Source organism: Rhizobium sp. RHZ01, assembly GCF_014851595.1.
Classification (GTDB): Bacteria; Pseudomonadota; Alphaproteobacteria; order Rhizobiales; family Rhizobiaceae; genus Rhizobium; species Rhizobium altiplani.
Genome location: NZ_JACUZZ010000027.1, coordinates 56,832 through 99,234 on the forward strand (window position 1 = coordinate 56,832; position 42,403 = coordinate 99,234).

General features: G+C 58.8%; 35 protein-coding genes and 5 pseudogenes (1 of these 40 running past the window's edge). 22 read left to right on the forward strand and 18 right to left on the reverse strand.

Annotated features, from left to right (window positions below; genetic code table 11):
* The 6 genes from IB248_RS24115 to IB248_RS24140 all read right to left on the reverse strand — a co-directional run.
* Positions 1 to 1,039, reverse strand: the 5' portion of a protein-coding gene (locus tag IB248_RS24115) for a phosphotriesterase (protein ID WP_192241783.1). It extends 26 nt beyond the left edge of the window; 1,039 of the gene's 1,065 nt are visible here — the first part of the coding sequence; its start codon is at positions 1,037 to 1,039; its stop codon lies beyond the left edge, outside the window.
* 7 nt (positions 1,040 to 1,046) lie between these two features.
* Entirely contained in the window at positions 1,047 to 2,048 is a 1,002-nt protein-coding gene (locus IB248_RS24120; RefSeq protein ID WP_192241784.1) for an ABC transporter permease, read from the reverse strand.
* A complete protein-coding gene (locus IB248_RS24125) occupies positions 2,045 to 2,863 on the reverse strand; it encodes an ATP-binding cassette domain-containing protein (protein WP_029792518.1) in 819 nt (272 codons plus the stop codon). The genes IB248_RS24120 and IB248_RS24125 overlap by 4 nt, the downstream gene beginning before the upstream one ends.
* Entirely contained in the window at positions 2,860 to 3,807 is a 948-nt protein-coding gene (locus IB248_RS24130) for a substrate-binding domain-containing protein (RefSeq protein ID WP_025661799.1), read from the reverse strand. The genes IB248_RS24125 and IB248_RS24130 overlap by 4 nt, the downstream gene beginning before the upstream one ends.
* Positions 3,808 to 3,845: 38 nt before the next feature.
* Positions 3,846 to 4,868, reverse strand: a complete 1,023-nt coding sequence (locus IB248_RS24135; protein ID WP_029792517.1) for a LacI family DNA-binding transcriptional regulator — start codon at positions 4,866 to 4,868, stop codon at positions 3,846 to 3,848.
* A gap of 256 nt (positions 4,869 to 5,124) precedes the next feature.
* Positions 5,125 to 6,120, reverse strand: a complete 996-nt coding sequence (locus tag IB248_RS24140) for a LacI family DNA-binding transcriptional regulator (RefSeq protein ID WP_029792514.1) — start codon at positions 6,118 to 6,120, stop codon at positions 5,125 to 5,127.
* 180 nt (positions 6,121 to 6,300) lie between these two features.
* On the opposite strand from IB248_RS24140, the gene IB248_RS24145 reads away from it, so the two are divergent.
* From IB248_RS24145 to ugpC, 5 genes are all read left to right on the forward strand, one after another.
* Entirely contained in the window at positions 6,301 to 7,545 is a 1,245-nt protein-coding gene (locus tag IB248_RS24145; protein WP_029792513.1) for a sugar ABC transporter substrate-binding protein, read from the forward strand.
* Positions 7,546 to 7,617: 72 nt separating this feature from the next.
* Positions 7,618 to 8,544 (forward strand): sugar ABC transporter permease, encoded by a 927-nt coding sequence (locus IB248_RS24150; RefSeq protein WP_246779292.1) that lies wholly within the window; start codon positions 7,618 to 7,620, stop codon positions 8,542 to 8,544.
* Positions 8,544 to 9,413 carry a carbohydrate ABC transporter permease gene (locus tag IB248_RS24155; RefSeq protein ID WP_192241785.1) on the forward strand — a complete coding sequence of 290 codons (870 nt, stop codon included), beginning with the start codon at positions 8,544 to 8,546 and terminating at the stop codon, positions 9,411 to 9,413. Before IB248_RS24150 ends, IB248_RS24155 begins: the two co-directional genes overlap by 1 nt.
* Positions 9,414 to 9,442: 29 nt before the next feature.
* On the forward strand, positions 9,443 to 11,374 hold the full coding sequence (locus tag IB248_RS24160; protein ID WP_192241786.1) for a beta-L-arabinofuranosidase domain-containing protein: 1,932 nt from the start codon (positions 9,443 to 9,445) through the stop codon (positions 11,372 to 11,374).
* A 9-nt stretch (positions 11,375 to 11,383) separates the two neighbouring features.
* Positions 11,384 to 12,481: a sn-glycerol-3-phosphate ABC transporter ATP-binding protein UgpC gene (gene ugpC, locus IB248_RS24165; protein ID WP_029792829.1), complete on the forward strand. Its 1,098-nt coding sequence runs from the start codon at positions 11,384 to 11,386 to the stop codon at positions 12,479 to 12,481.
* 119 nt (positions 12,482 to 12,600) lie between these two features.
* Here ugpC and IB248_RS24170 read toward each other — a convergent pair.
* Positions 12,601 to 12,756, reverse strand: a pseudogene (locus tag IB248_RS24170) (integrase core domain-containing protein); the annotation flags it as partial.
* Between the two features lie 376 nt (positions 12,757 to 13,132).
* Between IB248_RS24170 and IB248_RS24175 the strand changes: the two are divergent.
* Positions 13,133 to 13,378: a hypothetical protein gene (locus IB248_RS24175; RefSeq protein WP_192241787.1), complete on the forward strand. Its 246-nt coding sequence runs from the start codon at positions 13,133 to 13,135 to the stop codon at positions 13,376 to 13,378.
* Between the two features lie 314 nt (positions 13,379 to 13,692).
* Entirely contained in the window at positions 13,693 to 13,836 is a 144-nt protein-coding gene (locus IB248_RS24180) for a DUF1127 domain-containing protein (protein ID WP_192241788.1), read from the forward strand.
* A 232-nt stretch (positions 13,837 to 14,068) separates the two neighbouring features.
* On the opposite strand, the gene IB248_RS24185 is transcribed toward IB248_RS24180, so the two are convergent.
* Complete coding sequence (locus IB248_RS24185; protein ID WP_192241789.1) at positions 14,069 to 14,917, reverse strand: ferritin family protein; 849 nt, start codon at positions 14,915 to 14,917, stop codon at positions 14,069 to 14,071.
* A 184-nt stretch (positions 14,918 to 15,101) separates the two neighbouring features.
* Between IB248_RS24185 and IB248_RS24190 the strand changes: the two genes are divergently transcribed.
* The 8 genes from IB248_RS24190 to IB248_RS24225 all read left to right on the forward strand — a co-directional run bounded on the left by IB248_RS24190 (position 15,102) and on the right by IB248_RS24225 (position 24,424).
* Positions 15,102 to 17,312, forward strand: coding sequence for a NosR/NirI family protein (locus tag IB248_RS24190; protein ID WP_246779293.1), 2,211 nt, complete (start codon positions 15,102 to 15,104; stop codon positions 17,310 to 17,312).
* A 41-nt stretch (positions 17,313 to 17,353) separates the two neighbouring features.
* Positions 17,354 to 19,267 (forward strand): TAT-dependent nitrous-oxide reductase, encoded by a 1,914-nt coding sequence (nosZ, locus tag IB248_RS24195; RefSeq protein ID WP_192241791.1) that lies wholly within the window; start codon positions 17,354 to 17,356, stop codon positions 19,265 to 19,267.
* Positions 19,267 to 20,634 carry a nitrous oxide reductase family maturation protein NosD gene (locus tag IB248_RS24200; RefSeq protein WP_246733647.1) on the forward strand — a complete coding sequence of 456 codons (1,368 nt, stop codon included), beginning with the start codon at positions 19,267 to 19,269 and terminating at the stop codon, positions 20,632 to 20,634. The genes nosZ and IB248_RS24200 overlap by 1 nt, the downstream gene beginning before the upstream one ends.
* Entirely contained in the window at positions 20,631 to 21,548 is a 918-nt protein-coding gene (locus tag IB248_RS24205) for an ABC transporter ATP-binding protein (protein ID WP_192241792.1), read from the forward strand. The genes IB248_RS24200 and IB248_RS24205 overlap by 4 nt, the downstream gene beginning before the upstream one ends.
* Positions 21,545 to 22,372 (forward strand): ABC transporter permease, encoded by an 828-nt coding sequence (locus tag IB248_RS24210; RefSeq protein WP_192241793.1) that lies wholly within the window; start codon positions 21,545 to 21,547, stop codon positions 22,370 to 22,372. Before IB248_RS24205 ends, IB248_RS24210 begins: the two co-directional genes overlap by 4 nt.
* Positions 22,369 to 22,935, forward strand: coding sequence for a nitrous oxide reductase accessory protein NosL (locus tag IB248_RS24215; RefSeq protein WP_192241794.1), 567 nt, complete (start codon positions 22,369 to 22,371; stop codon positions 22,933 to 22,935). Before IB248_RS24210 ends, IB248_RS24215 begins: the two co-directional genes overlap by 4 nt.
* Positions 22,928 to 23,920, forward strand: coding sequence for an FAD:protein FMN transferase (locus IB248_RS24220; protein ID WP_192241795.1), 993 nt, complete (start codon positions 22,928 to 22,930; stop codon positions 23,918 to 23,920). The genes IB248_RS24215 and IB248_RS24220 overlap by 8 nt, the downstream gene beginning before the upstream one ends.
* Before the next feature lie 69 nt (positions 23,921 to 23,989).
* A complete protein-coding gene (locus IB248_RS24225; protein WP_169681717.1) occupies positions 23,990 to 24,424 on the forward strand; it encodes a pseudoazurin in 435 nt (144 codons plus the stop codon).
* 224 nt (positions 24,425 to 24,648) lie between these two features.
* Here the strand turns inward: IB248_RS24225 and IB248_RS24230 are convergent, their stop codons facing one another.
* From IB248_RS24230 to IB248_RS24235, 3 genes and pseudogenes are all read right to left on the reverse strand, one after another.
* Positions 24,649 to 25,041, reverse strand: a complete 393-nt coding sequence (locus IB248_RS24230) for a hypothetical protein (RefSeq protein WP_246779295.1) — start codon at positions 25,039 to 25,041, stop codon at positions 24,649 to 24,651.
* Positions 25,037 to 25,210, reverse strand: a pseudogene (locus IB248_RS31930) (Fic family protein); the annotation flags it as partial. The gene IB248_RS24230 and the pseudogene IB248_RS31930, both read right to left, overlap by 5 nt.
* A gap of 197 nt (positions 25,211 to 25,407) precedes the next feature.
* Positions 25,408 to 26,001: pseudogene (locus IB248_RS24235) on the reverse strand (SpvB/TcaC N-terminal domain-containing protein).
* Positions 26,002 to 26,292: 291 nt separating this feature from the next.
* Between IB248_RS24235 and IB248_RS24240 the strand changes: the two are divergent.
* Positions 26,293 to 26,439, forward strand: coding sequence for a hypothetical protein (locus IB248_RS24240; RefSeq protein ID WP_169681721.1), 147 nt, complete (start codon positions 26,293 to 26,295; stop codon positions 26,437 to 26,439).
* Between the two features lie 15 nt (positions 26,440 to 26,454).
* Here IB248_RS24240 and IB248_RS24245 read toward each other — a convergent pair whose 3' ends face one another.
* The 4 genes from IB248_RS24245 to IB248_RS24260 all read right to left on the reverse strand — a co-directional run bounded on the left by IB248_RS24245 (position 26,455) and on the right by IB248_RS24260 (position 29,781).
* Positions 26,455 to 27,303: a PhzF family phenazine biosynthesis protein gene (locus IB248_RS24245; RefSeq protein ID WP_192241796.1), complete on the reverse strand. Its 849-nt coding sequence runs from the start codon at positions 27,301 to 27,303 to the stop codon at positions 26,455 to 26,457.
* Positions 27,304 to 27,726: 423 nt separating this feature from the next.
* The gene (locus tag IB248_RS24250) at positions 27,727 to 28,380 is read right to left on the reverse strand and encodes an HD domain-containing protein (protein ID WP_192241797.1); all 654 of its coding nucleotides are present in this window, start codon (positions 28,378 to 28,380) and stop codon (positions 27,727 to 27,729) included.
* An 88-nt stretch (positions 28,381 to 28,468) separates the two neighbouring features.
* Positions 28,469 to 28,840 carry an NAD(P)H-dependent oxidoreductase gene (locus tag IB248_RS24255; RefSeq protein WP_192241798.1) on the reverse strand — a complete coding sequence of 124 codons (372 nt, stop codon included), beginning with the start codon at positions 28,838 to 28,840 and terminating at the stop codon, positions 28,469 to 28,471.
* Positions 28,841 to 28,911: 71 nt separating this feature from the next.
* Positions 28,912 to 29,781, reverse strand: a complete 870-nt coding sequence (locus tag IB248_RS24260) for a LysR family transcriptional regulator (protein WP_192241799.1) — start codon at positions 29,779 to 29,781, stop codon at positions 28,912 to 28,914.
* A gap of 106 nt (positions 29,782 to 29,887) precedes the next feature.
* Between IB248_RS24260 and IB248_RS24265 the strand changes: the two genes are divergently transcribed.
* Positions 29,888 to 31,018 (forward strand): Gfo/Idh/MocA family oxidoreductase, encoded by a 1,131-nt coding sequence (locus IB248_RS24265; RefSeq protein WP_192241800.1) that lies wholly within the window; start codon positions 29,888 to 29,890, stop codon positions 31,016 to 31,018.
* 281 nt (positions 31,019 to 31,299) lie between these two features.
* On the opposite strand, the gene IB248_RS24270 is transcribed toward IB248_RS24265, so the two are convergent.
* Complete coding sequence (locus IB248_RS24270) at positions 31,300 to 31,740, reverse strand: helix-turn-helix domain-containing protein (RefSeq protein WP_192241801.1); 441 nt, start codon at positions 31,738 to 31,740, stop codon at positions 31,300 to 31,302.
* 106 nt (positions 31,741 to 31,846) lie between these two features.
* On the opposite strand from IB248_RS24270, the gene IB248_RS24275 reads away from it, so the two are divergent.
* Together IB248_RS24275 and IB248_RS24280 are read left to right on the forward strand one after the other, a co-directional pair.
* Entirely contained in the window at positions 31,847 to 33,091 is a 1,245-nt protein-coding gene (locus IB248_RS24275) for an MFS transporter (RefSeq protein WP_192241802.1), read from the forward strand.
* 392 nt (positions 33,092 to 33,483) lie between these two features.
* On the forward strand, positions 33,484 to 34,680 hold the full coding sequence (locus IB248_RS24280) for an MFS transporter (RefSeq protein ID WP_192241803.1): 1,197 nt from the start codon (positions 33,484 to 33,486) through the stop codon (positions 34,678 to 34,680).
* A gap of 121 nt (positions 34,681 to 34,801) precedes the next feature.
* Here IB248_RS24280 and IB248_RS24285 read toward each other — a convergent pair.
* A pseudogene (locus tag IB248_RS24285) lies at positions 34,802 to 35,140 on the reverse strand (integrase core domain-containing protein); the annotation flags it as partial.
* 440 nt (positions 35,141 to 35,580) lie between these two features.
* On the opposite strand from IB248_RS24285, the gene IB248_RS32410 reads away from it, so the two are divergent.
* The 3 genes from IB248_RS32410 (at position 35,581) to IB248_RS24300 (ending at position 41,662) form a co-directional block, all read left to right on the forward strand.
* Positions 35,581 to 36,558: an antitoxin Xre/MbcA/ParS toxin-binding domain-containing protein gene (locus tag IB248_RS32410; RefSeq protein WP_348648621.1), complete on the forward strand. Its 978-nt coding sequence runs from the start codon at positions 35,581 to 35,583 to the stop codon at positions 36,556 to 36,558.
* 1,598 nt (positions 36,559 to 38,156) lie between these two features.
* Positions 38,157 to 38,894 carry an AraC family transcriptional regulator gene (locus tag IB248_RS24295; RefSeq protein ID WP_169681731.1) on the forward strand — a complete coding sequence of 246 codons (738 nt, stop codon included), beginning with the start codon at positions 38,157 to 38,159 and terminating at the stop codon, positions 38,892 to 38,894.
* A 470-nt stretch (positions 38,895 to 39,364) separates the two neighbouring features.
* Positions 39,365 to 41,662 (forward strand): PBP1A family penicillin-binding protein, encoded by a 2,298-nt coding sequence (locus IB248_RS24300; protein ID WP_192241804.1) that lies wholly within the window; start codon positions 39,365 to 39,367, stop codon positions 41,660 to 41,662.
* A 328-nt stretch (positions 41,663 to 41,990) separates the two neighbouring features.
* Here the strand turns inward: IB248_RS24300 and IB248_RS24305 are convergent.
* Positions 41,991 to 42,278 (reverse strand): annotated as a pseudogene (locus IB248_RS24305) (LysR family transcriptional regulator substrate-binding protein); the annotation flags it as partial.
* Positions 42,279 to 42,403 lie beyond the last annotated feature (125 nt).

Sequence of the window (42,403 nt, forward strand, 5' to 3'; positions counted from 1 at the left end):
TCGGATTGTCGCACATGAGAATATCGAGCTGTTGATCGGTCAGCCCGTGGCGCTTCAGCCGCGGCAAGAAGTGCTTGAGAATGTAGGCATAGCCATTGCCTCCGTAGCGCGTCAGCATCATCTTCAGGAAGACGTCGTGGGAAAGGAGGATGCGATCGATATGCCCCTGCTCCACCAGCTTGACGATGGCGCGCGCCGCCTCCTCGTCGCTCGGGCACTGCACCTGCTGGTCGGCGTAGAAGAAATCCATGCCGATCATGTCGTATTCCAGGAAGGCGCCGCGCGAGGCGAGCTCGCCCTGATAGGCAAGGTCGTCATGCGACGGGTTCATGTGGCAGAGCACGGTGTGGCGAAGCTCCGCTCCCTCCACCGCGGCGATATCAAGCACCTTGTGGCCGAGCCGGAACCAGCCGGGCAGATGCACCATCAGCGGAAGACCGGTGCGCGCCTGCGCCCGCGCCGCTGCCCTCAGTGACTTCTCTTCCTGATCAGTGAAATCCGAGGACACCCCGATCTCGCCGATCAATCCGACCTTGATGTCGGTGCCATCTACGCCGGCGGTTGCTTCCTGAACGATCTCGTCGGCGATCTGGTCGATCGTCATGCCGGCGACCTTTGCCGGATGCGACGAGCCGAGATAGTAGCCGGCGCCCATGATAATATTGAGCCCGGAAGCCTGCGATATCCGCTTCAGTGCCCGGGGATCTCGACCGATGCCCTGGCAGGTCGGCTCGACAACGGTGTGGCCGCCATGTGCGGCGAAATCCTTGAGCTCGGTGATGGCCAGCGGCTCATCATCCAGCGTGATGTTGTGCTTGTTGACGAAGGGATCCTGGCGCAGCTCGCTCAGGATCTCCATGCAGACGAAGCTCTCGGAGAGGTACTGGCGCTCCGGCGTCTTCGGTGCATGCCACCAGCAGCGGCAGTCGTTGAGGATATGCTCGTGCATCAGCGTGATGCCGAGAGCGGAAGCAGGGATTGCCCCCGCTACCGTCATCACCTTGCCCGAGCGCACATGGGCTTCTGAAAGTTCGCTCATGCCGACCTCACTTCTTCTTTCCGCCGAAGCGGAAGTTAGTGGTAAAGATCTTGGTGTTGAGCCAGATTGCCACGAGGATGATGGCGCCCGTCACGATCTGCGTGAAGAAGGGCGAGATGTGCATCAGGATCAGCCCGTTGCCGATGACGGCGATGGTGAGTGTCCCGAGCACCGTGCCGAGAATGCTGCCGCGTCCGCCCATCAGCGATGTGCCACCGAGCACCACGGCCGCGATGACCTGCAGTTCGAAACCGACGGCTGCGTTGGACGAGCCGGAGCCGAGACGGGCGGCGATCAGAAGTCCGGCCAATGCGCAGGCAATCCCTGACACCATGTAGACCGAGGCGACGATCCATTTCGCCGGCATGCCGACGCGGCGTGCGGCCTCGAGATTGGAGCCGACCGCGACGACCTGCCGGCCGTATTTCGTGTAGGCGATCACAACGTAGCCGACCACGGTTACAAGCACGGCTATCAGCGCCGGAACCGGAAGCCCGAGGAACTCGCCCCGGCCGAGCCAGAAGAAGCCGGGCGCATCCTTGATCGGGATCGAATATCCCTGCGTCAGCCACAGCGCGAAACCTCGCAGAATGGAGAGGCCCGCGAGCGTGACGATGAAGGCCGGGATGCCCTGATAGGCAATGAACCAGCCCTGGGCGATGCCCATCAGCGCGCCAAAGGCGATCATGCCGATCACTACAGTCGGCCATGGATAGCCCATGGCCATGATGATTGCCGCCACCGCATTGACCAGCGCCACTTGCGAACCGACGGATAGATCGATGCCGCCGGTGATGATGACAAGCGTCATCGCAACCGCGACAACCAGGATGGGAGCCGCCTGGCGCACGACGTTGAGGATATTGCCGAGCGTCAGGAACGTGTCCGTGGTGGCGGAGAAGAAGACGAGGCAAGCGAGGAAGAACGCGGTGATCGACAGCACCTGCGCGTGTTCGGAAAGGAAGTCCGCGACCGGCGATCCGGCCGCGCGTTCGGTATAGGCGCTCAATGCTTCTGCCCTCCGACGATGAGCTGCACAAGATCCTGCAAGTCGGTCTTGGCGATATCGCGTTCGGCGACCTTGGTGCCTTCGTACATGACGGCGATACGGTCGCAGACGCGGAAGAGATCCTGCAGACGGTGGGTGATCAGGATGACCGACACCCCTTTGGCCTTGACGCGGTTGATCAGGTTGAGCACGGCCTCGACTTCCGCGACGGCAAGAGCCGATGTCGGCTCGTCCATGATCAGCACCTTCGGATTGAAGGAGGCGGCGCGCGCGATAGCGATCGCCTGCCGCTGACCGCCTGACAGTTTCTCCACCTTAGCACCAAGTCGTGGGATGCGGATCTCGAGCGCATCCAGCATGGCGCGGGCCTCGGTCAGCATGCGCGCGCGGTCGAGGAACGGTCCCTTGGTCAGTTCGCGGCCCAGAAACAGATTGCCGACCACATCGACATGGTCGCACAGGCTGAGGTCCTGAAACACCATTTCGATATTCCTATCGCGGGCGTCGGCCGGTCCGCTGAAGCGAACCTCCTGTCCGTCGACGGCGATCGTGCCGTCGTCGGGGATATAGGTACCGGAGATGACCTTGGTCAGCGTCGACTTGCCGGCTGCGTTATCGCCGACCAATCCCAGGCATTCGCCGGGATAAATGTCGAGATCGACGCCGCGCAGCGCCTGATGCGAGCCGAAGTTCTTGCGGATGCCCTTCAGGGAAATGCGGGGCTGGCGATTGCCGCCTTCGCCGGACTGCCGGGGGAGGATTTCTCCGCCCCCGGATCCTGCGACAGCGGTTGGGTGCTGTCTGTCAGAGATCATTTGAAAACGGCCCGGTAAGGTTCGACATTCTCCTTGGTGACGATAGTGATCGGCACCGAGATCGTCTTCTCGACGCTGCCGCCGTCCGAGATCTTCTTCAGGGCATCGACGGCCGCCGCACCCATGGCGGAGGGATCCTGCTGGATCACGGCGGTGACGTAGCCCGCGTCGATGCCGGCGATTGCCTGGGCGGTCAGATCCCACCCGAAGATCTTGACATCAGACTGCTTGCCCTGGCTTTCGACAGCGGCGATGGCGCCCATCAGCGCTGGCTCGCCGGTGGCGTAAACTGCGTTCATGTCGGGGTTGCCGGTGATAAGGTTTTCAGCGGCGGCCAGCGCGTTGTCCTGGATGTTCTGTCCATCGACGACGCCGGCGGTGGTGACGCCTTCGACACTTTTGACGGTCTTTTCGAAGCCTTCCTGGCGGACATTCTGGATGAAGGAGTTCAGTGCGCCGACAACGCCATACTTCACCTTGCCGCCCATGTTACTTTTCACATAGTCGAGGAAGAACTTGCCCATGTCGGCACCGGCCTTGGCATTGTCGACGCCGATCTGCGCCTTCTGCGGGCCCTCCGGGAGAATCGCATCGATGGCGACAACGGGAATGCCCGCGGCGGCGGCCTGCTGCACGGCCGGCATGATGCCATTAACGTCGATGGCAACGACCGCGAGGCCGTCGACCTTCTGCTGGATATAGGTTTCGATGGCGCTGTTTTGCGCGGCCGGGTCGTTGTTGGCGTTGAAGATCACCAGCTTGGCGCCGGCCGCGTCGGCCGCCTTTTGCGCGCCTTCGTTCATCTGGTTGAAGAACAGCGCCTGCTGGTTGATCTGCACAAGCGCGAAGGTCTTTTCAGCGGCGAAGGCACTCCCGAACGAGATACCCGCAAAGACCGTGGTCGCGAGTGCAGTCGTAAACGTCCTGCGTGTCAGAATAGTCATGTCTTGTTCCTCTGGTTAGGTTCATCTTCGTTGCTTTTTTATTGTTTCGACGGCGGTGCAACGGAGTTCCGCACGACGATTTCGACCGGCAGCAGTTCCTCGGAGCGCAAGGTCTCGGGCTCCTGCCAGTTTGTTTCGAGAAGCAGCGCCAAGGCGCGTTCGCCAAGCGCCCGGACGGGCTGGCGTATGGCGGTCAGCGGCGGTGCAAAAAGATGTAGCGGTCCGACGTCGTCGAACCCGATCACCGAAACCTCGCCGGGAACCGAGACGCCCTCGGCAAGCAGCACTTCGATCAAGCCGATCGCTATTTCGTCCGAACTGGCAAAGATGCCCGTCGCCTGCTTGCCCTCATCGATAAAACGGCGCGCCGCCTGCCGGCCAAATTCCACCGTGAAGCTGCCCTCGTAGCGTGTCACCTGGAACGGCTCTCCCCGCTCCAAAAGCGCGCGTTCCAGTCCGAGGAAGCGGCGGCGTGTGCTGATCATTTCCTGTGGGCCGCCGATGTAGACGATGTGCCTATGCCCATGGTCTGCTAGATGCCGACCCGCGAGATAGCCACCCTCCTCGTTATCGGCGAAGAGTTTCGGCACTATCGCATTCGGCACGTCTTCGTCGACGATGACGACCTTGCCAGCCTGGTTGATCACTGCTGCCAGTTCGCCGTCGTCTGGATGGTTGGTAACGAAGATGAGGCCATCAACATGGTTGCGCGCAAGCCCCGTCACATATGAGATCTCACGGCCAGGGCGGTTGAGCGTCGCATGCAGCGACAGGGCGAGGCCGCGCTTATCCGCCTCGTGCTCTACAGCAGCAACAAGCGTTGCGAAGAACGGATTGGCAATATCCGGCACCACAAGACCGATCGTCTCCGAACGGCCGCGGCTCAGACGGCGCGCATGCGGGTTCGGCTCGTAGCGAAGTTCCCGGATTGCCTTGTCGATGCGCTCTTTGGTTTCAGGGGGAAGTTGAAGCGAACCGTTCAGAAGCCGTGATACCGTCGCTACCGATACGCCAGCGGCATCGGCGACATCCTTCAGGCTTGTAGCACGCTTGCTGGACATCATGTCTCCCTGACAGGATAGCTAAGCTTGTAAAGCGATTTACTAAACCGCTTTACAATGACACCCGCAATCCCGCTGTCAAGCGTGAAAATTGGGCACGAAGAAAAATTAGGCGAAAGGCCCGCTTCCGCATTAGCCAAGGTCGATGGCGAACAATCCGTGATAGACCTCGGGGCTCGAAGCGCGTTCGCGGGTGGTCTTTAGCGCGCAGGATCTAATTTAGCCCGCAAGCTTGGCAACCGGGCGTTTTCATGTGTCACGCGGAGCCTCGTGCCGCGATGCTGCAAGGAAGCCGAACGATGCCCGGCTCCAGCTTTTCGCGGCGCGAAAGCGCGAGGATCGCGAGGCCCGCACGATGCCCGATTTCCTTGAGTTCCATGTCGATCGTCGTGAGCGGTGGTCGTGTTTGCTTCGAGACGACCTCCCAGTTATCGAACCCAACGACGGCGACGTCGTCAGGGATCGACACACCCCGGTCGCGAAGCGCATCGATGACGCCGCGCGCAATTTCGTCGCTTCCACAGAAGATTGCATCAGGTTTTGGGCCTGATTGCGAATAGACAGCATCAATTGCTGAGTGTCCCCATTCTTCGGACCACTCGCCGAACATCACTTGGCCGGATGAGCCCACAAGTTCCCTATAGGCATCCGCACGGATCCGGGCGGCGAGGTAGTTCTGCACGCCGGTGATGTGCAGGATGCGTGACCTGCCCAGGGTCTGGAGATGTTGCACGGCAATGCGCGCACCCTGGGCATCATCAGGATGGAAGCTCAATCTATCTGCAGGTCCCTGCGCGAATGCGTAGATAACCGGTATCCTGAGTTTCAGGAGTTCGGGCGGCGGCTCGAGATCGATCCGCGTGGCGGTGAAGATGATCCCGTCGACCTGGCGATCCAGCAACGCATCGAGATGGAGCTTGGCGAGCCGCGGGTCATTGTTGGTCGCGCAGAGGAAGAGCGAGACTCCGTGGTCGACGAGGATTTCTGAGACGCCGGCCGCCATTGGGAGCGTCAGTCGACCATAGGTGTCGTTCGTCAGCATCCCGATGGCATGGCTGCGCTTAGTCAACAACCCACGCGCGAGCGCATTCGGCCGAAAGCCAAGTTCGTCGGCAATCCGTTTGACCTTTTCACGCGTCTCGGCGTTGGTTCGCCCCGTCCCGTTCAAAGCGTTCGAGGCGGTCGAAATGCTGACACCCGCAGCTTTCGCCACGTCGCGAATTGTCCGGCGCCTATGGTCTGAATCGTTCAAATTCGCTCACTCCTAGCCTACTTGCTAAAACCTTTTAACAGAGAAAATATAGGAGATAAAAGGTTTTATCAAAAACTCGTTCGGTTTGCGGCGCGGTCATGTCGACATGGAATATTTTCTCATCTAACGTTGCCTTCGTCTTGAGGTCCTGGAGCCTCGCATAAGAGAAGGGGAACCCGCATGTACGGTCTAAAAACTACGATTGCAGCTGTTGCACTATTGGCGAGCACTTGCCTCGCCAGCGCTGAAGAAATCACGCTATGGGTGCGTACGTCATCGGGGGCAGTGCTCCAAGGGCTTGCTGAAAAATACAACGCCGCCCATTCCGACAAGGTCAACGTAACCCAGATCACCGCTGAACAGATGGTGCCAAAGCTCGGTGCAGCGATCGCCGGCGGCGCGGCGCCCGACGGCGCAGTCCTCGACCTCATCTATCTCCCGACCTTTGCCGCAAACGACAGCCTTGAAGACATCAGCGACTTCGTAAAGGGTCTTCCATACGCCGCCGCACTGAGCCCCTCGCATATTCGCCTGGCGACCTACGATGGCAAGGTGTACGGCGTGCCCGCATTGCCTGACGCTTCGATCATTGCCTACAACACCGACCTCTTCACGAAGGCCGGTCTCGATTCGGACAAGGCGCCGGCCTCGCTCGAAGAGATTGCTGCCGACGCCAAGAAGATCCATGCGCTGGACAAAGAAACCTACGGCTTCTATTTCGTCGCCAATTCCGGCAGCTGGCTGATCTACGACTTCCTGCCACATCTATGGGGCGCTGGCGCCGATGTGCTGAGCGATGACGGCCGCGCCGCGACCGTCGATACACCGGCATTGCGTGATACCGTTGCGGCTTACCGCGACATGTGGAAGTCTGGCGCCATCCACCCGACCTCGCGCTCGGGCAACGGCAACAATGCCGTCGAGGCCTTCGCATCGGGCAAGGTCGGCATCCTCATGACCGGCTCCTATATCGTCAACTTGCTCACCAGCAAGTATCCGGATGTGAAGTTCGCAGTTGCTCCGATCCCCGGCCCGAAGGGCGGTGCGTCTAGCTTTGCCGGCGGCGATACGCTGGCGCTCATCAAGGGCCTCAGCGAGGAGAAGAAGAAGGTCGCCCTCGACTTCGTGAAGTTCTACATGGAGCCCGAGCAGCAGGTCTACATCACGCAGGAATCCGGCATGCCGTCGCGTACGGATCTCGCCAAGGAAGCCTACGCGAAGTTCGATCAGCGTAACCTCATAGCCTATGACATCCTGGCGAAGGCCCGCACGCCTTACACGTTCTCGTCCGACGAGCTGTTCGTCAGCCGCACCGGCCCGTTCCTCAATCTGATCCAGGGCACGATCTTCGGCGATGACGTCGATGAATCGATCAAGAAGGCACAGGACGACTTCACCAAGATCCTCGATCGCACAAACCCGTAACAGCTGAGTGCGGGGCGGCCTTTCGCCCCGCACTTGTCCAATCGCTGATGCGCATTTCGAGTTCTTCGAGGAATGATAGTGGTCGATAACCCGACAAAGGATATGAAGCTGCCGATCGCCGGGGAACCGGAGCCACAGGGCTGGCTCGGACTGGCATTCATCCTGCCCGGCTTCCTGTTTATCCTGGTGCTGTTTCTTGTTCCGCTCGCCATGACGATATGGATGAGCTTCTACAACTGGCCCCTGCTTGGGCGTAAGAAATTCATCGGCTTTGCCAATTACGATGAACTCCTTGGTGATATGCAGCTCTGGCACTCGCTGGGCTTTACCATGCTATACACGGTGCTGGTAACGGCCGCGATCTTTGCTGTGGCCTTTCCGTTGGCGCTGCTCGTCGATCGCCCGTTTCGATCTGCCGGCGTCTTCCGAACGATCTTCTTCATGCCCGTTGTCATCGGCTTCGGCGCGGCATCCACGCTCTGGATGTGGTTGCTCAACCCCGACAGCGGCGTCTTTGCCCAGGTCCTGCGCGGCATCGGCCTTATCAGCGCAGCACCGCGGCCGCTTGAGAGCTTTTGGCCCGCGCTTGCGGTGATCATCCTGATGGTCGTCTGGAAGACCGCCGGCTTCACCATGGTCATTCTGCTGACCGGTCTGCAGGGCATTTCCAACGACGTGATTGAGGCAGCCAAGATCGACGGCGCCAGCGTGTTCAGTCGTTTTCGCCGGATCACGCTGCCGCTCATGCGCAATTCGCTGGTCCTGGCCCTGGTTCTCAACGTCACCTCGTCAATGCTCGCCTTCGACCAGTTTTTCATCATCACGCAAGGCGGCCCCGAAAACAGCACGATTTCGGCTGTGTTCTCGATCTACCTCGCATCCTTCTCGTCCTACCGGCTCGGTTACGGCTCTGCGCTCTCCTTTGCGCTGCTGGTCGTTCTGGTTGCCATTAGTGCCATTCAATTCGTGCTGTTGCGCGAACGCGCGGAGGAAGGCTGATGACCTCCACCCAATCCAATCCAAGCGGCAACCCACGCGGCGGCCAAGCCGGCTATCTGCTCTTCCTGCTCGCTTCGATCCTGTTTGCGATCTTCTTCATCATGCCGATCGTCTGGTCGCTGGCGAATTCGTTCAAGCCGGCTGCGGAAGCGCTCGCCAATCCGGCTGCGCTGTTCTCGAAGACGTTCTCGCTGGAAAACTACCGTCGTCTCGAGAATGTCGGTGCCGGATGGTACGTCTATGCGGGCAACTCCGTGCTGATCGCGGTCGGGACGGTGCTGCTGACCGTCATCGTCTCGGTTCCTGCGGGCTACGGTTTCTCCAAGTTCAAGTTCCCCGGCCTGTCGATGCTGTTCGTCCTGATCATGGCGACGATGATGATCCCGTTTCAGTCGATCCTGACGCCGCTGTTCCTGATCCTGAAGATGCTCAGCCTTCAGAACAGCCTGTTCGGGCTTATTCTGATCTATGTCACGTTCCAGCTGCCGTTTTCCGTCTTCATGATGCGCAATGCCTTTGATGCCGTGCCCAAGGCGCTGATCGAGGCGGCGCGGATCGATGGCGCCTCGCAGGCAACGATCCTGCGGCGGATCATGTTGCCGATCGCCTTGCCCGGCGTAGCGACGGTGGCGATGTTTGCCTTCCTAAATTCGTGGAACGAGTTCCTGGCCGCCCTTATTTTCCTGTCGGACCAGAACAAGTTCACCCTGCCAATCATGCTGGTGAACGTGTCGTCGGGCCTCTACGGCATCATCGATTGGGGCGCATTGCAGGCTGGCATCGCGGTCACCATGATCCCCTGCATCATCCTCTTCCTTCTTCTGCAACGCTACTATGTGCGCGGCCTGACGGCCGGCGCCGTGAAATGAGAAGCGGTCCGCCCGCTCAAGGAGTCTTCATGTCTAATGCCCCGAAAGCACAGCCGCGGTTGCCGATCGACCGCTACATCCCGGCCGACCACGCCCGCGTCACGTTCGACGGCGGTTTCTGGAAAAGCTGGACGGAAACCGTCCGCGACGTCACCATTCCGACGCAGCACATGCGGCTGGACGAGGAAGGCTTCCTCGAAGTCCTCGATTTCGACAAGCCAGCCGGTCCGCTTGCTCGTCCTATCCAGCCGAGCGGCCTGTCGATGCAGCACTTCTTCGATTCCGATTTCGGCAAGTGGATCGAGGCAGCGAGCTACACGCTGAAGAATAATCCCAATCCTGATGTCGAGGCGAAGATCGATGCGATCGTCGAGAAACTTGAGCACGGCCAGATGGCAGATGGCTATCTGAACAGCTGGTTCATCCGCCGCGAGCCGGAGAACCGTTGGACCAACCTGCGCGATCTCCATGAGATGTATTCGATGGGCCATCTCCTGGAGGGAGCCGTCGCCTATTTCGAAGCGACGGGAAAGCGTCGCTTCCTTGACGTGATGATCCGCGCGGTCGATCATATCATCGATACCTTCGGTCGCGAGCCCGGCAAGCTTCGCGGTTACGACGCACACGAGGAGATCGAGCTCGCACTCGTCAAGCTTTACCGTGTGACCAAGGATCCGCGCCACCTGAAGCTGGCGAGCTACTTTGTCGACGAGCGCGGCCAGATGCCTTCCTACTACGACAATGAAGCGCGCAAGCGTGGCGAGGATCCCGCAAGCTACGTGTTCCAGACTTACGCCTACAGCCAGGCCCACATGCCGGTGCGGGAACAGACCCAAGTGGTCGGTCATGCCGTCCGCGCGATGTACCTGTTCTCCGCCATGGCGGATCTTGCCTTCGAAAACGACGATGAAAGCCTGAAGAGCGCCTGTGACCGGCTGTTCGACAATCTTGTCGGGCGCCAGCTTTATGTCACCGGCGGGCTTGGCCCATCGGCGTCCAACGAAGGCTTCACACGCGAGTACGATCTGCCGAACGAGACCGCCTATGCCGAGACCTGTGCGGCTGTCGCGCTCGGCTTCTTCAGCCACCGCATGGCCCAGATCGAGCTCGACAGCAAATTCACCGACAAGCTCGAGACGGTGCTCTACAACGGCGCCCTTTCCGGAATTTCGCGCGACGGCGAACATTACTTCTACGAGAACGTCCTGGAGAGCCATGGGCAAAATCGTCGCTGGAAGTGGCATTACTGCCCTTGCTGCCCGACCAACATCGCCCGGTTCATCACGTCGCTCGGCGAGTATTTCTATTCCACGAAGGCCGATGAGGTGGCGATCCATCTCTATGGTGAGAACACGGCCGAGCTTTCCCTCGGCAACGCCTTCCTGCGCCTGCGGCAGAAGAGCCAATATCCGTGGAACGGCGACGTCGCCATCTCGCTTGGCCTCGATCAGGCAAAGCGCTTCACCTTGCGGTTTCGCATTCCAGGCTGGTGCCGAGACGCGCGTGTCTTCGCCAATGGCGAGGCCATCAAGCTCGATGTCACCAAGGGCTACGCCGCGATCGAACGGGAATGGAAGGACGGCGATACGGTCAGGCTGGCTTTCGATATGCCGGTCGACCGCCTTTACGCCCATCCCGCGGCGACTGAAGACAACGGCCGCTTTGCACTTCGGCGCGGCCCGGTGATCTTCTGCGTGGAGGAGGCCGATCTTGGCACCGAACCACAACGGTTGAGACTGCCGGCGCAGGGCGAGATCGCCGTCAGCTTCGACGAGACGCTTCTTGGTGGGGCGACCGTGCTTGAAGGTGATGCGTTAGAAGCGGATGCATCCGACTGGCAGGAAACGCTCTATCGCACACAACCGCCGGTGCTGAAGCCGACGCGCTTCAAGGCGATCCCGTACCACCTGTGGGCAAACAGAGAGCCGGGCGCCATGGCCGTCTGGCTGCACGAGAAGTAGGGGAACACGATGGCTCGCCTTGAACTTCGCAATGTAGTCAAATCCTACGGCATCTACGAAGCCGTGCGCGGCATCAACCTCGCGATCGAGGACAACGAGTTTGTCGTCTTCGTCGGTCCGTCGGGCTGCGGCAAATCTACGACGCTGCGCATGATCGCCGGCCTGGAACATATCACCGGTGGCGATATCGTCATCGGCGATCAGGTCGTCAATCGGCTCGGCCCAGGCAAGCGCGATATTGCCATGGTCTTCCAGAACTATGCGCTCTATCCGCATATGAGTGTCCGGGAGAACATCTCCTTCTGCCTGGAACAGCAGAAGTTGCCGAAGGCGCAGATCGACGAGCGCATCAACCGCGCCGCCGAGACGCTGCATATCACGGAACTCCTGTCGCGGCGCCCCGGCCAGCTTTCGGGCGGGCAGCGTCAGCGTGTCGCCATGGGGCGCGCCATCGTACGCAACCCGAAGGTCTTCCTATTCGACGAGCCGCTTTCCAATCTTGACGCCAAGCTGCGCGTTCAGATGCGCACTGAGATCAAGCGGCTGCATCAATTGCTTCCGACCACGACTGTTTATGTCACCCATGACCAGGTCGAAGCGATGACGATGGCCGACCGTGTCGTCGTCATGAGCGGCGGGATCATCGAACAGGCGGGTCCGCCGCAGGAACTATACCATCGTCCTGTCAGCCAGTTCGTAGCAGGCTTCATCGGCTCACCGTCGATGAACTTCCTGAACGCGAGGCTTGAGAGCGTTGGTGACGGGTTGGTTGTCGTTCTCGACGACGGAAGCCAGCTTGCAGTTCCCGCATCCCGGACCGCGGAGTACCGGCCACATGCAGGCAACCCGGTCGTGTTCGGTATCCGGCCTGAATCGATATCGAGTCTGACACCAAAACCCGGCTTCGAAACGGTCGAGGCGAATATCGATCTCGTTGAGCCGCTGGGACCGGAGACGATGATCTACTTCGATATCGGGCCGGTGAGCCTTTGCGCCAATGTCGATCCGGAAAGTGAGCCGCGTCCAGGTTCGCGTATGCCGCTTTCCTTCAACATGAACCGCATGCATCTTTTCGATCCGGCTGGGGGCCGTTCGCTTTCGTCCTAATGACATCAGGAATTGACCTTGCCCCCAGGTTTTATCCAGTTTTAGGTTCGCTCCAGCGGTTTTTTGAAGTGCTACCCGATTTTGGGCCAGCGGGAGCTGGAATTTTCCGGGATTAAGGCTCAGTTCGGCGGGGGTGCCGATGAGCCGTTCATCAGCGAAATCGGCACCTTGTTGCCAATCGCGCTGTGTGGCCGGAACTCCTCCATCTTCAAGCGGGCGTCGTCAAGGCTCATGAACCAGTGGGCGTTGAGGCACTCAGCCCGGAACTTGCCGTTGATGGGGAAGACGGCCCCGCTCCGAACCGATTGGCAGTGACGGCCCCATGATCGGGGCGCAGGGCCTCGGCTGGATGGGCATGAGCGACTTCTATGGAGCAACCGACGAGATCGAATCCCGCGCAACGCTGGAGCGCGCTGGAACTCGGTGCGACCATGTTCGATACGGCGGATATGTACGGCTTGGAGCCGCCATTGACGGAACCGCTGGACGACAAGCACCTTCGATCACGGCCGGAACAAAAGGCCGGTAATCGCATTTATCGGCCAGAGGCGGTTTGCCTCGACCTTTCCTAAGTCCCAGAGCTTGCCCCGCTTTCTTGGCGGGGCCTCTTTAGCGATGGCAACCGAGATGTTCTTCATGGAGGATGTTGTGATGTCTCGCAAAAACTTCAGTCGCCACGATGAGCCTTTGAATTCGGATGACCTGCGCAAATGCCACGTTGTTCTGGACGCGATCTGCGACGAGTTCGGAATAGAGCCTGGCTCCGAGGAGGCAGATCGCATTGGTGCAATCACCATAGAGCTTTATCAGCAGGGCGTACGCGACGTCGGCCAGCTGAAGCATATTGTCGATGCCGCGCGGGGGCTCGATCTCAATCGAGATGGAACCAAGGCATAACGGCCGACGTTTTCAGCTTCGCTCACATCCGACGATGTGACACTCAGGAGCCCTGGCCTTGCCCCGCTTCACGGCGGGGCACTTTTCTAGGATAGGTCTTTGTCGGCTTTAGTGACGGTCACGGTCGATTTTGCGCTTTCCAGTGCGCAGACGTCACACCTCTTTTCACCGCGCGACATGCAATCTACGCATAGTTGAGATCCAATCTTCGCGCTGCAAAATTGGTCTGACCAATCATATATAAGCGACATCGAAGTAATCGAAGCGCCACGGACTGGCAGCTGACTTCGAAAACCCAGGAAAGGGGATTTATCATGAACATCGCACGCACTTTTAACAATTGGCGCAAGTATCGTCAGACGGTCTCCGAACTGGGCCGTATGAGCAATCGCTCACTCCATGACCTTGGCATCAATCGCGGCGAAATCGAGCGGATCGCAAAAACTGGCGCTCGCTAAGTCCGCGAAGACAATGTGCAGTTTGAAGCGCTCGTCCTACCAGGCGGGCGCTTTTGTTTTGCTAGTGATGGATAGCGCCAAAGCGCCCCGCGTATCGCCCTCACCTCATGGCTCCGTCTACTCTTTGGGCAAAATATCACGCTCCAATGGACGGTGGCCTACGGCGTCACCATCTTCCGTTCATCCTCTGTGGAAGAATTCTAGTTTCGGATCGAACGTCCCTCGTATCATACTAGAGTTGGCGCCCTCGAAGAGCCCGGAGGCAGTGAATGACCTGCGAGGCGAACTCGCGGGCCCGACCGGCGTCTTTCTCGTCGGCCGCGCGATCTCCGATGTCGAGGTAGCAGTCTGCTAGGAATTCGCAGAGCGGCAGAGCACTTTCAACCGCCTTTCGTGTCGCCTTCCCCGGGCGCGGAGTGGTAAGTAGCGGGAATTCTCGCATCGATTTCGACCTCAGCTCGGCTTCTTTTGAAAGAGCCAGGAGGTCGTCGCCTCCGTCTGTCCTTGATAGTTCCGTCAACGATCTGAGCTGTCCAGACAATATCTGCTCAAGCATCGGCAAATCGCCTTTGTCGACCGTTAGAGTTTGATCTCGTTCCCGGTGAAATGCCAGTCGTCGCTCGCGTCTCAATGTTGCAACATGGCCGAGTTCCTCCCGGGCCATTCGTTCGGCTGCATCTCTAACGTCGTCCGACCCGGCATGGGCCGAGACGTAGGACCAGAACACGAACGCGCGTTCCTCGTTGCGAACGGCTATCGAGAAAGCGCGGTAGGCGCTCAACATCTCGGGAGCCACTTTCCCAGCTCCTTCGTCATCGAACAGGTGTTCCGGGGGATAGGCGGAAACCGCAAGTGTTTTGCATCCGAGTGCTTTCTCCCATTCATTCACTTTGCTCAAGTGCCCCTGTTCCTCGGCGACCAGCGCATCGAACACTGCCGCAAGCTCGGGGTGTCCCATCTCCGTCATTCTAAGACCGAGGGCGAGGTAACCTTCTATTGCTTCCTGTTCCATGGCACGACCAAGCGCCAAAAGCTCGTCCAACGACGCTAGATGCCAAGGATCGGAGGTCTTTGCTGGCATGCAGTCCACTCCTGTTAGGCCTTCCCCTTGCCGGATATAGGCCCATTAGAAACGCGTACGTTTTTCCAACGAGGAGTTGTCTTCGGCCGAGGTTAGGATACATTCTCATCTCGGAACTGCAAAGAAATCCAAGGCCAGCGCAATGAACTTTTCAAAGAAAGTTCGGTCGTCATGGTTAGCAAGCATGCTCGTGCTTGCGGTCGCGTTCGTCGGCCTCTCGTCCACAACCCCCGCATTCGCAGCCGGGCAGCTTCCCACCTTTCTTGAAAGAGTTCAGCCAAGCGAGCTTTTCGAGGGTGCCGACCGCTTCGGCGACACCGTGGGAGACCCCCCCATCGCGCCGGTCTATCGAGGTGACGTTCTGCTTGGGTATGTCTACCTCAATTCCGATTTTACCAGTTCGGTTGGCTATTCTGGTAAGCCGATCCACATCGCAGTTGGCATCGATCCGTCCGGAATTATCAGGGGCTTCAAGCTCATAGAACACCACGAGCCGATCGTCCTCGTCGGAATTCCCCAGGCCAAAGTCGTCGCCGCCTTGAATTCGATTATCGGCAAAGACCTTGGAAGGGTAGCCTCCGGGGCTGAGCGCCCGCCGGAGGTGGATATCGTCAGTGGAGCGACCGTCACGGTGCTCGTCATGGGCGACAGCGTCGTTCGCTCCGCCGTCAACCTCATCCGGAGCAAGCGCCTGGGCGCGAGCGGTCCGGCAGGTGTTAGACCTGTTTCAGTTGTCAAAACGCTCGACCTTTCGAGAGACCAGGCGAGCGACTGGCAGACCCTCCTCGGTGACGGCTCGGTCCGGAGCCTGCGGTTGACGGTTGGCGAGGTTTCGAAGGCCTTTGAAGAGGCCTCACATCCGGAAGCGGCTTCGCACCCGGAAACCGCGAACCCGGAAGACCGTTTCATCGATCTATACATTGCGCCTGTGAGCGTCCCCGCAATCGGCAAGACGCTCCTTGGAGATGTCGCGTATCAGCGCCTCGCCACCCAGCTCAAGCCGGGACAGTCCGCGATCCTCGTGGCCGGAGACGGGGCATACTCCTTTAAAGGCTCCGCCTACGTCCGCGGCGGCATCTTCGATCGCGTCGAATTGCTACAGAGCGGGCAAGGTTTGCGATTTCGCGATCGCGACCATACGAGGATCGCGGCTCTCGCGCCGTCGGACGCACCACGCCTGAGGGAGATAGCGCTGTTCGTTGTGCCGCCGGAATTCTCCTTCGAGGTGACCGAGCCGTGGGAGCTGGAAATGCTCGTGCAACGCAGCAGCACGGGCGCGCGCGACAAGTCCGTCATCCCCTATACGATCCCATACGCCCTTCCGTCCACCTACTACACCGTGACGCAGACCTCCTCGCAAGAGCAGGTCCCGGTCGCCGCCGCCGGGAAGAGCGATCCGGCGGAAGCGAAACCGGAACCCGGCGAGCCTCCGCTGTGGAAGCGCATGTGGGGTATGAACAGAGCCTCGATTGCGATCATCGTCGCTGCGCTCCTCGTCCTGACGGCAATCTTCTTCTTCCAGGACTGGCTGGTCAAACGTCCGAAGCTGTTCGGATGGATCCGTACCGGGTATCTCGTTTTCACCCTCGTCTGGCTCGGATGGTACGCGAACGCCCAGCTGTCGGTTGTCAACGTCTTAACATTCACGAACGCGCTGGTCACCAATTTCAGTTGGGAGTTCTTCCTCGCGGCACCGTTGATTTTCATCCTTTGGGCCGCGGTGGCGGCCGGTCTGCTGTTTTGGGGGCGCGGTCCGTACTGCGGATGGCTCTGCCCGTTCGGTGCGCTGCAGGAGCTGCTGAGCCAGGCTGCGAAGCGCCTCAGAATACCCCAGGTGAAAGTTCCGTGGGGACTTCACGAGCGTCTTTGGCCAATCAAATACATGACCTTCCTTGGGCTTTTCGGAATGTCGTTCTATTCGATGGCCTATGCGGAGATGCTCTCGGAGATCGAGCCGTTCAAGACCGCGATCATCCTGAAGTTCATCCGTGACTGGCCATTCGTTGTCTTCGCTTTGCTACTCCTCGTGGCCAGCCTCTTTATCGAGCGGTTCTACTGCCGCTACCTCTGCCCGCTTGGGGCGGCACTTGCCATTCCAGGTCGTATCCGGACGTTCGAATGGTTGAAGCGCTGGCCCGAATGTGGAACGCCCTGCCAGCGTTGCGCGAAGGAATGTCCGGTGCAAGCGATACACCCTGAAGGCCCCATCAACGTCAACGAGTGCATCTACTGCATGCACTGCCAGGAACTCTACCATGACGACCAGCGCTGTCCCCACATGATCCAGGTACGGCTCAAGCGAGAAAAGTTCATGGCGCTGTCAACTCCGGAATCGAGAGGAGAAAATAAACCACCAAAGACGCTCGTTACTCATAATGGAGAACCGGTCAAATAGGCACGCGACATATGCGGGCCGCACCCCAGGAGGCAAATACCATGTCGAATGAAGACAAAAACCTGCCCCTTTTCAACAGACGTCAACTACTGGGGACCACTGCCGTGGCTGCGGCCGCAGGAGCGGCGACGGCCAGCGGTGCGTTGGGCCTTTCGGGTGGGGCATCTCCAGCGATGGCCCAGGAACGCGCAAAGTGGGAGGTCAAACCTGGCGAGCTGGACGAATACTACACCTTCTTCTCGAGCGGCCAGTCAGGCGAAGTCCGCATCGTCGGTGTTCCGTCGATGCGCGAAATCATGCGCATTCCTGTGTTCAACCGTTGCAGTGCCACGGGATGGGGTCAGACGAACGAGAGCCTGAAGGTGCTTACGGAGAACATGCGGCCGGAGACGGTGGAGTTTCTCAAAGACCGCGGCGGCGTCTACCAGAACGGTGACCTTCACCACCCGCACCCATCCTTCACGGACGGCACCTACGACGGCCGCTATCTCTTCGCCAACGACAAGTCCAACACGCGGGTCTGCCGTATTCGCCTTGACGTCATGAAGTGCGACAAGATCATCGAGCTTCCAAACCAGCACACCGTGCACGGCCTGCGCGTCCAGAAGTTCCCCAAGACCGGCTACGTGTTCTGCAATGGCGAAGACGGTGTCCCGATCCCCAACGACGGCAAAGTACTGGACGATCCGAAGCAGTACCGCTCCATCTTCACCGCGGTCGATGGCGAGACGATGAAAGTCGCCTGGCAGGTCATCGTGGACGGCAACCTCGACAACGTCGATGCCGACTATCAAGGCAAGTACTGCTATTCCACCTGCTACAACTCAGAGGGCGGCGTGACCCTCGAAGAGATGATGAGCAAGGACCTGGACTGGGTCGTGGTGTTCAACCTCAAACGCATCGAAGAAGCGGTCGCCAACGGTGACTTCAAGGAAATCGGCGGCGTTCCAGTAATCGATGGCTCCCACGGTTCGAAGTACACCCGCTACATTCCGGTCCCGAACAGTCCCCATGGTATAAACACGGCCCCGGACGGCATCCACTTCGTGGCCAACGGCAAGCTCTCACCGACCGTCACGGTGTTCGACGTGCGCAAGTTCGACGACCTCTTCGACGACAAGATCGAGCCGCGCGACACAGTCGTCGCCGAAACTGAACTTGGGCTTGGGCCGCTGCACACGGCTTACGACGGGAGGGGAAACGCCTACACCACGCTGTTCCTCGACAGCCAAGTGTGCAAGTGGAACATCGAGGACGCCATTCGCGCGTTCAAAGGCGAGAAGGTCAATCCTATCCGCCAGAAGCTGGACGTCCACTACCAGCCGGGACACAACCACTCCTCGATGGGTCAGACCAAGGAGGCTGACGGCAAGTGGCTCATCTCGCTCAACAAGTTCTCGAAGGACCGCTACCTCAACGCCGGCCCACTGAAGCCGGAGAGCGATCAGCTCATTGACATCTCGGGCGACGAAATGGTGCTCGTTCACGACGGCCCCTCCTTCGCCGAGCCGCACGACGCGACGATCGTGCATGCGTCCAAGATCAATCCGCTCCATGTGTGGAAGCGCGAAGACCCATTCTTCGCCGAAGCGGTCGCTCAGGCCAAAAAGGACAATATCGACCTTATGGTGGACTCCGAAATCATTCGCGATGGTGACAAGGTTCGGGTTTACATGACGTCCGCGGCTCCCGCGTTCGGGCTGACGTCCTTCACCGTCAAGGAGGGCGACGAGGTGACCGTATACGTCACCAATATCGACGAGGTCGAGGACCTGACGCACGGCTTCTGCATCGTCAACTACGGCATCAACATGGAGATCGGGCCGCAGGCGACGGCATCGGTGACCTTCAAGGCGGCCAAGCCCGGTGTCTACTGGTATTATTGCACGTGGTTCTGCCATGCGATGCACATGGAAATGAAAGGTCGCATGATGGTCGAACCTAAGTCGGTATGATGGTGCGCGTGACGATCATAGCGATGGTGGCGTTCTGGGTCGCCATCGCCATCCCCGCCGAGGCCGCAGAGCGGATGGTCACACCTGCCGATAACCTGGCAGCGATCCTAGAGGCGGCATCGCCGAGGGACCGCATTACCCTGCAACCAGGCAAGCACAAGGGTCCCGTGAAGATCGTCAAGCCTGTGACGGTGGAAGGGGAGCCGGGGGCTGCGATCATAGGCGACGGAAAAGGCACCGTCGTTACCATAGACGCGGCGGGCGTCGTTCTCCGGGGCCTTGAGATCAGCGGATCGGGCACGAACCTCGAAGGCGCGGACTCGGGCGTGTTCGCGACCGAGAACGCGAAAGGTGCGCTCATCGAACGGAACAAGGTCACTGGAAACCTCTACGGCATCTACGTCCACGGGGCGACCGATTCTTTGGTCCGCAACAACACGGTCATCGGCCTGAAGAAGGGCCACCTGAGCGAATTGGGCAACGGCATCGCGGTTTGGAATGCGCCGGGTGCCAAGATCGTCGGCAACGACGTCAGCTTCGGCCGCGATGGCATCTTCACCATCGCGAGCAAGCGCAATGTGTTCAGCGGCAACAACTTCCATGACGTTCGTTTCGCGATTCACTACATGTACACCAACAACAGTGAGATCAGCGGCAACACGTCTACTGGGAACGCAGTCGGCTACGCGCTCATGTTCTCAAACAAGCTGAAAATCATCGGCAATGTGTCTGACGGAGACCGCGATCATGGCCTCGTGCTGAACTTCGCCAACGGATCGCAGATTGAGGAGAACACCGTCATCGGGCGGATGCAGCCCCAGAGCCGCTGGACAACGGCCGGGAACCGCGACCCCGCTGACAAAATGCCTTCAGACGATAGTCCAGTGAGCCCCGACGTCAGCCTCTCGGGCGAGCGACTGGGCCCGGAGAAGTGCGTTTTCATCTACAACGCCAACAACAACCGACTGAGGGGCAACAGGTTTGAAGGTTGTTCGATCGGTATTCACTTTACGGCCGGATCAGAAGGCAATTCTATGAGCGAAAACGCCTTTATCAATAATCGCACTCAGGTCAAATACGTGGGAACCCGGTATCTCGATTGGTCGGCGGACGGCCGTGGCAACTACTGGAGCGACAATCCGGCGTTCGACCTCGATGGAGACGGGATCGCCGACAACGCCTACCGCCCGAACGATGTCATGGACAAGGTGATGTGGACCTCTCCCCAAGCGAAGGTGCTGGCCACCAGCCCCGCAGTCCAGGTCATCCGCTGGGCTCAGGCTCAGTTCCCGGCCTTACTGCCGGGGGGCGTCGTTGACAGCCATCCCCTAATGGCACCTCCCCCCCAAAAGGAGCCGGTGCAATGACCGCACCGACCGCAACAATTTCAGGCGTCGCCAAGCGCTATGGAATCGTCCAGGCGGTCAAGGACGTTACTTTCGAGCTCAACGAAGGGGAAACCGTCGCGCTTGTCGGCCACAACGGAGCCGGAAAGACGACATTGATCAAGCTTATGCTCGGCCTGATCCGCCCCTCCGCGGGCAACGTGCTTGTTCTCGGGGAGGACCCCGCCAAAGGCGATTTTGAGGTTCGGAGGCGGCTCGGCTACCTGCCGGAAAGCGTGTCCTTTCACATGGCCTTGACGGGGCGGGAAACCTTGGCTTTCTACGCGCGACTGAAACGGGTTGAGGTTTCCGTGGTGCCGGAGCTTCTTGAGCGGGTCGGACTGGCTGCGGTTGCGGCCGACCGTCCGGTCCGGACCTATTCAAAGGGCATGCGGCAGAGACTTGGACTGGCGCAGGCGCTACTTGGCCAACCGCGTGTCCTGCTCCTGGACGAGCCTACGAGCGGTCTCGATCCGGCCCTTCGTAGAAGATTCTACGATATCCTGGGCGAACTGCGATCCGCTGGGACCACAATCCTTCTTTCGTCGCACGCACTCACCGAACTTGAAGGACGGGCCAATCGCGTGGTGATCGTCAACGAAGGCGTGAAGGTCGCCGATGGATCGCTGGAGACTTTGCGAACCCTTGCGCATTTGCCCACCCGCGTGAGCGTGAAACTTGCAGGCGGTGGTTCGCCGGTCGATTGGAAATTTGGAAGTGGCTGGAGGAAGACAGGTGTCGACACGGTCGAGACCGAGGTGACGGTGGAGGACAAAGTCGCACTCCTTCGAGAGGTCACGGCCAATCCTGCGGAGGTAGCCGGGGTGCACCTCGTAGAGCCGACACTGGACGATCTCTATGCCCATTTCCTTGGCGGGCGGAAGGCGGCCGAATGAAGAACATCCTTATCGTAGCCCGCAAGGAGATTCTGGAAGGATTGCGCAATCGGTGGGTGCTCGGGGCAACACTTCTCCTTGCAGCATTGGCGCTCACCCTCACTGCGCTGGGCAGCGCGCCGACGGGTAACGTCGGGGTCAACCAGCTCGACGTGGTCATCGTCAGTCTATCCAGCCTCACCATTTTTCTCGTGCCGTTGATCGCGCTCCTGCTCTCGCACGACGCGATCGTGGGCGAGATGGAACGCGGCACCATGCAGCTGCTTTTAAGTTATCCGGTCGGGCGCAATCAGGTTATTCTCGGCAAGTTTTTCGGGCATGTCGCCATCCTCGCCTTCGCGACACTCTGCGGCTACGGTGCCGCCGCATTGGCCCTCGCAATCACAAGTCCTGACATTGACGCCGCCAGTTGGCGTGCCTTTCTCGCCATGATCGGGTCGTCCGTGCTTTTGGGTGCGGTGTTCGTCGCTATCGGATACCTGGCAAGCACGATTGTCAGCGAGCGGAGCACGGCGGGCGGCATAGCCATCGGCATCTGGCTACTGTTCGTCCTGATTTATGACATGGCGTTGCTCGGCGCACTCGTCGCGGCGGCGGGGCACGCTCTTCCCTCCGGTCTTCTGGACACGTTTTTGCTGCTCAATCCGACCGACGTCTACCGGATGCTCAACCTCGGGTCTGGAGACGCAAGCGCTCTTTCCGGCCTGGGCGGCGTCGCAAAGCACTCCGGACTTAACGCCGTATTGATGATCGTAGCGCTTGTCGCGTGGACCATATTGCCGCTCGCGCTTGCCGCGGTCGTATTTTCGAGGAGGGAGCTATGACACGCGCTTTGGTGGTCGGGATACTGCTGTCGGCCTTTTTGCTTGGAGGGTGCAGGGAGGAGCAACGGGCCTCTCCGCCGCCGTTCGCCCTGACGTCGGAAGCAGTAGGCAGGTACTGCGGAATGAACGTGCTCGAACACCCCGGGCCGAAAGGCCAGATCATTCTCGATGCACAAGTTCCCGAACCCATCTGGTTCTCGTCTGCCCGCGACGCGCTGGCTTTCACAATGCTACCGGAAGAGCCGAAGGACATCGCGGCAATCTATGTATCCGACATGAGCAAGGCACCGAGTTGGGAAAAGCCAGGTGAGACGAACTGGATCGATGCACGAAAGGCCTTTTACGTCATCAGTAGTTCCGTGCGGGGCGGCATGGGGGCGGAAGAGGCGGTCCCCTTCTCCACGGAGGAAGCGGCACGGCAATTTTCCGTCAAGAACGGCGGGCGTGTCGTCGCATTCAGTGATGTCCCTCAGGCCTACGTGCTGGGTTCAGGCGGTGCCGATGCCGATACGACCACCCCCACAAACCCCGAGAAGAAGTTGGAAGGACATGGTCATGGCTAGAGGATACACTCGCCGCCGGGCTATTGCGATTATCGCCGCAACGGCGGGCTTGCCCCTTCTGACCAGTGCGGAACCTACGGCGACAGTCATCAGGTGGAGCGGGCAAGCCCTCGGCGCACCGGCAACGCTTATTCTAAACCACGAAAACCAGGTTCATGCCACGCGGTTGATCGATGCGGTCGTTGCCGAGGTTGCCCGGCTGGAAGCCGTGTTCAGTCTCTATCGCGACGAATCCTCGTTGTCCGAATTGAACAGGGTCCGTGCTCTGGTCGCGCCTCCGCGTGATCTGGTGACCTTGCTTGGCTCCTGCCAGGAATATTGGACCATGAGCGGCGGTGCATTCGATCCCACTGTGCAGCCACTGTGGTCTTTATATCGCGACCACTTCATGCAGCCGGAAGCTGATCCCTCCGGCCCGTCGGCCGAAAAGATCAGAAATGCGCTCGACGCCGTGGGCTTCGACGGCATCGAATTCAATAGGGATCGCATTATCCTGACCCGACCTAAGATGGCAGTGACTTTGAATGGCATTGCCCAAGGCTACATCACGGACAGGATCGTGGAATTGCTGAGAGGGGCCGGGGTGACTAGCAGTCTGGTCGACATGGGAGAAAGCCGTGCGATAGGTTCGAGGGAGAATGGTACGCCGTGGCGGATCGGCCTCGCAGAGCGACAGGACGAGTCTCCCGACGTGGTTCTCGAAATCACCAACAAGGCAGTCGCAACGTCGAGTGCGACGGGCTTCCATTTCGATGAGGCACAGCACTTCGGCCATATTCTCGACCCTCACACCGGAGGAGCCGCTGCCTTGTACAGGCGCGTGACGGTCATCACCGACAGCGCGACCACTGCAGATGCTTTGTCGACGGCATTCAGCTTGATGCACGAGACCAGTATTCGATCGGTGCTGGACCGCAGACAAAACGTGCAGGTCGACCTCGTCCGGGCGGACGGCGGCCATCACCGTTTCGAAACGCGAGCCTGAGGTGGCGCGACGGCTCGCGCTCGCTTTTTCCATAGCGCAAACAACCAACCACGAGAGGAGTACATGACCATGCGCCTTCTGAAAAATCTGACCGCGGCATCTATGCTTGCGGCAACCGCTGTTCCGGCGGCAGCTGCCGATTTCGAGGTTCACATGATGAACAAAGGGGCCGACGGAGTGATGGTATTCGAGCCCGCACTCACTAAGATCAAGCCGGGCGACACTGTGACCTTTGTGCCGATGGACAAGGGGCACAATGCCGAAACCGTAAAGGATATGATTCCTGAAGGCGCCGAAGCCTTCAAGAGCAAGGTCAATGAGAACCTGAAGCAGACCTTCACCGTACCGGGAGCTTACGTGATCAAGTGCACGCCGCATTTTTCTATGGGCATGGTCGAGGTTGTGGTGGTGGGTGATACCCCCGCAAACCTTGAGGCTATCAAGTCCGGAAAGCTGCCGAACAAGGCTCGCGAGCGCGTCGACAAGGCGCTTTCGCAGCTATAATCCTTCAGCTTTTAGGGTCGGCAGCAGAAGCTGTTCAAGGCGCAGTCGCCCGGCTGTCGTTGACCTGTGATCGTGCAGCTCATGGCAGCCCATCGCCTTGGGTATTGTCGCACAAGACATCCTCGACCACACGCTGGTCTTACTGCCGCAGCCATCACACCAATAGTAGCGATGGTGGATTGAAGTTCGCCCGTGTCGTCGGAACCCGAAAACTTGCCCACGCCTCACTGAAGCTCATGCGGCGGCGAAAAAGGGGCCCGACTCCGAACGCTGCCGGTTCCAACCTTCGGCATTACTGGGCCCTCCGCACCCGCTTCGACTGGGGCCGCCACAGCCGCCGTGATTGATCGCGCGATGGCCATCTGGGCGTCGAGAATGCTTCGACCCTTTATGTTGACGTCGTAGTCGCTCGACCACACGACTGCGCCGTCTGCCCCCCGGACCAGGCGTGCGATTGCTCGCATATCATCAGGCTCCAGGCGTATGCTACCTTGCAGAGTGTATGTCGTGTCGGCCTCATTGGTATTGGCATTTCCGTCCTCGGCGATAACGATCAGCCCATTGAACTTCACGAGATTGACCACAATTTCGTTTGTCAGCCCGCTCAGGACTACCATCCAAGCGCCCGAGCGCGCGCTCGGCCAAGCTGAGACGCTCCAGCAATGAAAGCACATCAATCGCCGGCTCGGGCGGCAACGGTGGGGGTACGAACGCCCGTACTGTTTCATTGGCAGCGATCGTCTCGACGAAACGACCCAACCGATGTTTGGATTGGGAATCTGACATAACCCAGTATCAGCCGCGCCCGTTATTTAAGCAAGGCGCACTTAATTTAATTAAGCAGCGGATTTAGATAAGAGCGCTTAATTAACGTGGGAGACATTGAACTCTGGAGCACTGATCTAGAGTAATCTGCGTAAGGGCACAAATGCGATGGCCAGGCAGCATTCAAAGTATTACATCCTTTCTTAAAGCATTGCCTCCTAGCGCCAATGCACATCGCGAGGACTGTCGCTCCTGGTCCACCGCTCGATCCGCGCGATCTGCGCGCCGACCCGCGGGCGATAGCGCCGCACTCAGCCGTCGTCATGGACGATGGGGCGGCCGTCCTCGAGCGCCAGCTCGCCGCCGGGTGTTCTGCGAAACTCGGGAACCAGATCCTCGACGTCCGACAGGGTGAAGGTGTCGCTGTCGGTTGCTTCCTCGTAGCGCGGCAGCCCCTTGTCCGTCTTGCGCCTGATGGCGGGAAGATCAAGCTCCCAGCCGAAGCCGTACGGGGAATTGCCGGCGCCCGAGTCGTACGCCAAGGCGAGCGAAGGTCCGAAACCCGAGCGGCCAGGGCTCAGGGCCAGCGGCACGCTCAGGGTACCCGTGCCCGTCACCGGGTTAGTCGCGAACTTCTCACCGATGCCGCGGATGGCGCCGCCGCCCTTGGGCAAAAGCGACGGACGGTGGAACGACCACGATCGGCTTTCGGAGGCCGGGACCGCGGTAGCAGTGCGTTTGGACGCCGCCATCAGCCAGACAAAAGCGCGCCGCCATCGATGTGGTCGCCTTACGGGCTGCCGAGCTACCATGTCGTCCAGGACGTGCCGTCGCTCAGGGTTATTGGCGACGGTCTCTGGCAACGCGTGAAGATGCGTAAGGAAAACTGGCGCGATGGCTAGGACAGAGCGTCATCCCGCTGGGCCGGGGGTTCAGTCCGCACACGTGCCAAGAATTGGCGTCATCAGTTGCACATGTGCATCGATCCGCTAAAGAACCTCCGCGGGAACGGCCTCTCGCTCTGGCTGCGATCGCCATAGTTTATTCACCCGCGCGACGGTCTCGGCAACCGCTCTGAGAACGGCAGCTTCCCGGCGTGCGCGATGATCGTCGTCCGTGACACCGTCATGGGTTTTGACATGCCGCACGAGCAGCTATCCGCGCGTGTGATTTTCGAAGTAACGATAGCTCATCTCAAATCCGACTTTGCGAAAATCATCGATAGCGATGCGATCATGGCGGCCAGCTAGCTTATAACCAGCACTTTAAAGGGATGCGACGCCCTCTATGCAAGTTGTAACGTCGCCACCGACCCAGATCCGATCTTCGACCAGCTCCACATGAACACGTCCTTCCCGTCCAAGGACGGTACCTTGGCTGGCAATGTATGATGAAGAAGCGATGCCGTTACCAATCAACCATTGAGCGATGCCTGCATTTAAGCTGCCGGTTACCGGGTCTTCAAAACCGGCCGCGGAAAAGGCACGCACCTCGAAATCCGCTTCCCGCCCATCCTTTGTTAGATCCCAGGGGGCAACGACACCGACCCGTAATCCAGACAGGATGGCGAAATCCGGACGAAGCGCGAGGACGTCAGCCCTGGATCGCAGTTGGACAGCGAGCCAGCCAGGGCCATTGTCCACCCAGTTGGCATCGACGATGTCATCGGTTGTCAATCGCAGACCTTTGAGGACTAGCGTCAGTGTGTCGAGTTCCACCGGGCCTGATCGCCGCAGTTCGGGGGCTTCGAAAGAAAGTCGTCCATTGTTGCGCCGAATGTGGACTAGTCCCGCCTCGCACTCCTGGACAATCTCACCACTCTTTGGCCTTCCACCGGACGACAGCCATGTGTGGCAGCTCCCCAAAGTGGGGTGGCCTGCGAAGGGCAACTCAGCAACAGGTGTAAAGATGCGAACGCGGTAATCGGCATCTACCGACCTCGGCTGTAGAAGGAAAGTCGTTTCGCTAAGGTTCGTCCAGCGCGCGAAAGCAGCCATCTCAGATGCGGTCAAGGAATCTGCTCCAATGACAACCGCCAGCGGATTGCCCAGCAAAGCTTTGGAGGAAAAAACATCAACCTGCTGGAATGAAAATTTAGTGATTTCGTGTCTCATTACGATGTCCTGGTGCCTTAATGTATGCAGCGTTTTGGGGCAGATTGGTTTAACGCCCGGTTTGGGGCAGCATTTGTCGCTATTTATAGCGCAATCAGGTCGTCCCACCCAATCGCTGGTGACGTCCGTTTTGGGGCAGCGGCTCCGCCGCAGGCGGGACCCCGACCCGCGAATGGTTAGGGAGCAAAGCCGCTCGATCGCGCTGTTAATACCGGCATTTCCCCCACGTCCATCATTTCAGCTGTACGGTGGGAGACATCGCCCAAAGGGGATTCAGGACCCATGCCCACAAAGAAGGAGCACCGATCGCCTGTTGCTCTGGAACAGCGCGACGTAAGCGCCGACCTGGTTTTCGACACCGGCAGCGCCTGAACGACAATCGTCCCAGACCGCGGAAGTGCTGTGGCCGAGATGACCACGGCATCACGCGTCCGCTTTCGACGCAGGCGCTGGGGCAAGGATGCCTCGCTCGACAGCAAGTTCTATGAGCCTTGTGCTGAGGCTTCCCAAGGTCTCGGAGGCCACGCCGATCGGCCGCATACGTCGATGCACGTCGGTTGTCGTGACACCGGCGGCGGGCCAGGTGCCGCCGTCCGTGAAGAAGTTGTGCAACAAGGGCTGCAAGCGATCGATGGCGTTTGCGAACCGTGATTCCGCAGAAACCTTCGCCTCGAATTCGTCCCACAGCGCCCGGAACTCTTCCGCCTGGTCCTGGGGCAGCAATGCGAATATCCGCTGGGCAGCCTTCAGCTCCCTTTCGGCCTGATTGGCGGCACCGACGCTATCGTAGGCAAAGGTGTCCCCGGCATCGATCTCCACGACATCATGGATGAGCAGCATCCTGAGCACACGCAGAATATCGACAGGTTCGTCGGAATGCTCAGCCAGCACCATCGCCATCACCGCCAATTGCCATGTGTGCTCGGCGTCGTTCTCGACGCGCGAGCGATCCAGCAGAGGGGTTCTGCGCAAGACTGTCTTCAGCTTTTCGACTTCCAGAATGAAGGCCAGTTGCTCGGCAAGGCGCTGATTGCCTAGGAGGCATCCGATAGAATCCGCAGTCATTTGAATGGTCACATCAATACTCCATGGCGTTCGACACCCGCTGTCCATCGAGCTTCGGATGGTTCTGTATCGGCCCGTAGACAGTTTGTCGTGGATCCAATTAGCCTTGAGCGCATGCGAAGGAAAGATGCCCGAAACTCTCGGGTGAAGCGCCTGAGCGGAACGACGCAAAATGAGCCTTGATCGCATTGGCCGTTTTCACCCTTGCTCCCTGGACGGCAGCCGTCCCGGATCCCGTTTCCTGAACGGAAAAGAACGACAGGTCGCTCAATCCACCGGTCGCCAGGATGGTCATCAGATAGGGCGTCAGGAAATCCGGCCGACGCGCCTGCTCGCCGGAAAATCGGCCGCCGGAGGCAATGGCGACGAATACCGGACGATCCTCAAGCAGGCCGACCTTCCCGCCGGCACCGATCGTGAAGGTCCGGCGGGTAGGCGGCCGCGTCTCAAGAGGGACGATTGCTTCGGTCACCTTTTGACTAGCTACTTGACCAAGACGATCCTACTTGTTGAGCGGTCCTCGGTCGCCCTCGCCAGAAATCCCTATCGGACCGCCAGATTAGGATAATCGGAGACGACAGCTAATACGAAATCCATCACTGCGCGCACCGCTGGAGTTTTTTGCAGGTCGCCGTGAACCACTAGCCATATGTCGCGCGCAAAGTACGGAGCGCCCTCCTCGATCCGAACGAGATCGCGGTCGCGTTCACCGATAAAACAAGGCAGGGCTGCTACGCCCACCCCAGCCCGCACCGCGATCAGGTGCTCACTTGAGTAAGTCAGTTCGCAAACGACCGGGCGCCCGCCGGCAATACCAAGCAACCACGATTGTGCTGGCGTATCGGCAAAAGTTTGGTCCCAGGCTATGAACTCCCAGCGTTCGGGTGCGGCTAAATGTGCATAGGATCGGTGCGCATAGAGGCCGAAGGCCATTGTGCCGATCTTCCGCGTGACGCTGCCGGTTTCATCCGGCCTGACGAACCGCACAGCGACATCGGCCTCCCGCCGGCTGAGCGAAACACGCTGTGCTTGCGCAGAAAGCGAGAGCCGGATATCGGGATACTCCGCCCGGAAGCGGGTCAAACGCTCTGTCAGAAGATGCGTGACGAGCACTGGCGGCGCGCTGAGTGTGATCCTGCCAAAAAGCGGGACATGAGCGGCTTTCGCCAGACGAGCGATGCTATGGGCCGAAGTCTCCATCTCCAAGGCCCGCTCGAACACCTGCCTGCCCAAGCTAGTAAGGCGGCAGGATCGCGGCAGGCGATCCACCAGCTTCACGTCAAGTTCAGCCTCCAGCGCGGCAAGCCGCCTGCTGACAGTCGCGTGGTCGACCTTTAGGCCGCGGGCAGCGCCAGATAGCGTACCGCTTTGAGCAACGGCAAGGAAATGACGGATGTCTTCCCAGTCGACCATCTGTGCAAAATCTCCATGATCCTTTGCACATATACCGAATTTTCGCAGGGAACGCATCCAGGTAGTTTTCGGGCATCAGGATTTTTACCACGAGAGAGCGAGCATCATGACCGGACAACGTTTCAAAATCGGCATCGTTGGCGTGCAGCCTGGAAGAAGCTGGGCTGCGCGGGCACACATTCCCGCATTGCGAACGCTCTCGGACACCTTCGAAATCGTTGGGATTGCCAATTCCAGCAAAGCCAGTGCTCAAGCCGCCGCAGACGAGCTGGGAATTCCGAAAGCCTTCGCCAGCGTTGCCGAGATGATCGCCGCGCCAGACGTCGACATTGTCACCGTCGCGGTGAAGGTACCCCCGCACCTTGAAATTGTGAAAGCTGCGATCGAAGCGGGCAAACATGTCTATTGCGAATGGCCGCTTGGCAATGGACTGGCCGAAGCCCGCGAAATGGCGTCTCTCGCCAAGGCAAAAGGAGTGCTGGGAGTGGTCGGGACTCAGGCGCGCATCGCGCCTGAGATCGACTATCTGAGACATTTGATCCTCGACGGCTTTGTCGGTGAGGTGCTGTCGACCACCTTGGTCGCGCGAGGCGGAACTGCACTGGGCGGCGGCACCATCCCTGACACGAAAACCTACGGGTATTTGCTGGACCGCGCCAATGGTGCAACTCTGCTCACGATCCCCCTGGGGCACACACTGGCGGCGCTAAGGGATGTGCTTGGCGAAGTCGCGGAAGTTTCTGCCGTAATGGCAACACGGAGACCCACGGCGATGTCAATCGACACCGGCGAAATGCTACCAGCATCGGCACCTGACCAGGTTTTAGTGAGTGGGATTTTGGCCAGCGGCGCCCTCATTTCGATTCACTATCGCGGCGGCGCATCGCGGGACGGCAATGGATTGTTTTGGGAAATTCACGGGACGGAGGGCGACATTCGGGTGTCAGGTTCATCCGGCCACATACAAATGGTGCAGCTTTCACTGACGGGTGGACGCGGCGCAGAGAACGCATTTCGTGCGCTTGAGATTCCGGCCTCATACCGAACCGGTTGGCCTGAGGACGTGGAAGCTGGGAATGTCGCACGTCTCTATGCCAGAATGGCCAAGGATCTGCGGAACGGCACTCGTACTGCACCAAGTTTCGAGGATGCGGTCGGAATACACCGGGTTATCGACGCAATCGAGAGAGCGGCCGAAAGCGGATATCGAGTCGCGCTAAGCAGCCACGGAGCATAACTTCGGTACCATGGGCTGCGAAAATCTTTTGGCATGCTTTGGTCAGTCGGATAAGCGACACACTTAGGCAACAAAAGCAGCGGGGTTTTGCTTGGTCAGCAACGTAGCCCCACCCGAGTAGAATTCTTTCGCACAGTGCCCGTTCGCCTTTTCTGCGTCCAGCGCTGCACCTGCGTGACAGAACCCCCACGACCGCTGTTGGCGGCCGAAAGGCGAGATTGACAGTAGACCGCTCTGCACCCGCAAGCAGCGGTCATACACACGCTCGTTCCCGAGCGACATCAGCCTGTTACCTGAGTGTCGCTCCAGACAAGAGAGCGACCATCGGCGGATCGGACCTCAAGCCGAGCGACTGGCGCGCGTTTTTCTCGGTCCACAAGCGAGGAACGATCCTCCCCGTCAGTGAACAGGTAATCTTCACCCCATTGTCGGAGTGCAACGATAACGGGGAACAGACCGCGTCCCTTTGCCGTGAGGACGTATTCGCGGTATGCGGTTCCATCCGAGGCTGGCACGGTTTCGAAAATCCCTCGCTTCCCAAGGTCGCGCAATCGGGTCGACAACACCCCTTTGCTTATGCCCAGCCCGTTCTGGAACTCGCCAAAACGACGCTTGCCGTCGAAAGCGTCGCGGATGATCAAAAGCGACCACCAGTCGCCGATTGCATCAAGAGAACGCGCGACCGGGCACCCGGCATTCCAAAGACTAACCCGTTTCACCATCGCTATCGATCTCCAATCCGGAAGCTGGTTCTATCTTAGAACTAGCTTTGAGGTGAGCCAAGTGGTTTCAACGTCAAACGAGTTGAAGCCACGAGGAGCAGCCACGATGAGCGAGAACACAGCAGATGCCGCGAACAGGGTTCCAGCACATGGGTTGTCGAGAGCACAGACGCTGATCATCGCGGTGGCAGCAGGCATGAGTGTGGCCAATATCTATTACGCTCAGCCCCTGCTCGATCTCATGGCGCATGACCTCGGCATCTCGTCCTCCAGCATCGGTCTTGTCGTCACGCTGACGCAAGTCGGATACGGGCTGGGCTTGATCTTCATCGTGCCGATCGCCGATCTCACCGACCGCCGAAAGCTTACCATCATCCAAGGGCTGCTTTCGGCGATCGCTCTTATCGTGGTGGCGACGGCCGGGGCCAAGACGATACTGTTCGCTGGCATGAGCGCGGTCGGATTGCTGGCTGTTCTCGTTCAGATACTCGTTGCCCAGGCCGCGGCCCTGGCGACGCCGGTTCAACGCGGCGGTGTGGTAGGCACGGTCACCAGCGGCGTCGTAACCGGCATCCTCGCAGCTCGATCCGTTGCCGGCACGATTGCCGATTTCGGCGGATGGCGGACGGTTTATCTGACATCTGCGCTGCTCACGGTCGCGATGGTTGGTATCCTTGTGCGGGTGCTGCCACGGCGAGCGGCAGAGCGGCATTCCGAAACATATCTCAACGCTCTCGTCTCCGTTCCATCCACGTTCCTGCGCGAGCCGATTCTGCTCTTTCGAGGCATTCTCGCGCTTCTGATCTTTGCATCCTTCAGCACGTTCTGGACCTCGCTGGTGCTTCCACTCAGCGCTCCGCCATTTTCCTATTCCCATACCTTGATTGGGCTGTTCGGATTGGTTGGACTGGCAGGCGCGATTGGAGCAACATCCGCTGGAAGACTTGCAGATAAAGGCTACGGTCGATGGACGACCGGAATTTCTCTTGCGCTCCTGCTCGCATCCTGGGGTCTGATCGCTTTCCTTCCACTCTCCATTTCAGTGCTGTTAGTTGGCGTGTTCGCGCTCGACTTGGCAGTCCAAGCCGTCCACGTGACCAACCTCAGCGTCGTGGTGAGCGTGCATCCGCACAAGAGTGGCCGCCTAATTGGAGGCTACATGATCTTTTACTCGATTGGCAGCGCTCTGGGTGCGATCGCCGCAACGGCAACCTACGCGCGGTACGGCTGGTCGGGGATTACCATCTTGGGAGCAGCTTTCAGCGGGTTTGCGGTCGCAGTGTGGATCTCCAGCCAGCTTTTCAGCGAACGCAGATCGAACAATCGTTCGGTCGAATGTCCCCACGGATGAGAGCTTTGGGCCGATAGCCAGATGCAGCCATATCCTGACTGTCACCATAAGCAGCCACTGCAATAGCATATCAGCCGTGCTGTTCGGCATTCGGTCTAGCGTTCAGTCGGCTTCTCGCCAGCGTTCGCTCGCGAGCGAGTTTACATGGTCAACCGGCCCGGTTGAGAGCCTCTCTCCGGGGCCCGGCCAGCGACCGTGTGATGGTGGAAATTCTCGGTATGGCACAGCGGTGCCGGAGCGGGGGTGGTCCACCTCATCAGGTCAAGGTCAGCAAGATTCGGGTGGTTTGCCTGGTGCTTTTATCGCCAACACTCTGCGGCGATAGAGAGTTAAGCGTGAGTGCCACGCCGATTGGCTCAATCGCATTGCGACACGAACGCTCGGAGTAAATGATGAACAAAGAGATATTTAAAAATGTAACGCAGCAACAAGAGTTACGAGGATGGGGGGGAGTTTGGTCACTATGCTTCGGAACCTTTGCTTTGGTATCGAGTGAACTCGCGCCGATCGCTGCTCTTCCTGTCATAGCTCGGGACTATGCGATAGACGCGGGATCAGTTGGCCTTGCAGTAACGCTTCCGGCCCTCGCGGCGGCCATCGCGGCACCTCTTTTCTGTTGGTCACAAGCAGACCGAAAGACGCTACTGCTGGCAATGATGCTGCTTACGTTCGTTGCCGATATGGTCGGCGCATTTAGTGGTGGTCTCACGCTTCTTTTGTTAGGGCGGTTAGTTCTTGGAGTATCTATCGGTGGCTTCTGGTCGATCGGAGCGACTTCCGCCGCGAGGTTGGTGCCACAGCATCTAAAAGGTCGAGCAATTGCGATCGTGTTCGGCGGAGCTTCCGCCGGCAGCGTCATCGGGTTGCCGCTTGCGTCCGCCATTATACAGGCACAAAGTTGGCGAGCAGCTCTCTTGGTTTTCGGCACTATCGCGATTTCCATCGCACTAGCCCAATTGTTTTTGCTTCCAAAACTGCAACCACAGAACAAATTCCATTATTCTTCTCTTTGGGAGCTTCTCCGCATACCAAATTTCGCCGAGGGGCTGGCCGCAACCTCTCTTTTAATTTCGGGCCATTTCATTGCCTACACTTTCCTCGCTTCTCTCATTGGGGAATTGCAAGTACCCAATGGAATTTCTCCATGGGCGTTCTTTGCTTTTGGATGCGCAGGACTTATATCAAACACCATATCTGGAGAATACGTACAAACGTATTTTCGCCAAATGGCGCTGTTGTACTCACTTCTACTAGGTCTTTCACTGCTTGCGCTTACCCTTACTCACAGCTCTCTAGTGGCCGCATTCAGTATAATCGTGTGGGGAATTGCGTTCGGAGGTATTCCCATCTGCTTGCAGGTTTGGTTGCTAACGGCCGCTCAGGATCGCCGCGAAATCAGCGGAGCGGCGTTCGTCAGTGTCTTTCAGATTTCTATCGCGGTGGGAGCGCTCGCTGGCGGGTTTCTCAACGAGAGATTCAGCATTCAAGGCAACATGGTCGCAGGTTGCGCACTCGCGGGGACGACAGCAGCGCTTATCGTCATCGGCCGAATTGCGAAACGTCTTTCCGGCGAACTGAGCCGATCATAGGCGGGTCGTTCAAAAGATCTGACTGCTTACGAATTGGCCAAGATGTGAAGCGTCTGTACGAAAACCACGGCCTTCCAACTTAGAGGTAGCTCGGTTTGTCTGAACAGTTTTGGGCATTTCGCTAAGTGGATTTTCTCCTTGATTGTGCCGCGACTATCATTGGTGTCAGCGCGTTGAAGTAGGCCTGATCCGGCGTCTGCCGGTCAAGGGACGAATGTGGGCATCGGCTATTGTAAAAGGTCAGATATCGGCCGATGCCGACGCGGGCCTCGGATACTGTCTTGTCGGCGTAGAGGTAGACTTCCTCGTATTTGATCGAACGCCAGAGCCGTTCAACGAACACATCGTCCCGCCACGCACCCTTGCCATCCATCGAGATGGCGATTTCCGCCTTCTTCAGCACGGCCGTGAAGTCCACCGAGGTGAACTGCGATCCTTGGTCAGTGTTGAAGATATCGGGGTCGAAAGCCCGTCCCGCGGCGGCGGGTGGACTGTCAAGTGGCGTGGCGCGGAAGGTGGGAAGTCTTCTCGGGTCCGCTTACGGACTGGCGCCGAAGATGGACCGGCTTCACGGGCCGCTTGACCGGCCTGGCCGGCGATGTCATGGGGCGGATACAAACATGCGGCCCGGAACGGGCCGGGCCCCTCTCCTGACTCACTGCCCGGGGAGGACCGTGTCATTCCGTTGCAGATTTCCCGAAGAACGCCTATTTTAGGTGGATTCACGGCGAAGCTGCCGGCTTCAGCGCGTGGCGAGCCGCTAATATCGATTGACGAGAGGGCCACTCGACACTATGTCGAGAGCTAACAACTAATCCAGCGTCCTGAGAGACACGGGCTCCGGGCGGTTGGGGTAAAAAGCCGGCGCAAGCCGGTTTTTTTATGCCTTGGGGGTAGGGAGTGCCGGCGTTACGAACACGCGTCGATATCGACGGCTACAATCTTTACTACGGCTGCCTGCGCAAAACAGCGTTCAAATGGCTCGACGTTCTCGCCCTTTTCGAAACGCAAATCCTGCCGTCGATCCTCTATAGGCCAGCGCCGGGCGCCGAGCCGGCGACGATGACGCTGCATCCGGACAGCGCGATCAAGTATTTCACGGCCAAGATCATCGAAAGCGCTGCCAAGGGCGAAGATTCGGTGTCTTCGCAGGCCCAATACCACAATGCCCTGACGACGCATTGCGGTGGCAGGCTGTCCTTCGTGATGGGCCATTATTCTCTCTACAAGGCCAACCAGCATATCGTTCCCGCAGACGATCCAAAGCGCTGGCCACGCGATTGCGACAAGATCCAGGTCTGGAAACTCGAGGAGAAGCAGTCGGATATGAACCTGGCGCTTCATCTCTACGACGACGCCCGGAGCGGCGAGGTCGACCAGGTGGTGCTGGTCACCAATGACACCGACCTTGCACCGGCTCTGGAGATGTTGCAGGCGCGTTGCCCCCACATCGTTCGCGGCCTGGTGATCCCGACGCGCAAAGTCGGCTTGGGCGGCGATCTTGAACGCGAGGCAAACGTGTCGCTGGCGAAGCTGGCTCACCGGGTCAGGCGGCATATCTCGGAAGATGAGTTGCGGGCGTCGCCGTTGCCGGATGTCGTCCCCGGCCGCCGGCGGGCCAGCATCAAACCGCATTCATGGTATGCGAAGCCGCATCACCTCACGAAAATGATGGAGATGGCCCGCCCGGTGCTGCGCACCGAAGGCGAAATTTTGAAATGGGCGCGCAGAGAGAGCGTGCAACTCGGCGGCCGTCGACCGATCGATCTGATAGAGACGGATGCTGGTGCGGTCGAAGTGTTCGACTACATCGAAGCCTATATCCGCAAACAGCTCGACAGGGCCGGCGATCAGGGCGATCTCTCCTCTCAATCCTGAATTTGACGGGTGGGAAGGGAGCGCGAGGGATGGGGCCTCAGGGGCATCCCTCGTCCTGGCCCGCACCGCTTGGGTAGCGGTAAGGGACAGGCACACGCGCGCCGGGCTGATCGGCCTCCCTTGTAGGTCACAGTTCCTTCACTTGGGCAGACGAATGCGGGCGAGGACAGGTGGATGCGCCGCCTCATCGGCGCATATGCTCGCCTGCTCACGCCTTCAGCGCCGCCATCCTTTCGCCGAGGAGCCACAGAGCCTTGTTGAGCTTGATATCCTGATCGATGCCGTTGACGGCGCGGTCTTACGAGCATCCCGGGCGAACCGGGCAAAGCGCGATTGAATGGCGCTCCAAAAGCTCGCCGTGGTCGATCAGCAACTTAGTCCAATTTCCGCAAGTAGCAGTTCCGATGAAACGGCCAATACTCGTTCTACTCAGCGTAACCCCCGCACTGTCCAGCATTCGCGCGTAGCAGCCTTCGGCATCTGTCGAGGGTATCGAGATGTGGAAAGTCAAGCTACGATCCGGTTGATGCGCCGCTAGAAAGGCTCGGATTGTGGGCGAGGCGGCATCGTGCACCGCATTGATAGTGGCGCACACCATATTTTCTGCAATAATTTTATCAAGTGACGACATTGCGCTTTCTTTCCGATTACAGGCCGCCAATATTTCGACAGCTCCTTAAGTGTTTCGGCCTGAGGTTTCCTCGTCCAGAGTAATTGCGTGAGCCGAAAACAGGCTAAAGCGAGCGATGACTTACAACTTCCAACCGGGATTTGGCGAATTACTTGCTCGCCTTCGATATGATCTTCGACGGCTCCTTTCGTTTTACCGCAGCGTGACGATATTGATCGTGCGACTGCATCATTCACCCTATCAACGCCGTAGCGATCAAGCCTGCACGCATGTGAAGATCCTCTGATGCGGTGGAGCGCAAAGGCCTAAGCTGTCAGGCGGCTTCAGTCGTTGTTCCTGCCTGGACGAGACTGACCGCCGTTCGGAGTTGCGACCGGTCGTTGAAGAGCTTAGTCGCCGGTTCTGCAAAATGATCCGGACATGACACGGACAAAATTCGCTTCGTCGATGCCACGGCTTTCGACCACGCATTCGAGACAGTCCTTTCGTCTGGAAAATGAGGTCCGGCCGGTACCCCGCGCCGTTGTTTTGACGAGATGTAGGGTTTGCTCGTCCCAACTACCACGAGCCGGATCCATAGGCGGGTAGCCGTACGAGTCGAAGATCCACCATAATGGATCGCGCATTACGGGATCAATTCCAAGTACGCCATGCGCGGAGAAGACTGATCCATCGCTTCGTTCCTCACGGCAATCGCACAACAGGAATAATCGGGGCTCGTCCCAGTGAAACCACCACGCGGTCTGCGTCGGCCCAGCGCCTCCCCAGGGGTTTGAATGGATTGTCCCCCTCCCTTCCCACCGACCGAGAAACATTTCGAGCTTTTCTCGCTCGTACTCAATCGCTTCCATGACAAGTTTCCGAAATCTGACAGTGGACAACCGATATAGGGGTTGGCTATATACGTCAATAATACTCATTTTTTTATTGAAATCGCCAAGCGGCCGAGTCTAGTAGGGACTTCGATATGATAACGATGCGGGATTTTCACCGCGAAATGAGTCCGTACAAAATGAAACACAGGCATGCCGAAGGGCAGCTTTTTCTCCTTCGCAAAGGTCTGTGCAATTTTACGACAGCAAGCAGCGCTTGGCTGATGACGCCCTACAAGCCCTGCTGGATACCGCCAAACGAAGTACATGAAACCGAAACGCTGGGACATGTAGAAGGCACAAGTTTTATGATCGACGAAAACCTGTGCAGGAGGCTTCCTAGTTCCTCGTTCGTGATGAAAGGGACAAACTTGATCTTGGCGGTCGTAGATAGGCTGAGGACGGTTACCCGTTCCAGTCTACGCGAAGGCAACTTGTTCGAAGTTCTGCTCGATGAAATAGCAGAAGGCGAGCCCGATCGGCTGCATTTGCCACTTCCTCGAAATCAGGCCCTCCGCAACCTGGCGTCCGCAATCTACAACCATCCAAACGACCGACGCAGCATGGAGGAATGGTGCACGAAGCTGGACATACCAGGCCGAACATTCATCCGCCGTTTCAAAGACGAAACGGGGCTTACCTTTGTTGACTGGCGCCGCCGGTGCCGCATTATCCGGGCAATTGCGATGATGCGCGAGGGCCACGGGATAGACGCCATCGCTACCAAGGTCGGCTACCACAGCGCGAGTTCGTTTATAACCTCTTTCCGCCGGATGACAGGAACGTCACCGCATCAATTCGCTATTGAGAATCAACTTCGTGTCGGCCACTAGATTCAATCCCGATACGGTTCGTTTGCCTACGTCCCGATGAACGCATGGTTGCCAACACAATCACAAATACATCACACACCAGTCGCCACACTGACCAGCCAACGACGGATTGTCGTTTCTTCTGCTTCCGTGAAGCCCTACGTCTTTTTCGATTCTAGCAGACACAGATTTGCTCTCACCAACCCACTTGTTGCGAACTGGCGCCAGAGCGGCAATCCCACCATTTTTGCAAATCTTGCGATCGATTACGGGTCCCCCTCCTATGCAGGTCGATCAGCGCTTCGCAATGAAACCTTGGCAGCGACAAGATCGAAGCCCAAACTCGGCGAAAAAAATGTGGACAGCCCCCCACATTGTCAGCGCAACCAATAACATCACGTTCATGTAGAGGAAGGTAAGAGTGGCCGCCCCGCGCGTTGCAACTCCACCAAGGCGCGCTATCTTATGAACCAATCGTTGAGCGGTAACCTATGCCACGCCCTTCAAAATCCTCTATTGCGCGTGCCAGTGGCGCCGACAAGGAACCGAAAGCGGAGGCAAGCCTCGCACACGATCCCAATTGTCACGAGCGAGAAGAATCCGGGTCGTTCACTCAAACCGATCAGCCCCCCTCTCCCAGAACTTTTAGCGAGAGCAGGCAGGCAGTCTTCAATCTTTGCCGTGCGCTCCGCCACGATCTGCATGAATTCTTCACCTCGACCAAGGTGACGGCAAAGGCGGGAGCTTCCCAACTGTGGACGAAACTTAAGGCTTCGAAGCGAGCGTCTGTCAGACCGGTTGCTATTCGTCTCTGGTTGGCGATTGCACTTCCGAAAACCTTCACGCGTGTTCGCAGTCTTTTCATGGAGCTGATCAGACGCAGCCGGCAGGCATGGCTTCACAGCAGCGGACTGAAGATCACGGTCGCATCCATTTTTGTTGCCTTCGTGCTGTTTGGAAGCAGCCTGTTGGTGTGGGCGCTGAAGGATGTTCCCTGGAGCGAGATCCGCGCCGGAACGCTGAAGCCCATCGTGGTTTTGGAAACTTCAAATGGCGAGCCGTTGGTCAGACAGGGGCCCTACCAAGGCCCCTACGCGCAATACGAAGCGTTTCCACCGCATCTGGTCGATGCCGTCCTGTCGATCGAGGATCGGCGGTTCATGGATCATTTCGGTATCGATGTCCGAGGTATCGGAAGGGCGCTGGTCCGAAATTTCGCGGCTGGTTCGGTCGTCGAAGGTGGCAGCACGATCACGCAGCAACTAATCAAGCTGCAATACCTCGACAGCGACCGAACGATAAAGCGAAAGATCCAGGAGTTCGTGATCGCCATTTGGCTGGAGTGGAAACTGGGCAAGAAAGAGATCCTCACGCGTTATCTGAACACCGCCTATCTTGGGGCCGGCGCAACGGGGATGCCCGCGGCCGCGCGGATATATTTCAACAAGGACATTGGTGCGCTCGACTTGGCCGAATCGGCAATGCTTGCGGGATTGCTGCGAGCACCGAGCCAGTGGAATCCGATCGACAATTTCGAAGGCGCCCGGCAACGGACCTCGGTCGTTCTCGACACGATGGTTGCCAACAAAAAGATTACAGCGTCGGTAGCAGAGAGCGTTAGAGCGCGCTTTGCTCAGTTGCATCCGACGGCACCTCCGCCGCGCGCCGGAAGCTGGTTTGCCGACTGGATCTCGCCCCAGGCGAGCGAAATCGCCGGAACATCGCCCGGATCGACCACTGTCCGCACCACGCTGGTTCCACACTTGCAGCAGATCGCTGAAAGGGTCGTCAAAAGAGCTCTGGACACTGAAGGAAAAACGAGGGGGGCGTCGCAAGCGGCATTGGTTGTGATGATGCCAGACGGAGCCGTCGTTGCGATGGTCGGGGGTCGCGACTACAAACAAAGCCAGTTCAACCGGGCGGTCACGGCGATGCGGCAACCGGGCTCGACTTTCAAACTGTTCGTCTATTATGCAGCCCTCAAGGCCGGCTTGGGCCTAACCGACCAAATCCTGGATGCCCCGATCGAGGTCAATGGATGGTCGCCGGAGAATTCCAGTGGCCGCTACCGCGGCTGGGTCACACTCGCCGAGGCATTCGCGCGGTCGCTCAACGCGCCCGCGGTGGCGCTCGCTCAGGAGGTTGGGCTCGACCAGGTGATTGCAGCAGCACGAGAACTCGGAATTAGCGCGCCGCTCGCCAACACGCCATCACTGGCTCTCGGCACATCGGAAATCAGCCTTCTTGACCTCACAAGTGCCTATGCATCCGTCCAGCTCGGCAAAGCACCCGTTGAACCTTGGGGCATCGTTGATTTTCAGGCGTCGGGACACGAAAAGTCGTTTCGGGTTGGTCCACCGGCCACACCAGCCACTGATCTAGCGCAATATCAGCCTGATCTGCTTCGCCTGCTCCAGTTGGTCGTCGAGCGGGGCACGGGGCGCGATGCCGACCCTGGCTCTTTCGCTGCCGGCAAGACCGGCACGAGTCAAAATAATCGCGATGCTTGGTTCGTGGGTTTCACAGGCCCACTCGTTGCCGGCGTATGGGTTGGCAATGATGATGATACGCCGATGAAGGGCGTCACCGGCGGCGAACTTCCGGCGCATATATGGCGGGCTTTCATGCGCGAAGCACTGGCGGAGCCCGGGGCGAACCCACTTGTCGGTACACAGGCCACGCCACAGTCCTGCAACGTCAGGGCCTGCTCCCGTAGCTATCGTTCTTTCCGCCCGTCCGACTGTACATATCAGCCCTACTCTGGCGAACGGCGACTCTGCGAAAAGTGAACCCAGATGATGGGACTGATGGAGCTGACCGACGGTCTGTTCCACCTGCCTGTCGTGCTGCTCGCTTAGGCACTAACGGCAACGTACTTCCCTAATTGTACCGCTAGCGCAATAGTTGCGGAACGTGATGAGCCGCTGTGCCTATCACCTTTGTGATGACGGCCATGCGACATCCCGCCCTATCTCACGTCGGCAGATGCGGGCGCTGACTATATTTTCATCCTGAGCCATCTGAGGCACGTTACTGGGCTCAAACGCTGGGCCTCAACGACGCGGACGCGATCCTTGCTGTCACTGGACACCGAGGCGGGATGTCCCACGACCCACTCTACCGCCCTGCCCTCGCCAGCGATCGTGCGATGTCGACGATATCGTCGCGGCCAGCGGTTGGATCCTCTTTATTCCAGGCGATGCCAAGCCCGATCCGGAAGTCGATCCCGCTTACCTTCTTCAGCTCAAAGCCGCGATTGGGAAGATCAAGCGTCCATTCCGGTGCAAAGCCGATACCAAGCCCGGCAGAGACCAGCGACACCAGCGCATAGGTGTCATCGCAGCTGAAGGCAATGTTGGCGGTGAGGTCGTATTCGGCGAACTTCTCATTGAAGTAGCGCTCCGTTGTATAATCGCATTCCATCCGTCAAGAGGGGTTGAGCATGCGGTATCCTCACCGGGTTGAAGGAAGGCAACGCGGCGCAATCCGAATTGTCGGTTTGGCCCTCAGCGGCCATGTCCTTCAGAGCT

What these genes read in the sequence shown, in the direction of transcription:
- ugpC (WP_029792829.1), top strand. Translation starts at nt 11,384, where the DNA reads ATGGCTCGCCTTGAACTTCGCAATGTAGTCAAATCCTACGGCATCTAC.
- IB248_RS24245 (WP_192241796.1), bottom strand. Translation starts at nt 27,303, where the DNA reads ATGAGACACGAAATCACTAAATTTTCATTCCAGCAGGTTGATGTTTTT.
- IB248_RS24270 (WP_192241801.1), bottom strand. Translation starts at nt 31,740, where the DNA reads ATGGTGAAACGGGTTAGTCTTTGGAATGCCGGGTGCCCGGTCGCGCGT.
- IB248_RS24185 (WP_192241789.1), bottom strand. Translation starts at nt 14,917, where the DNA reads ATGCCAGCAAAGACCTCCGATCCTTGGCATCTAGCGTCGTTGGACGAG.
- IB248_RS24125 (WP_029792518.1), bottom strand. Translation starts at nt 2,863, where the DNA reads ATGATCTCTGACAGACAGCACCCAACCGCTGTCGCAGGATCCGGGGGC.
- IB248_RS24175 (WP_192241787.1), top strand. Translation starts at nt 13,133, where the DNA reads ATGTCTCGCAAAAACTTCAGTCGCCACGATGAGCCTTTGAATTCGGAT.
- IB248_RS24180 (WP_192241788.1), top strand. Translation starts at nt 13,693, where the DNA reads ATGAACATCGCACGCACTTTTAACAATTGGCGCAAGTATCGTCAGACG.
- IB248_RS24145 (WP_029792513.1), top strand. Translation starts at nt 6,301, where the DNA reads ATGTACGGTCTAAAAACTACGATTGCAGCTGTTGCACTATTGGCGAGC.
- IB248_RS24225 (WP_169681717.1), top strand. Translation starts at nt 23,990, where the DNA reads ATGCGCCTTCTGAAAAATCTGACCGCGGCATCTATGCTTGCGGCAACC.
- IB248_RS24230 (WP_246779295.1), bottom strand. Translation starts at nt 25,041, where the DNA reads ATGGTAGTCCTGAGCGGGCTGACAAACGAAATTGTGGTCAATCTCGTG.
- IB248_RS24205 (WP_192241792.1), top strand. Translation starts at nt 20,631, where the DNA reads ATGACCGCACCGACCGCAACAATTTCAGGCGTCGCCAAGCGCTATGGA.
- IB248_RS24295 (WP_169681731.1), top strand. Translation starts at nt 38,157, where the DNA reads ATGATAACGATGCGGGATTTTCACCGCGAAATGAGTCCGTACAAAATG.
- IB248_RS24215 (WP_192241794.1), top strand. Translation starts at nt 22,369, where the DNA reads ATGACACGCGCTTTGGTGGTCGGGATACTGCTGTCGGCCTTTTTGCTT.
- nosZ (WP_192241791.1), top strand. Translation starts at nt 17,354, where the DNA reads ATGTCGAATGAAGACAAAAACCTGCCCCTTTTCAACAGACGTCAACTA.
- IB248_RS24260 (WP_192241799.1), bottom strand. Translation starts at nt 29,781, where the DNA reads ATGGTCGACTGGGAAGACATCCGTCATTTCCTTGCCGTTGCTCAAAGC.
- IB248_RS24265 (WP_192241800.1), top strand. Translation starts at nt 29,888, where the DNA reads ATGACCGGACAACGTTTCAAAATCGGCATCGTTGGCGTGCAGCCTGGA.
- IB248_RS24300 (WP_192241804.1), top strand. Translation starts at nt 39,365, where the DNA reads ATGCCACGCCCTTCAAAATCCTCTATTGCGCGTGCCAGTGGCGCCGAC.
- IB248_RS24190 (WP_246779293.1), top strand. Translation starts at nt 15,102, where the DNA reads ATGCTCGTGCTTGCGGTCGCGTTCGTCGGCCTCTCGTCCACAACCCCC.
- IB248_RS24220 (WP_192241795.1), top strand. Translation starts at nt 22,928, where the DNA reads ATGGCTAGAGGATACACTCGCCGCCGGGCTATTGCGATTATCGCCGCA.
- IB248_RS24155 (WP_192241785.1), top strand. Translation starts at nt 8,544, where the DNA reads ATGACCTCCACCCAATCCAATCCAAGCGGCAACCCACGCGGCGGCCAA.
- IB248_RS24135 (WP_029792517.1), bottom strand. Translation starts at nt 4,868, where the DNA reads ATGTCCAGCAAGCGTGCTACAAGCCTGAAGGATGTCGCCGATGCCGCT.
- IB248_RS24160 (WP_192241786.1), top strand. Translation starts at nt 9,443, where the DNA reads ATGTCTAATGCCCCGAAAGCACAGCCGCGGTTGCCGATCGACCGCTAC.
- IB248_RS24240 (WP_169681721.1), top strand. Translation starts at nt 26,293, where the DNA reads ATGATCGTCGTCCGTGACACCGTCATGGGTTTTGACATGCCGCACGAG.
- IB248_RS24275 (WP_192241802.1), top strand. Translation starts at nt 31,847, where the DNA reads ATGAGCGAGAACACAGCAGATGCCGCGAACAGGGTTCCAGCACATGGG.
- IB248_RS24130 (WP_025661799.1), bottom strand. Translation starts at nt 3,807, where the DNA reads ATGACTATTCTGACACGCAGGACGTTTACGACTGCACTCGCGACCACG.
- IB248_RS24210 (WP_192241793.1), top strand. Translation starts at nt 21,545, where the DNA reads ATGAAGAACATCCTTATCGTAGCCCGCAAGGAGATTCTGGAAGGATTG.
- IB248_RS24200 (WP_246733647.1), top strand. Translation starts at nt 19,267, where the DNA reads ATGGTGCGCGTGACGATCATAGCGATGGTGGCGTTCTGGGTCGCCATC.
- IB248_RS24280 (WP_192241803.1), top strand. Translation starts at nt 33,484, where the DNA reads ATGAACAAAGAGATATTTAAAAATGTAACGCAGCAACAAGAGTTACGA.
- IB248_RS24150 (WP_246779292.1), top strand. Translation starts at nt 7,618, where the DNA reads ATGATAGTGGTCGATAACCCGACAAAGGATATGAAGCTGCCGATCGCC.